Source organism: Actinoallomurus iriomotensis, from assembly GCF_030269445.1.
Classification (GTDB): Bacteria; Actinomycetota; Actinomycetes; order Streptosporangiales; family Streptosporangiaceae; genus Actinoallomurus; species Actinoallomurus iriomotensis.
This window is the reverse complement of sequence record NZ_BSTJ01000009.1, coordinates 504,213-559,934: the sequence shown is the minus strand read 5'-3', so window position 1 is coordinate 559,934 and position 55,722 is coordinate 504,213. Positions and strand designations below refer to the sequence as shown.

Here is a 55,722-nt window from a genome sequence, read left to right as displayed (position 1 = left end):
TCAGCCTGGCCGAGCTCGAGGCCATCGGCGCCGCCTGCATCAAGGAACACGGGGCCGAGTCCTCGTTTCTCGGCTACCGCCCCCAGTGGGCCGAACCCCCGTATCCGGCGACGCTCTGCCTGTCGGTCAACGACGTGATCGTGCACGGCATCCCCACCGGACGGCGGCTCAAGGACGGCGACATCCTGTCGATCGACTGCGGCGCGATCGTCGGCGGCTACCACGGCGACGCCGCGGTGACCGTGCCCGTCGGCGAGGTGGACGACGCCGCCGAACGCCTCATGAAGGTCACCCGCGAGGCCCTGACGGCGGCGATCGCGGCGGCCGTACCCGGCGGGCGGCTCGGCGACGTCTCGTACGCGGTGGAGAGCACCGCCCGGCCGTACGGGCTGCTCGAGGGCTGCGGCGGCCACGGCATCGGCACCGCCATGCACGAGGACCCGCACGTGGCCAACACCGGGCGGCCCGGGCGCGGCATGAAGCTCCGCGAGGGCCTGGTGATCGCGATCGAGCCGATGCTCATCGAGAGCGGCGGCGACGAGGGCCGTACGCTCGCCGACGGCTGGTCGGTGGCCACCGCCGACGGCAGCCGCGCCGCCCACTTCGAGCACACCGTCGCTATCACCGCGGACGGCCCGGAAATCCTCACCCGATAAGAAACCGCCCCGTACGAGACGGGGCGGTTCTCGGGTGGCGTGTCAGCAGGAGTGCGTCCAGGAGCACTCGAGGTTCTGCGCCGAGGAGCGCGCGGTGGACCGTACGGCGGAGGTCGCCGCGGACGGGCCGCCGGCGAGCCGGACGGCGATCCTGTCCTGGAGGTCGGTGGGAGCACCGCCCTTGTAGCCGTTGAAGACGATGGAGAAGATCAGCGGCCGGCCGTCCGGGTCCTTCACGTATCCCGACAGCGCGCTGACGCCGGTCAGCGTGCCGGTCTTGGCGTGTACGTCGCCGGCCGCCGGGGTGCCGGCCATCCGCGAGCGGAGCGTGCCGCCCACGAGTTCGTCGGGCTGTCCGGCGATCGGGAGCGCGTTGTAGAAGACCGGGAACCAGCTCTTGCGCTGCGCGGCTCGCAGCACGTTGCTGATCTGGGTGGCCGTCGTGTAGTTCGTGTGGCCGAGCCCCGAACCGTCGGTCTGCTTGACCTGCGAGGTGTCCACCCCGAGCGACTTGAGGTACTTGGCGACCACCGGCAGGCCCGCGGTCCAGCTCCCGTGCCCGGTGACCTTGTGGCCGATCTCCTTGACGAGGGTCTCGGCAATCATGTTGTTGCTCAGCTTCAGGTACGGGGTGGCGATCCGCGACAGCGGGATCGACCGCCGCGTCGTGACGACTCTGGCGCCCTTCGGCGTCGTGCCGTGCGTCGTGTCGCCCTCGACCGTCACGCCGTGGGCCTTCAGCGCCCGCCGGAACACGTCCGCGGCGTACAGCGCGGGGTCCGGCACGGTGGCCAGGTCGTCGAACGTGCCGTCCGCGGGGATGGAACCGCTGACCACGATCGTGTTGGTGCCGACCGTACGGTCCACCGAGACCGTCGAGGCCGAACCGGGCGCGCCCGTGGTCGCCTTGTCATCGATCGTGACGGCGCCCGTCTCGGGGCTGAGCGAGACCTTCGGCGGCCGGCCGGGCGTGGTCGGCGTGACGACGACGTCGACCGTGCCCACGTCGAAGACGTCGTCCGGGGCGACGGTCAGCGCGGAGATCTCGGCGGCGTAGTAGTAGGGGAAGTCGGTCGGGTCCCAGTCGGGTCCGAGCCGCGGGCCCTCGAACCAGCTGTCGTCGGCGACCAGGCCGCCCTTGACCGTCTTGATGCCCTTGGCCGCGACCTCCGCGGCGAGCCGGTCGTACGCGGCCGCGCCCAGCGTCGGGTCGCCGGTGCCCTTGAGGTAGAGCGTGCCGCCGCGCGTGGAGACGTCCGTACGGAACCGGTAGCCGGTGCCGAGGATCCCGAACGCCGCGGCGGACGTCTCGATCTTGTTGTTGGAGGCCGGGACGACGCGCGTGTCGGCGTCGTGGGAGTACAGGACCGCGCCGGTACGGGCGTCCCGCACGGTCACGCCGGCGGTCGCGCCGCTCAGGCGGCTGTCGGACAGGATCCGGTCGATGTCGGTCTTCAGATCGCCGGGGGCGGCCGCGCGCGTCGGGGCCGAGCCGACGGCGGCCTGAGCCGGAACGGCGACGCCGGAACCGGCGATCACCCCTCCTGCGAGCAACAGGGCCAATCCGGTTGATCGTCGCATGACGGACGATAGTAAAAGATCTTTACCGAACAGTGGCGGCGATGGCCGGAACCGGATGCGCGGAGAGGCCGGGCGGGGGCGACGCAGTGGACGCGGTACGGCGATCGGGTGACCTGGATGACGGGCGGGAGGGTGCGGCGGCGACGGTCGTGTTCGGGTGCGCCGGATGCGGTGCCGCGCTGACCGCGCCGGTGTCGCGGGTCGCGCTTCCCGTCAACGCGCACCACACGTACGGCCATCAGTTCCTGCCTCCGCTCATGGAGCCCGGAACGTTCGCGGTGGATCCGGAGCCCTTCGGGCCGCCGTGGCGGCCGTGGGACGAGGTGGGCGCCGACGAGGCGGGGGCCCGCGGCGTGTACGCGCCGGTGTGCTCCCTGTCGTACGGGCCGCGGGGAGCCGTCGTGATCGCACCGGGTGACGTCCGCGGCACGGCCTTCGTCCCGGACCGCGGCGACGGCTGCCTGGGGCTGGACGGCCGGGACGGCCCGAACCTCGCGTGTGTGCGGTGCGGGCGGGCGGTGGCGACCCGCGTCGACGACTGTTCGTACTGGCAGGCGGTGTGGCTGGATCCACTGGCCGTGCGACGCCTCACCGGCGACGACCCTCCCCATCGGGCGGCCGACTGGCACGCCCTGCCGGAGGGCGTGCCGCCGCTCGAGTCGTCCGGGATGTGGAGCCCGCTGTGGGATGTGGCGGTCTCGGCGGCCCTGGCCCACCTGCTGGCGGTGTCGGCGGGCGTACGGGTGAACCTCCCGGACGGGCTGGTCGCCGAGACGTTCGGCCCGGCGCTCGACGCGCTGCTCCCGCCGGGGCCGCCGGCGAGGAACCTGGCTCTGGCCGGACCGGGCCGGTCCACCGACGCCGACATCGCGCTCGTCCCCCGGCATCCGCGGACCGGTGAGACATGGCCGTACGCGGGGGAGACAGTGCCGCTGGCCGCCGAGGTCTGGGCGTATCTCGCCCGCCACCACGACCGCAGACCTGTTCCCGGGGCGGGGCGGTGGCCCGATGACGCCTGGCGCGACGACCCGCCCCCGTTGCTGCCGTCCATGCGCTTCCGGCCCGACCGGAGAGTCTTCCTCCGCACGCTGGCGCGGCTGCCCGAGGTCCGCGCGCCGTGGCTGCGCGCGATCTACGACCGCGTGGGGAACCGCGCCCCCGCGCACCCGGACCCGTTCTGGTGACCTCCTCCCGGCTCGACCAGACCGGTGTTGGGCGTACCGTGAAACTCGCCCGCGCCAGGGCGCTTTCCCCCACTTCGAGGACCGCGCTTTGATCCTGTCCGAGACCGCCCCCTCGCCCGCGCGGGTGCGGGCCGCCACCCGTGCCACGTACGTCGCCTTCATCGGGACCGGTTTCGCGTTCGCCAGCTGGGCCGCGCGCATTCCCCAGGTCCGGGACCGGCTGCACCTGCAGCCCTCCGAGCTCGGGCTCGTGTTGCTCGCCATCGCGGCGGGTTCGGTGCTGGCCCTGCCGCTGTCCGGGCCGGTGCTCGCCCGGCTCGGGTCGCGCCGGATGGTCTCCGCGATGGCCCTGCTCCTCTCCGTCGGGCTGGTGATCGTCTCCCTCGGCTACCTCGCCGGCGTGCCGCCGGTCGTCGGCGGGCTGTTCCTGATCGGCCTGGGAAACGGCGCCTGGGACGTCGCCATGAACGTCCAGGCCGCCCGCGTCGAGCGCCTCCTCAACCGCTCGATCATGTCCCGGTTCCACGCCGGGTTCAGCCTGGGTACGGTCGCCGGGGCGGTCATCGGCGCCGGGATGGTCGCGCTGCGCGTCCCCGTCACCGCCCACCTGCTGGGAGTGGCGGTCGTCGTGGCGGCGGTGGTGCCGCTCGCGGTCCAGCGGTTCGTGCCCGACCAGGATGAGGACTCCGCGGAGGAGCGCGGCCGCTCCCGTGACGCCTGGACCGAGCCCCGTACGCTGCTGATCGGGCTGTTCGTCCTCGCGTTCGCCTTCGCCGAGGGCACCGGGAACGACTGGATCAGCGTGGCGCTCATCGACGGCCACCATTCGGACGCCACCCTGGGCACGCTGGGATTCGCGGTGTTCCTCGCCGCGATGACCGCCGGCCGGTGGGTCGGGCCCGGCCTGCTCGACCGGTACGGACGGGTCGTGGTGATCCGGGCGATCTCGCTGCTGGCCGTCGCCGGGCTCGTGCTCTTCGTGTTCGGTCCGTCCACGCCGGTCGCCTTCGCCGGGGCGGTCCTGTGGGGCGCGGGCACCTCGCTGGGGTTCCCGGTGGGGATGAGCGCCGGGGCCGACGATCCGGCCCGGGCGCCCGCGCGCGTCAGCGTGATCGCCTCGATCGGCTACTGCGCCTTTCTCGGCGGGCCACCGCTGATCGGGTTCCTCGGCCAGCGGTTCACCGTGCTGCGCGCCCTCACCGCGGTCGCCGTGCTCCTGGCGCTGGCCGCACTGATCACCGGGAACGTGCGGCCGCTGCCGGACGGCGAGGACTCCTGATCACAGCACTTCGGCGAAGAACCTGCCGATGTCGGCGGCCAGGTCGCCGGGGCGGTCCATGGCGATGAAGTGGTGCCCGGCGGGGTTGTCCTCCGGCCAGTGGACGATGGTGTTGCCGCGCTCGGCGAGCCGACGGATCCCGGGTGGTCCGCTGTACACCCCGGTGGGCACCTGCTTCTGGCCCTCGGGCCACGCGGAGGCGGCGCTGTCGTAGTAGGGCCACGCCGAGGTCCCGAACGTACCGGTGAGCCAGTAGACCGTCAGGTTGGTCAGGAACAGGTCGCGATCGATGGCCTCCTCCAGCGGCTTGCCGCCGGCGTTGAACTCGTGGAACTTCTGCAGCATCCACGCCAGGGCCGCGACCGGTGAGTCGTGCCAGCCGTACGCGAAGGTCTGCGGGGCGGCGCGGAGGAGTGCGTGGTGGTCGACGCCGCGGACCCAGTCCTGCTCCATCATCCGCGCGTACGCGGCGCGCTCGTCCTCGGTCATCTCGGGCAGGTCCGCCTCGGTCGGGATGCCGAGCCCGCTGATGACGTAGACGCCGGCCACGTGCTCCGGAGCGGCCCTGGCGACCTCCGGAGCGACGTACGCGCCGAGGTCACCGCCCTGGGCTCCGTACCGGTCGTAGCCGAGGCGGCGCATCAGCTCCACCCAGGTCCGCGCCACACGCGACGGACCCCAGCCGGTCTCGCGCGGCGGGGCGGAGAACCCGAATCCCGGCACCGAGGGCGCCACCACGTGGAACGCCCGGCCGGGGTCACGGCCGTGGGCGCGCGGGTCGGTGAGCGGGCCGATGAGCCGGCTGAACTCCACGACGGAGTTCGGCCAGCCGTGGGTGAGGATCAGCGGGAGGGCGTCCGGCTCCGGCGAGCGGACGTGGAGGAAGTGCACGTCCTGCCCGTCGATCTCGGTGGTGTACTGCGGGAATTCGTTCAGCTCGGCCTCGTGCCTCCGCCAGTCGTACCTGGTACGCCAGTGGTCGGCCCACTCGGCGACGACGTCGGCCGGGACGCCGCGGCTCCATCCGTCTCCGGGCGGCACCGGCCGAGGCAGACGGGTGCGCGCCAGCCGGTCGTTCAGGTCGTCCAGGTCGGCCTGGGGAATGTCGATGCGAAAGGGCGTGATGCTCATGGCGCACACGCTAGGAACCGATCAGGCCGGTTTCTGACCTGATGCCCTAGCCGTACTGACCGAGGACATTGGCCGAGAGCCGCGCCCTCGCGTTCGCGTGTGCGTTGCGACCAGAGCTCGCCGGCACGGTGCCGCGTTCGGGTCGATTGATCTCGGCCCACACCGCATCGAGGGACAGGCCAAGGACATCGGCGATCGCCGCGATGGTCGGGAAGGCAGGGGTGGCCACCCGACCAGACTCGATCTTCCGAAGAGTCTCCGGCGAGACGCCTGCGTCCAGCGCGGTGTCGAGCATCGAGCGGTCCCCCCTGGCGCGACGCAGCAGCGCACCGAGGCGCTGCCCGCGCTCGACCTCTGCGGGAGTGAGCGGCGACCTGACCATGACTCCAATTCTAATACCGGGATACTATGGCCGGGATAGTTATTGGTCGCGGGTGGAAGGCACCACATGATCGAAATCTTGAACCCCACCGATCTGTCACGAGCGCGGGACACCGGCGCGCTGGTCGCCGACATCCTGCAGACCCTGAAGAGCCGCAGCGCGGTCGGCACGAACCTTCTGGACATCGACCGGTGGGCCGGGGCCATGATCGCCGAAGCCGGAGCGTCGTCCTGCTACGTCGACTACGCGCCGTCCTTCGGACGCGGGCCGTTCGGTCACTACATCTGCACCTCCGTCAACGACGCGGTGCTGCATGGGCTGCCCTACGACTACACGCTCGCCGACGGCGATCTGGTGTCACTCGACCTCGCCGTCTCCAGAGGAGGGGTCGTCGCGGACTCCGCCATCAGCTTCATCGTGGGCGACTCAGCACCCCCCGAGAGCGTGAAGATGATCAGTGCGACCGAGCGCGCACTGCACGCGGGGATCGCCGCCGCCGGGCCGGGGGCTCGCATCGGTGACATCTCCCACGCCATCGGCTCGGTCCTGAGCGAAGCGGGGTACCCGATCAACACCGAGTTCGGCGGTCATGGCGTCGGCTCGACGATGCACCAGGACCCGCACGTTCCGAATGCCGGCCGGCCCGGTCGTGGCTATCGGCTGCGCCCTGGGCTGTTGCTGGCACTGGAGCTGTGGATCATGGCGGACACGGCCGAGTTCGTCACCGATGCCGATGGCTGGACCCTCCGAAGCGCGACAGGCTGCCGGACGGCACACAGCGAGCACACGATCGCCATCACCCGTGACGGAGCCGAGATTCTCACCTTGCCCGAGCAGGCGCACTCGTGAGGGCCGACACCTACCGGCGGTAGCCGGCCATCTGTTCCAGGCGGGCGATGCGCTCGGCCGTCGGCGGGTGGGTGGAGAACAGGCGGACGATGCCCTCGCCGCGGAACGGGTTGGCGATCATGAGGTGGCTGACCGAGGCCAGGCGGCCGTCTTCGGGCAGCGGGAGCTGGCGCGTGCCGTGCTCGATCTTGCGCAGGGCCGAGGCGAGGGCCAGTGGGTCGCCGCAGAGCTGGGCGCCGGAGGAGTCCGCCTGGAACTCGCGGGTGCGGCTGATGGCCAGCTGGACGATGGTCGCGGCGATCGGGCCGAGCAGCATCAGCAGCAGCGCGCCGAGGATGCCGCCCTCGTCGTCGTCGGAGTTGCCGAGTGGCAGGAACCAGGCGAGGTTGGCGATCCAGGTCACGACCGCGGCGAGCGCGCCGGCGACCGAGGAGATCAGGATGTCGCGGTTGTAGACGTGCGACAGCTCGTGGGCGAGCACGGCGCGCAGCTCGCGCTCGTCGAGGATCTGCAGGATGCCCAGGGTGCAGCAGACCGCCGCGTTGCGCGGGTTGCGGCCCGTGGCGAAGGCGTTGGGCGCGACGGTGGGTGAGACGTAGAGCCGCGGCATCGGAGCGCGGGCGGCCGTGGACAGCTCGCGCACGATGCGGTACATCGCGGGCTGTTCGACCTCGCTGACCTGCCGGGCGCGCATCGCCGACAGCGCGATGCGGTCGCTCGCGAAGTAGGCGACACCATTGGTGAGCAGGGCGATCACGATCGCGATGGTCAGACCGGTGCGTCCGCCGAGCGCGCCTCCGACGACCACGATCAGGGCCGACAGCGCGCCGAGCAGGACCGCCGTACGGACGCCGTTGAACCGCACCTTGAAGACCTCCCCGGACTCCCGTTAGTAAAACGGTCTGACCAGGAGGGATGTTCCCCCTTACGGAACGGCCAGCGCCGCCGCGTGGAGGACCAGCTCAGGAGCCGCCGACACGACCAGCGCCCCGGCCAGGGAGACCGCGATGGCGATGCCGCCCGTACGGCCGACGCGCACCGTCTCGGCCCGTTCGGCGGGAGTGAAGAGACGTGCCGCCCAGCCCAGGTAGTAGTAGAGGCCGAGCACGGTGTTCACCGCCATGATCACCGCGAGCCAGGTCGCGGCGCCGCCGACCGCCGCCTTGAAGACGACCACCTTGGCGAACAGGCCCATGACCCCCGGCGGGAGGCCGGCCAGGCAGACGAGGAAGAACGCCAGGGCGATCGCGATGCCCGGGTTGGCGCGGGCCAGGCCGCGGTAGTCGCCGAGGTCGCGGCGGCCACGCCGGGCGACGACGGTGACCACCGCGAAGGCGCCGATGTTCATGATCGCGTACATGGCGACGTACGCGGCCGTGGCCGTCATCCACTCGTGCGGCCGGACGCGGGTGCCGCCGGCCAGCGGCGCCAGCATGAACCCCGACTGGGCCACCGACGACCAGGCGAGCAGGCGCACCACGTCGCGCTGGCGCATCGCGAGCAGGTTGCCGAGCGTCATCGTGGCCGCCGCGAGCACGCCGAGCAGCGGTCCCCAGGTGCCGCCGAGCGGCCAGAACCCGGCCGTGAGGACCAGCGTCAGGCCGGCGAACCCGCCCGCCTTCGACACGACCGACAGGAACGCCGCGACCGGCAGCGGCGCGCCCTGGTAGACGTCCGGCGCCCAGAAGTGGAAGGGCACCGCCGCGACCTTGAAGCCGAACCCGGCGATCACCGCGACGACGCCGACCGCGGCGACCGGCTTGAGGTCCGCGGGCACGCGGGTCAGCCCGGCCGCGACCCGGTCGAGGTGCATCGCGCCGGTCACGCCGTACACCAGGCTGATGCCGAACAGCGTCACCGCCGACGACACGACCGACACGAGGAAGAGCTTGAGCGCCGCCTCGCTCGCCACCCCGTCGTAGCGGCGCAGGGCCACCAGCGCGAACACCGGCAGCGACAGCGTCTCCAGCGCGACGACGAGCGTGATCAGGTCCCGGCCCGAGGCCAGCAGCAGTGCACCGGTGACGGCGGCGAGCAGCAGGAAGTGGTACTCCCCGGCCGGGAGCGCCGAGCGGCCGATCTCTCCGTGCGACAGCAGCACGACCACGAGCGCCGTCAGCAGCACGATCGCCTGGAAGAGCGTGGCGAAGTCGTCGGCGACGTAGGAGCAGGACGACCCGGTGCAGAACGTCGTACGGCCGTGGCCGGGCACGAGCGCGACGGCCGCGGCGGCGAGGATGAGGACCGTCAGCAGGCCGGTGACGCGCCGGGGCGTGCCGAACGCGTCGGCCATGAGCACCACCACGGAGCCGACCGCGACGATCAGCGTCGGCAGTATCGCGAGGTAGTCGATCGTCTGGATCATCGTCAACGGCCCCCCAGGAGCACGCGTACGGCGCCGTCGGTGAGGTCGAGGAGCGTCTTGGGCCACAGGCCGATGAACAGCGTGGCCGTGATGAGCGGCGTCCAGGCGAGCAGCTCGTGCGCGCGGACGTCGGAGAACCTCGTGCGGACCCAGCGCTCGGCGACCGCGCCGTGGGTGACCCGCGAGAGCAGGCGCAGGAAGTACGCGGCGGTGAGGACCGCGCCGAGACCGCCCAGCGCCATGAACGTCACGTACGTCGCGCGCGGCAGCCCGGCGTGCGGCTGGTACGCGCCGAGCAGCGCGAGCATCTCGCCCCAGAACCCGGCCAGGCCCGGCAGTCCGAGGCTCGCCACCGCCGCGAACGTGAGGATCGAGGCGAGGTACGGCGCCTTGGCGAGCATGCCACCGCCGAGGGTGTCGAGGTCGCCGGTGCCGTACCGCTCCTTGATCGCGCCCGCGACGAAGAACAGCAGGCCGGTGATGAGCCCGTGCGCGATGTTGCCGAACAGCGCGGCGTTGACGCCGACCGGCGTGAGCGTCGCGATGCCGAGCAGCACGAAGCCCATGTGGCCGATCGAGGAGTAGGCGATCATGCGCTTGAGCTCGCGCTGGGCCAGGCAGGCGAGCGCTCCGTAGATGATCCCGACGACCGCGAGCAGGCCGAGCCACGGGGCCAGGACCCGCGCGCCCTCGGGGACGTCCGGCACCGCGATGCGGACGAACCCGTACGTGCCCATCTTCAGCAGGACGCCGGCGAGCAGGACCGAGCCGACGGTCGGCGCCTCGGTGTGCGCGTCCGGGAGCCAGGTGTGCAGCGGCCACATCGGCGTCTTGACCGCGAACCCGATGGCGACCAGGCCGAACGCGGCGAGCTGCACGTTGTGCGACAGACCCGCGCCGTGGCGGGCGGCGAGCGTCGTCATGTCGAGCGTGTGCGCGTTCACCGCGATCAGCAGGATGCCGACGAGCAGGAAGCCGGAGCCGAGCAGGGTGTAGAGGATGAACTTGTTCGCCGCCGCCCGCGCGCGTTCGCGCGCCCCGGGCGAGCCGCCCCAGTGCGCGATGACGAAGTACATCGGGACCAGGACGACCTCGAAGAAGACGAAGAACAGCACGAGATCGAGGGAGACGAACGTGCCCAGCATGCCGACCTCGAGCAGCAGGATCAGCCCGATCAGCGCGCGCGGCGAGCCGGCGCCCTCGTCGGCGGCGGGCAGCACCCGCGCGGTGTAGATCATGCACAGGAAGGTCAGCGCCGCGGTGAGCACGACGAGCGGGAGCGAGATGCCGTCGACGCCGAGGTGGAAGCGCAGGCCGATGGAGGCCGCCCACGTGTGGTCGAAGCCGAGCTGCGGGCCGCGCCGGCCGTAGTCGAAGGTCGCCGCCGCGACGACGGCGAGCACCAGCGTCACCGCCGAGAAGAACAGGCCGTGCAGCCGGGCCAGCCGGGTGAGCCGGGGCGGGCTCCCTCCGGGCGAGAACAGCGTGAGCACCGCGCCGACGAACGGCACGACCAGCATCGCCGTGAGGATCATGTGAGCACCACCACCGCGAGAACGATGAGCACCACGCCCGCCAGGACCCCGGAGATGTACGTCTGGGGGTTGCCGTTCTCGGTGCGGCGCAGCAGGCCGCCGAGGCGCCGCGTGCCACGGCCGGTGCCGACGACGGCGGCGTCCACCGCCCGCTCGTCGGTGTGCACGACCATCTCCGCGAGCGCCACGAGCGGCCGTACGACCAGGACGTCGTAGACGGCGTCGAGACGGAAGCCGTCGCGCAGGAACGGACGGGCCGGGCCCAGCAGGCGTACCGGGTCCAGCGCCGGGTCGCGGTTCCAGACCAGGAAGACCGCGCCGGCGCCCGCGACCACGAACAGCAGCGACACGAGCGTCATGCCGAGTTCGGGCCGCAGCTCGTCACTGCCGAGGCCGAGGAAGCCGATGACCAGCGCCGGAACGGCGAGCACCGCCACGGGCCAGCGCATCAGCCCGGTCGCCTCCCCCGCGCCCGTGGCGGACCGGCGTTCGCCGAAGAACGCGACGAGCCAGGTGCGGGTGGCGTACGCGGCGGTGACGGCGGCGGTGAGCAGCCCGGCGGCCAGGACCAGCCAGGCCGTCCACGTGGGCACGGACGGGACGCTCACGGTCAGGCGCTGGACGCCGGAGTTCAGCGGCGTGGAGGCGAACCAGGCCTGGGTGTGCTCCGGCCGGGTCGCGTGCCACGCCTGGGACAGGATGGTGTCCTTGCTGAAGAAGCCGCTGGCGGGCGGGACGCCGGCCAGGGCCGCGAAGCCGACCGTCATCGACCAGAACGTCACCGGCATGGTGTGCCGCAGGCCGCCCATCGCGCTCAGCATGTTCGAGCCGACCGCGACGATGACGCAGCCGGCGCCGAGGAACAGCAGCGCCTTGAACGCCCCGTGCGCGAGCAGGTGGAACAGCGCGCCGTCGCGGGTGCCGACGGCGAGGCCGCCGCCCATGTAGGCGAGCTGGCTGATCGTGGAGTAGGCGAGGACGCGTTTCAGGTCGTCCTGGGCGAGGGCGGCGAGCGCGGCGCCGAGCATCGAGATCGCGGCCATCACCCCGAGGACGGCCAGCGCGGCCGGGGCGAACAGGAACGCCGGGTAGAGGCGGGCGACGACGTAGACGCCGGCCGCGACCATCGTGGCGGCGTGGATCAGCGCGCTGACCGGAGTCGGGCCGGCCATGGCGTCCGGCAGCCAGGTGTGCAGCGGGAACTGGGCGCTCTTGCCCGCGAGGCCGCAGAGCAGCAGCAGCGTGCCGGCGACGAGCGTGGTGTGCGACATCGACGGCACGCGGCCCAGCACCGTGCCGATCTCGAACGAGTGCGCCGCCAGGCCGAGGACGAAGATGCCGAACAGGAAGCCGACGTCGCCGAGACGGGTCACCAGGAAGGCCTTGACCGCCGCCCTGGAGGTCGCCCGGTCGTGCCAGTAGTGGCCGATGAGGAAGTAGGAGCAGACGCCCATGACCTCCCAGCCGACGTACAGGGCCAGCAGGTCGCCCGACAGCACGACGAGGAGCATCGCGGCGGTGAACAGGCTGACGAACGCGGCGTAGGAGGAGTAGCGCGGGTCGTCGCGCATGTACGCGACCGAGTAGATCTGCACGGCGAGCGCGACGCAGCAGACCAGCAGGGCGACGACCGCCGCCGTGCCGTCGACCTCCAGAGAGAGGCCGAACGGGATCCCGCCGGTCCGTACGACGGTGAGCGTGCCCGTGCGGGGCCGCGGGTGCTGCCACTGGGCCACGGCGACCACCGCGGCCAGGACCGTGGAGGCCGCGACCGGCAGCACCGCGACCAGGGCGGGGCCGTTGGCGGGCAGCCGCCGGGCCAGGGTCCGCGCCCGTCCGTTCGCCGCGCCCGGCGGGACGCTCCGGCGCAGGCGGCGCGCGAGCGGGGTCAGCAGGTGCGAGATGGTCGGCCCGAAGATCATGCCGATGAACGCGGCGGCGAACGGCAGCAGAACCGCGACGGCCGCCAGGACGATCACTGGCGTGCTCCTTCTTCTCTGTCCTCGTGCAGCGTGCGCAGGCGGTCGACGTCGACCGTCTGACGGTTGCGGTAGATCAGCAGGACGAGCGCGAGCCCGAGCCCGACCTCCGCGGCGGCCAGCACGATGACGAACAGCGTGAGCACCTGCCCGCCGTGCAGCCGGTCGGCCCAGCGCATGTCGAACACGACGAGGTTGAGGTTGACCGCGTTGAGCATGAGCTCGACGGACATGAGCACGAGGATCGCGTTGCGGCGAGCCAGCACGCCGTACACGCCCACCGAGAACAGCACCGCCGCGATGACCACCGGATAGACGAGGTGCATCCTCAGGCCCCCTCGTCGATCCGGGAGATCACGATGGTGTCCTCGTCGTCGGCGCCGCGCGGCTTTCTCCGCGCGAGCGGGCCCGGAGGGCGGCTGCGGGGGCGCGCGGGCGGCGTGGGCTCCGGTTCGGCCTGCTCGGGCCCGATGTCGGAGCGGGAGAGCACGATCGCGCCGATGAGCGCGGCCAGCAGCAGCACCGACAGGGCCTCGAAGGGCAGCACCCAGGTGCGGAAGATGCCGGCGCCGATGACGCTGGAGCTGCCGTTGCCGACCCTGGCCTTCAGCGGGAAGTAGGCGTCACGGAAGCCCCGTACGAGGGTGGTGACGAGGACGACGGCGGTCGCGGCGGCGGTGATGATCGCGACGATGCGGTTGCCGGAGTCCAGGTCCTCCGAACGGCCGATCGGCGCCCGCGTCAGCATGATGCCGAACAGCAGCAGCACCACGACCGCGCCGACGTAGATCAGCACCTGCACCCAGGCGACGAACTCCGCGGCGAGGACGACGTACGAGGCGGCCAGCGCGCCGAACGAGACGACGAGCCAGAGCGCGGCGTGTACGAGCTGGCGGGTGCTCACGACCATGACGCCGGAGCCGATCGCGACCACGCCGAGCGCCAGGATGACGATGTCGGCGGTGCTCACCGGGCCTTGCCCCTGTCCGGCCCCGCACTCCCGGAGAGCCGGTCCTTCGGCAGCTCGCGGGGTGGTTCGGCGCCCTTGTCGTGGGCGGGCGGCGGAGGCACCGTCCACATCCATTCGCGCAGCCGGTCGCGTTCGTGGGTCAGCTCGGCGATGTCGTACTCGGCGTACTCGAACTCCGGCGACCAGAACAGCGCGTCGAAGGGACAGGCCTCGATGCAGATCCCGCAGTACATGCAGAGCGCGAAGTCGATGCCGAACCGGTCGAGGACGTTGCGCGTCCGCGGACGGCCGCCCTCGGGCGCGGGCAGCGTCTCCTTGTGGGAGTCGATGTAGATGCACCAGTCGGGGCACTCCCGGGCGCACAGCATGCAAACGGTGCAGTTCTCCTCAAGGAGGGCGATGACGCCGCGGCTGCGTGGCGGCAGGTCGGGTTGAACCTCGGGGTACTGCCGCGTGATGGAACGCCGGGTCATCGTACGCAGCGTGACCGCGAGGCCCTTTGCCAGACCGGATCCGGGAATGCGTGCCACGGGTCACCATGATTGCTTATCCCTGCCCGTTGGCAAACCGGAGCCCGTGCCTACGCCCCTCCGGCCCCACGGGGATACACGGGAATTCGGCGTCACGACGGATCACAGCGGCAGGGCGGAAACCTCCCGTCCGTCGAATCCGTCAGAATCAGTGTGAGTCACTTCCGGCCGGTGCCGCCGTACGATCGACGTATGGGCTGGCCTTCGCCGCAACCGCGGCCTCCGATGAGGCCGCCGGTGAGCGTTCCCCGGCCTCCGGCGCCGTCGTCGCAGGGGCTGGGATGGGCGGTGGTTCCGCTGCTCACCGGCGGTTTCGGCGCGCCCGCGTCCTTCCTCTACGCCGCCCTGCGCCGCAGGTCGCCCGCCCTGGGCGCCGCCGCGGCCGGGTACGGCGCCGGAGTGGTCGGCACGTGCCTCGGGCTCGGCTCCGGGAGCGCGGCGGGCGTCGCGCTCGGCCTGTTCCTGTTCATCCTCACCTGGACGGTCAGCACGGCCCACGCGCTGACCGCCCGTCCCCGGGTCTACCCGCGGCCCGACGTGCGCGGCCAGATGAACGAGCAGGTCGTCGCCATGGCGCGGCAACGGCGTTCGCTGCGGGAGGCCGCGCGGAAGATCGTGGCCGACGACCCCGTCCTCGCGCGTGAGCTGCGCGTCGGCCGGCCCGACCTGATGCCGCGGCAGTTCGACGACGGCGGCCTGATCGACGTGAACCACGTGCCGCCGGAGGTGCTGAGCCGGCTGCCCGGCCTGACCTACGAGATGGTCGACCGGATCATGCAGGCCCGCGGCCAGGGCGGCGGGTTCGTCTCCGCCGAGGAGGTCGCCGTACGGTGCGACCTGCCGCCGTCCATCGTGTCCGACATCGCCGAGTACTCCGTGTTCATCCGCTGACGCGGTGGGGCTACCCCCACCCTCGTTCGCCCGTACTGGCACGATCGACCTGGTGGGCGCCGGTCCGTGAGCATTGGGGGCATGAAGCCAGAGATGACCATGACCGGCCACGTCTCGCCGTGGCGCCTGCCGTTCACCGCCGAGCCCTGGCGCCGCACCGCCTACGTCCTGCTCGCCCCGTTCGCCGGGCTCGCCGCGGTCGCCGACGGCGGGCGGCTCCAGCGCCGGCTCGCCTCCGCCCTGCTCGGCCGGGACGTGCCGATGAGGCGGCTGCGCGGTCTGCTCGCCCTGCCGCTCGACCTGCCGACGTTGGTGATCACCGGGTACGCGTGGTCGATCGTGGCGCTCAACTTCGCCTATCCGGCCCGCTGGCTGATCGGCATGGGCGGCTCGTACCACGACGCGTGGGGCGGGCCGACGTTCGCGGGCGTCTGGGCGTTCCACGCGGTGTTCGGCGGACTGACCTTCCTGTACCTGACCCCCTGGATCCTGCGCGGCCTCAACCACGCGCGGATCCGCCTGCTCGGCCCATGACCCTCGGGACGGTCCTGCGGGCGCCGGTCAGCCGCCGGGCGTGGGCCGAGATCGCGTACGTGCTGGTCAACACGCCGCTGGCCGCTCTCGGTTTCGCGTACGTGGTGGCGACGCTGGTGCTGGGCGCCGGACTGGCCGTCAGCGCCGCCGGGTTCCCGCTGCTGGCGGCCGGGCTGGTGGGGGCGCGGCGGATCGGCGGCCTGCACCGGGGGCTGGCCGGGCGGTTCCTCGGCGAACGGATCGAGGCGCCCGCGCGGCCGGTGGCCGCGCGGGGACCGCTCGGCCGGATGCAGACACGGCTCAGCGACGCGGTCGGCTGGCGCACGATGGGCTACCTGCTGCTGAAGTTCCCCGTCGTCGCCCTCCAGGTGTACGTCCTCACGCTCACCTGGGTCTGGGGCGTGGTGCTGGTCACCCGTCCCCTGCAGAACGCGCTCGATCTCAACCAGGGTGCGCCTGGTTCCCACACTCTGTTCGACAACGGCGCGCTCATGTGCGTCGGCGGGGTGGCCCTGCTGTTCCTGGCCCCGTGGGCCATGCACGTGGCCACGATTCCCGACCGCCTGCTGGCGCGGTGGCTGCTGGGGCGGCGGGGGCTGCAGGAGCGCGTACGGGACCTGGAGGAGACGCGCGCCCACGCCGTCGACGACGCGGCGGCCACCCTGCGCCGGATCGAGCGTGACCTGCACGACGGCGCGCAGGTACGGCTGATCGCGCTGACCATGCAGCTCACGATGGTGCGCGACGTGGTCACCGACGAGGCCGCACGCGCCCTCGTCGACAACGCGCGGGCCACCGCCAAGGAGGCCGTCGTGGAGCTGCGCGAACTCGTGCGCGGCATCCACCCGCCCGCGCTCGACCACGGCCTGGACACCGCCCTCACCACTCTCGCCGCGCGTTCCGCGGTGCCGGTCGAGACGGAGATCGCCCTGGCCGCGCGGCCCACCGCCGCGATCGAGTCGATCGCCTACTTCTGCGCCGCCGAACTCCTCGCCAACGCCGCCAAGCACAGCGGCGCGAGCCGGATCCGGCTCTCCCTCACCCAGCAGGACGACCGGCTGTGCCTGCGCGTCCACGACGACGGCCGCGGCGGGGCCGCCCTGGGCGGCGGCTCGGGACTGTCCGGCCTGCTCGACCGGGTCCGTACGGTGGACGGGCGGATCGACGTCTCCAGCCCGCCCGGTGGCCCTACGGTGGTCACCGTCGAACTCCCCTCCCACGCCTGAAGGCCGCCATGCGCATTGTGATCGCCGACGACGCCGCCATCCTCCGGGACGGCCTGGCGCATCTGCTGGCCGCACGCGGCCACGAGGTCGTCGCGGGCGTCGGCGACGCGGACGCGCTGCGCGCGGCGGTCGCCGAGCACCGCCCGGACGCCGCGGTCATCGACATCCGCATGCCGCCCACGCACACCGACGAGGGCCTGCGCGCCGCGATCGAGCTGCGCCGCGACCACCCGGGGATGGGCCTCCTGCTGTTCTCGCAGTACATCGAGACGCGGTTCGCCACCGACCTGCTCGCCGGGTCACCGGCCGGGGTCGGCTACCTGCTGAAGGAGCGGGTCGGCGACATCGACGACTTCGTGGACGCCCTGCACCGCGTGGCCTCCGGCGGCACCGCCCTGGACCCGGAGGTGGTCGGACACCTGCTGAACGCCGGCCACGGCGGCGTGCGGTCCCTGACCCCACGCGAACGCGAGGTGCTGGGCCTGATGGCCGAAGGCCGCACCAACGCGGCGATCGCCAAGACACTGGTCGTCTCCGACCGCGCGGTGGAGAAGCACATCGCCAACATCTTCCTCAAGCTGGACCTGCCACCATCCGGCGACGACCACCGCCGGGTCCTCGCCGTCCTCCGCTACCTGGGGATCTAGGCGATCGCGAGCTTGATGACGCCGGTGAGGGCGAGCTGAACCAGGGCGAGCGGCACCAGGCCGGCCCAGGCGAGCTTCTGCAGCTGGTCCTCGCGCATGCGCGGGTAGCTGACGCGGATCCAGATGACGACGAACGCCAGGATCATCACCTTGATCAGGGTCCACAGCCAGCCGAGCTCGGTGTTCATCACCGGGCCCTTCCAGCCGCCGAGGAACAGCACGGCCGTCAGCGCCGACAGTACGACGATCCCGGCGTACTCGGCCAGCAGGAAGAACGCGAAGCGCAGGCCGGTGTACTCGGTGTACGGACCGAAGATGATCTCGCTGTCGGCCACGGGCATGTCGAACGGCGGGCGGCGCAGCTCGGCGAGGCCGGCGATGAAGAACACCACGCCGCCGATCGCCTGCCACGGCAGCCACCACCACTCCCAGTGGTCGACGATCCGCGAGAGGTTCAGCGTGCCCGCGGCCATCGCCACCGACGAGGCGGCCAGCACCATCGGCAGCTCGTACGACAGCAGCTGGGCGGCGACCCGCATGCCGCCGAGGAGGCTGTACTTGTTCGCGCTCGACCAGCCCGCCATCAGCGCGCCGAGGACCGCCACCCCGATCATGGCCAGGGCGAAGAACAGGCCCGGGTCGAGGGACACGCCCACCTGACCGTGCGGCCCGACCGGGATCACGACGAGCACGACCAGGTACGGGATGAGCGCCACGGCCGGGGCGAGGCTGAAGATCCGGCGGTCGGCGTCGGCCGGGACGACGTCCTCCTTCTGGGCGAACTTCACGCCGTCCGCGACGAGCTGGGCCCACCCGTGGAAACCCCCGGCGTACATCGGGCCGAGGCGGCCCTGCATGTGGGCCATCGCCTTGTGCTCGACCTGCCCGACGATCAGCGGCAGCACGAGGAACGCCACCACGACCAGCAGCAGCTTGATCGCGATGATCGCCAGGTCAGACATCGTCGCCGCCCTCGATGCCGCGTTCGCGCCGCCGGCGCTGCGGGCGCTCCTCGGCGGCGGGTTCCGTCGGTTCCGGTGCCGCGGTTTCGGGCTCCGCGGTTTCGGGTTCCGCGACCGCCCGTCTCGGGGCGGGGCGTTCTCTGGCGGGACGTTCCGGGGCGGCGTTCGGGCCCCAGTCGGCGGGGACGCCCGGCGGCATCATGCGGCGGCGGCTCGGCGCGCCGTGCCCGGACTCGCCCGGCTCCTTGGCGCCCGGCCACGGCTTGGCGACCCGGGCTGCCAGCACGAACTCCTTGCGCAGCGGATGACCCTCGAAGCCCTCGGGCAGCAGCAGCGGCGTCAGGCCCGGATGCCCGTCGAAGACCACGCCGAACATCTCGTGGGTCTCGCGCTCGTGCCAGTTCGCGCCGCGGTAGACGTCGATCGCGGTGGCCAGGCGCGGGTCCGCACGCGGCACGCGGGTCCGTACGAGCAGGTGGTGGCCCTCCTCCAGGGAGTACACGTGCGCCACGATCGCGAACCCGTCCTCCAGCTCGTCCACGGCGGTCAGCCAGTCGAAGTACGCGCAGCCCAGGTCGTCGCGGGCGAAGGTCAGCGACTCGGTCCACAGCGCCGGCGGCACGTCCACGGTGAGCAGGCCGAAGGTCTCCTCGCTGTGCACCTCGTCGCCGAACCGCCGCGACCACGCCACGGACAGCTCAATCGTCATCGCTCAGTCCCGGAATGATGTCGGGGTCGTCGACGGCGTCGACCGGCGGGGGTTCGGCGAACTTCCGCAGCCGGTCGCCCCGCCGTCGGGCGCGCTGTCTGATCTCGGCGGCCTTGCGCACCTCTTCGGCGGGCGGCAGGTCCCGGCGGGTCCGCTCGACCGGCGCCGGCCCGTCGTCGGGCTCCGCCACGGGCAGCGGGTCCTCACGCGTCGACTCCTGTCCGGGCCGGAACTCCTGGGTCTCCTCGAAGGCCGCCGCCTCGCGCCGTACCTCCTCGGCGGGCGGCAGCTGTTCCGTGCCCGCGGTCTCAGACGCGGGTTCCTCGACGGCCGGAAGCCGGTCGGTCGTCTCCGACGGAGCCTCCTCCACCGGGGGCAGCTGCTGGGTCTTCGCCGATGCGGGCTCCTCGACGGGGGACAGCCGCTGGGTCTCGGCGGACGCCGACTCGTCCGGAACCTCTTCGGCCGGGGGCTCCTTCTTCACCGGCGACTCCCCTTCGGACGACGTCAGGTCCACCGGCAGGTCGATGCTCAGGGTCGGCTCCTCGGCCGCCTCGATCTCCTCCGGCTCCGGCATCGGCGGCAGCACGAGCGGACGCCGCAGGACCGCGGGAGTGGGCGGCTTGCGCGTGACCTCCGGCGCCGGCGCGACGGGCTCGCCCGGCTGGGAGTACCGGCCGCCCAGCGACTCGCCGGCGATCTTCTCCTGGAGCCGGATGATGCCGTGCAGCAGCGCCTCGGGCCGCGGCGGGCAGCCCGGAACGTACACGTCGACCGGGATGATCTGGTCGACGCCCTTGGTCACGCAGTAGGAGTCCCAGTACGGGCCGCCGCAGTTGGAGCAGGCGCCGAACGAGATGACGTACTTCGGCTCGGGCATCTGCTCGTACAGGCGCTTGACGGCCGGCGCCATCTTGTCGCTCACCGTGCCGGAGACGACCATGAGGTCGGCCTGCCGCGGCCCCGGCGCGAACGGGATCACGCCGAGCCGGATGAAGTCGTGCCGCGACATCGAGGTGGCGATGAACTCGATCGCGCAACAGGCCAGGCCGAAGTTGAAGACCCACAGGGAGTACCGCCGCCCCCAGTTCAGCACGAACTTGATCGGCTTCGGAGCGAGCTTGCTGGCGGCCCCGATGCGGGGCTCCGGCAGATCGACGACACCCATATCGGTCATTCTTTCAGACCCAGCCGAGCACACCCTTCTTCCACGCGTACGCGAGTCCCGCCGCGATGAAGGCGAGGAAGACGAACATCTCCCCCAGGGTGACCGAACCGTAGCCCCGGGCGGAGAACACGGTCGCCCACGGGAACAGGAACACCGCGTCGACCGCGAAGATCACGTAGAGGTAGGCGAAGACGTAGTACCGGACGTAGGACTGCGCCCATCCCTCGCCGACCGGATCGACACCGCACTCGTAGGTCGTGAGCTTCTCCGGCGTCGGCCGGTGCGGGCGCAGCGACCGGTTGGCCAGCAGCCCGCCGCCGACGATCAGACCGCCGAGCAGGAACAACACGACGACGCTGAGGTACGTGCCGAAGTAGCCGTGCATGGGATCAGCGTAATGCGCTCGGCGCCTAGGATGTCCTCCTTTGCGGTGCCCCTTTGCGGGCGGTCTCCGCCAGGTAACAGAAACGGCGACATCACTTGTCGGACATAGCTGCAAACCGTAAGGTCACGGCGACGAGTGGCATTGATATAGGGGGAGCCATGAGCAACGGTCCAGAGGGCGGCCAGGGAGCACAGCCCGGGCAGCCGGACTCGTGGCCGCCGCCGGAGACTCAGGAGTGGCAGCCCGGCTCCTCGCCCGCGCCGCCCGCGCCGGGCTGGCCGTCGAGCGGACCCGGTGGTTCGGGCGGTCCTTCGGGCCCGGGCTATCCCGGCGGACCGCCGGCCGGACCGGGCGGTCCCGGCATGCCCGGCGGCTATCCCGGCGGCCCGACCGGCCCCGCGTACCCCGGCGGCCCGGGCGGACCCGGTCCTGGTGGACCCGGCGGCCCGCCTCCGTGGGGCGGCCCCGCTCAGCCGTACGGCTTCGGCCCGCCGCCCGCGCCGGCCAAGAAGGGCGGCGCCGGGGTGTTCCTGGCGATCGGCGCCGGTGTGCTGGCCCTCATCGTGATCGTGGTCGTCGTGGTCGCCGTCAGCAAGGGGTCCGGCGACGACCCGAAGAAGACCTCCGGCAAGGCGGCCGCGGAGGCCGGGCGGGCCCTCGGCTCGGCGGGTGGCGCGATCTACACCGGCACGTACGGCGGCAACCAGGCGACGTTCAAGGTGACCAAGGCCGGCAGCGCCCGGGGCACCTACAACAGCCACGGCTCGCCGGTCTCCCGCGTCGACGTCGGCGGCGCGACCTACATCAAGGCCGACTCCAGCTACTGGAGCGCCGAAGGTCAGTCCTCGACCGAGTCCGACAAGGCGGCCAACAAGTGGGCCAAGTCCCCGGACTCCGCGACCGACCTGAAGCTGGCCGACTTCTCGCCGGCCAAGCTGTCGCAGGTCCTCCAGCAGGCCGGCAACGACCCGCAGGCCGTCAACACCCCGGCCGGCAGCACCCCGGCGATCAAGATGACGGTCGGCGAGTCGACCTACTACATCTCCAAGAAGAGCCCGCACCGGCTGTTGCGCATCGAGGGCACCGCCGGCAGCGACTCCTACGCCCTGGACGTGCAGGCGCTGCAGGGTTCGGAGATGTCGACGGTCTTCTCCGAGCTCCGGGGCGACGTGCAGGACCTCAAGGACGTCTACGACCCCTCCATCACCACGCTGCCGATGGGCAAGATCCAGTTCGGCAGCTGCACCGAGTCGGGCTGCACCGTGCACGGCAGCGTGATGCCCTCCTCGACCGGCACCTCGACCGCCTCGGTGCACATCACGATGAACGCCAAGTTCTGGGGTGACGGACCGACCGTCTCGACGTGCAAGGGCACGGGCACGACCACGCCGAGCCATGAGACGACGATCACATGTCGCACCAGCGGCAGCGCCTGGACGTCGTGGTACCGGTCACACAACGGACGGTTCACCATCCACGCCAGCTCGACCTTCGACGCCACGGTGAACTCCAGCAGCGACGTGAATGAGCTGCTCACCAAGCTGCAGCAGGAACAGCAGGGCGGCTGAGCGGCGGCGGCCGGGCCCGCGCCCGGCCGCCGCCGGTCGATCGGCGCTCAAGCGCCGCGACCTATAGTTCCGCTCGTGACCCCTGATCTACGCCTTGGGACCCCGCGATCCGTCCCCGGCATGCTTGCGCCCCGCCGTGGCGGGGAACCGACTCGATGGGCACGGGGCGGGGTACCGGACTGCGCGATCCCTCCTGGCTCGCGCCTGGCAGCCCGCGCAGACGGGACCGACCATCGCACCCGGGACGTAGCATGAAGGTAAGCCTAAGTAGTGCTTCGGAAACGGACCCCTTCCACCGCAGAAGCGCTGCTCGTCGAGGAGGTCTTGCTCCGTGACCAAGCAGGTCCAACAACTCGATCGCGTCATCATCCGCTTCGCGGGTGACTCCGGCGACGGAATGCAACTCACCGGTGACCGGTTCACCCAGGAAACTGCTGCTTTCGGCAACGACCTGTCGACGCTCCCCAACTTCCCCGCCGAGATCCGCGCGCCGGCCGGCACGCTGCCGGGTGTGTCCAGCTTCCAGCTGCACTTCGCCGACCACGACATCGTCACCCCGGGCGATGCCCCGAACGTGCTCGTCGCGATGAACCCGGCCGCGCTGAAGGCCAACGTCGCCGACCTGCCGCGCGGGGCCGACCTCATCGTCAACACCGATGAGTTCACCAAGCGGGCGCTGACCAAGGTGGGGTACGCCGAGAACCCGCTCGAAGACGGATCGCTGGACGAATACCGCGTGCACTCGCTGCCGCTGACGTCGATGACGGTCAAGGCGCTCGAGGACTTCGACATCTCCAAGAAGGACGCCGAGCGGGCCAAGAACATGTTCGCCCTCGGGCTGCTGTCCTGGCTCTACCATCGGCCGACGGACGCGACCGTGCGCTTCCTGGAGCTGAAGTTCGCCAAGAAGCCCGAGATCATGAAGGCCAACATCGCGGCCTTCCAGGCGGGCTGGAGCTACGGCGAGACCACCGAGTCCTTCTCGGTGTCGTACGAGATCAAGCCGGCGACGCTGCCACCCGGGCTCTACCGCAACATCTCCGGCAACACGGCGCTGGCGTACGGCCTGGTCGCCGCCGGCAGCCGGTCGGGTCTGCCGGTGTTCCTCGGCTCGTACCCGATCACGCCGGCGTCCGACATCCTGCACGAGCTGTCCAAGCACAAGCGGTTCGGCGTCCGGACGTTCCAGGCCGAAGACGAGATCGCGGCCGTCGGCGCCGCGCTCGGCGCGTCGTTCGGCGGTGCGCTGGGCGTCACGACCACGTCCGGGCCCGGCATCTCGCTCAAGAGCGAGACGGTCGGCCTGGCGGTCGCCACCGAGCTGCCGCTGATCGTGATCGACGTGCAGCGGGCCGGCCCGTCCACCGGCATGCCGACCAAGACCGAGCAGGCCGACCTGCTCCAGGCGCTGCACGGCCGCAACGGCGAGGCGCCGGTGCCGGTCGTGGCGCCGTGCACGCCGTCGGACTGCTTCGCGATCGGGATCGAGGCCGCGCGCATCGCGGTGAAGTACCGCACGCCGGTCATCGTGCTGTCCGACGGTTACCTGGCGAACGGCTCCGAGCCGTGGCAGATCCCCGACGTCGATTCCCTGCCCGAGATCACGCCCGGCTTCGCCGAGGCCGTCGAGGGCGAGGACTTCCAGCCGTTCAAGCGCGACCCCGAGACGCTCGCGCGGCCGTGGGCGATCCCCGGCACCGCCGGCCTCGAACACCGCATCGGCGGCATCGAGAAGGCCGACGGCACCGGCAACATCTCCTACGACCCGGCCAACCACGACCTCATGGTCCGGCTGCGCCAGGCGAAGATCGACGGCATCGCGCGCGACATCCCGCCGCTGGCCGTCGACGACCCGTCGGGCGCCGCACGGGTGCTGGTGCTCGGCTGGGGCGGCACGTACGGCGCGATCACCGCGGCGGTACGCCGCGTCCGCGCCGCCGGCGGCCGGATCGCCCAGGCCCACCTGCGGCACCTCAACCCCTTCCCGGCCAACATCGAAGAAGTGCTCCGCTCCTACGACAAGGTCGTGGTCCCGGAGATCAACCTCGGCCAGCTGGCGCTGCTGCTGCGCGGCCGTTACCTCGTCGACGTGATCGGCTACAACCGCGTGCGCGGCCTGCCCTTCAAGGCCGAGGAGCTCCAGACCGTCCTGCAGGATGTGATCGACTCATGACTGATCCCCTCGCTCTCGTTCCGAAGGACCCGGAGCGGCAGACCGCCAAGGACTTCAAGACCGACCAGGAGGTCCGCTGGTGCCCGGGGTGCGGTGACTACGCGATCCTCGCCGCCGTGCAGGGCTTCCTGCCCGAGCTGGGGCTCCGCCGGGAGAACGTCGTCTTCGTCTCCGGCATCGGCTGCTCCTCACGGTTCCCGTACTACATGAACACCTACGGGTTCCACTCGATCCACGGCCGCGCTCCGGCGATCGCGACCGGGCTGGCCTCGTCGCGGCCCGACCTGTCGGTGTGGGTGGTGACCGGTGACGGCGACGCGCTGTCCATCGGCGGCAACCACCTGATCCACTCGCTGCGCCGCAACGTCAACCTCAAGATCCTCCTGTTCAACAACCGGATCTACGGGCTGACCAAGGGCCAGTACTCCCCGACCTCGGAGGTCGGCAAGATCACCAAGTCGACGCCGATGGGATCGCTGGACTCACCGTTCAACCCGATCTCGCTGGCGATCGGCGCCGAGGCCTCGTTCGTGGCCCGCACGATCGACTCCGACCGCAAGCACCTGCAGTCGGTGCTGCGCGCGGCGGCCCAGCACAACGGCACGGCACTGGTGGAGATCTACCAGAACTGCAACATCTTCAACGACGACGCGTTCCTGCCGCTGAAGGACCCGGCGCGGCGCGACGACGTGACGGTACGGCTGGAGCACGGCGAGCCGATCGTGTTCGGCGCCGACCGTGACAAGGCCCTGCGCCGCACGCCGTCGGGCGCGATCGAGGTCGTCTCCGCCGACGAGCCGGGCATCCTGGTGCACGACGCGAAGGCCGAGGACCCGTCGCTGGCGTTCTCGCTGTCCCGGCTCGACTCGCCGACGTTCGAGCACACCCCGATCGGCATCTTCCGCCAGGTCGAGCGGCCGACGTACGACCAGCTCATGCGCGAACAGCTCGACGAGGCGGTCGCCCAGCAGGGCCCCGGCGACCTCGCCGGTCTGCTCGCCAGCGGCGACACCTGGCGCATCGACTGACCGGCCGCGCCGGGCCCTCTCGCGGGCCCGGCGCCGCGGTGGCCGGTCAGGACGCCGTCTCGATCCGCACGTCGCCGAACATCACGTTCCGCGTCATCGGACGCTGCAGGAAGTCATGCGGGAAGCCGAGTTCGACCGCGCTCGCCGCGTCCAGCTCGGCCAGCGCGGCCTCGGGGAGCGTCAGGTCGAGCGCCCCGAGGTTGTCCTCCAGCTGGCCGAGCGTCCGCGCGCCGACGATCGGGGCGGTCACCCGCCGGTCCCGCAGGGTCCAGGCGAGAGCGACCTGTGAGGGCGTCACGCCGAGGTCGCCCGCGACCTTGGCGACGACGTCGGCGATGGCGAGCCCGCGTTCGGTCAGCGCGCCGTTGGCGGCGGCGACGTTCTTGCGGGTTCCCTCGGCCGAGGCCGAGCCGCCCCCGTGGTCCAGGTCGTCGCGGGTGTACTTGCCGGTCAGCACGCCGCTGCCCAGCGGCGACCAGGGGATGACGCCGAGCCCCATCTCGCCGGCCATCGGGATCAGGTCGCGTTCGACGGTCCGCTCGATCAGGCTGTACTCGATCTGCAGTGCGATCAGCGGCGACCAGCCGCGCAGGTCGGCGATGGCCTGCATGCGGGAGACCTGCCACGCCGGCGCGTCGGAGATGCCGACGTACAGGACCTTCCCGGCCCGTACGAGGTCGTCCATGGCCCGGAGGATCTCCTCCACCGGCGTCGTGAAGTCCCATGAGTGCAGGTAGAGCAGGTCGATGTAGCCGGTCCGCAGCCGGCGCAGGCTGTCCTCCACCGAGCGGACCATGCTCTTGCGGTGGTTGCCGCCGGAGTTGGGGTCGCCGGGCCGCGAGGTCAGGGTGTACTTGGTGGCGATCACCAGGCTGTCGCGGCGGTCTTCGGCGAACTCCCCGACCAGGCGCTCGGCGGTGCCGTTCGTGTACTGGTTGGCGGTGTCGATGAAGTTGCCGCCCCGGTCGACGTACGCGTCGAAGATGCGGCGTGACTCGTCCTTCGCGGCACCCCAGCCCCAGTCGGAGCCGAACGTCATCGTCCCCAGCGACAGCGGTGAGACCCGCAGGCCCGAACGGCCCAGCAACCGGTAGGTGTCCAACGATCCAGACACGGTGTGTCCCCTTCGTGCAGTCACTCGCCCGGCCGTCGGCCGGGCCATCGCGTACAGCCTGCGCCCGGCGCCCGAGGCGGCGTAAGGGAAGCTTCTTCATGGGATCGGCAGTCCCAGGTAGATTCGAGCTCATGGCAGACAGGGTCGACGTGGCGCACGAGCTGGCGGTCTTCCTGCGGACGCGGCGTGAGCGCCTGAGCCCCGAAGACGTCGGCCTGCCGCAGCGCCGGCGGAGCCGGCGCACACCCGGCCTGCGCCGGGAGGATGTCGCGGAGCTGGCCGCGGTGAGCGTCGACTACGTCATCCGGCTGGAGCAGGGCCGTGGACTGCGGCCCTCGCCGGACGTGCTCGACGCGCTCGCGGGCGCCCTGCGGCTGAGCGACGACGAGCGCGCCTACCTGTTCGACCTGACCCGGCACTGGTCGGCGGGCCGTAGGTCGTCCGGTGACGCCGGGGGATGGCTGTCCTCGCTGGTGTGCGCCCTGTCGCCGCTGCCGGCCATGGTGGTCGACCATCGCTTCGACATCGTCGCGTGGAACCCCGAGATGGCCTGGCTGATGCTCGGCTTCCCCGAGTTCCCGGAGGAGCAACGCAACACGATGTACCTCTGTGTGCTGCACCCGGCGTTCGCGGGTTTCTACCGCGACCGGGAGCGCATCATCCAGGAGGGCATCGCCGACCTGCGGGCGGCCTGGGCCGCGCACCCCGACGACACCGCGCTCGCGGACCTGATCGAGCGGCTCCGGTCCGAGAGCGAGGACTTCGCCCGGCTGTGGGAGCGCCGCGACGTCATGGTGAACGGGCACGGCACCAAGGCGCTGGTGCATCCGCGCGTCGGCTCATTCTCCATCGAGTACGACGTGCTGACCCCGCTGGGCGACGCGAGCCGGCGGCTGGTCGTCTACCGCGCCGCCGACCCGGTGTCGCAGGAGGCGCTGGACACCGTGGCCCGTGAGGCGCGCGCGGGGGCGCCCGCGCTCCGCGCGATCTGACCGGCCGCGGCTCAGGCGGACTGGGCGGCGCGGCCCTTCAGACGGTTGACGATGGTGTTCGCGTCGCTGCGGGTGAGGTTGCCGCTGATGAGGATGCGGCCCTTGGTGATCGGAGCGTCCACCCGCGGCGCGGCCACCACCTGGTCCCGTACGGTCAGCGCGAACGGGCGGCCCGTGTTACCGCGGGTCAGCCGGGTCAGGGCGCGACCGTCGGCCGGGATCAGGCTGAGCGACACGGCGTACCCACCGGTCTTCATCCGCTCCACGTGGATGTCGTTGACGCGCTTGATGGTGATGCCGACGGCGAGCTGGTAGCAGATCGCACCGGTGGGGCTCTGCCCGATCGCGCCCTGTACGCCCGGCGGGCACTGCGCGCCGGGGATCTGCTGGGTCACCGGATAGATCTTCAGTGGCGCCGAGAAGCGCACGGGGTGTTCCTGGGAGAAGGCGGCGATCAGCGTCCCGGTCAGGGCGATCGCCGCGATAACCACCCAGAGCGCGATCACTACCGCGATCAGTCCGGGCCGTGCGTGGGGGCGCCGCGCGGCTCGCATCCTGGCCTCCGTTCTGCCGTCCTCCAGAATGAGGACGATTGCGTCCGGGCCGTGGTTGTCCGCGCACCCCCGAAAGGCGCGGCGCACACGGTCGGAGCCGCCTACGTCGGGATCCTCATGGGGATCATCGCATCATTGGACGCCGTGTACGACAAAGGGCACACTCCGGGTCAACCGTGCGGACGAATATGGTCTTCGCATGAGACGGGGAAGGGCGGCGGCGATCGCCTGCGCGGCGGTCGTGCTCGCCGGGGCTCTCACCTGGGCGGCCGTCGATGACGAGCCACGAGTGAAGGCCACGGACCAGCGCATCACGGTCGTCGACGGGCCGAAGAACGACCAGCACGTCACTCTCGACACGACCTTCTTCCCGCCCGTACGCGGTGGGCGCGGCCCGGCGGTGCTCCTCGCGCACGGGTTCGGCGGGAGCAAGGACGACACCCGGTCCCAGGCCGAGGATCTCGCGCGGCACGGGTACGCCGTGCTCACCTGGTCCGCGCGCGGCTTCGGGCAGTCCGGCGGCCAGATCACGCTCGACTCGCCGGACTACGACGTGAAGGACGTCCGGCAGCTCGTCGACTGGCTGGCGCGCCGTCCCGAGGTGCGCCTCGACCGGCCCGGCGATCCGCGGGTCGGTGTCGCCGGGCAGTCCTATGGCGGCGCGATCTCGCTGCTGGCGGCCGCGTACGACGCGCGGATCGACGCGATCGCGCCGCAGATCACCTGGTACGACCTGGCCGACGCGCTGTTCCCCGACGCCACCGGCAAGGGGGCGGCGAACGGGGTGTTCAAGAAGGCCTGGGCCGGCATCTTCTTCACGAGCGGCGCGTCATCCACAGCCTGTGGACGATTCCTGCCGTCGCTCTGCTCGATGTACCAGAAGGTGGCCGAGACCGGGCGGCCGACGCCGGAGGCGATCGCGACGCTCCACCGCGACAGCCCCGCGTCCGTGGCCGGCCGCATCCACGCGCCGACCCTCCTCGTACAGGGCCAGACCGACTCGCTGTTCCCCCTCGACCAGTCCGACCGCAACGCGCGCGCCATCACCGGGGCGCCGGTGCGGACCGTCTGGTACCAGGGCGGGCACGACGGCGGCGACCCGGAGACGTCGCGGGTCGACGGCCTGGTCACGGGCTGGTTCGACCACTACCTTAAGGGCGGTCCGCCACCGGATGACGGCGGTTTCGTCGTCACCCGTACGGGCGGCATCGACTCCTCCACCCAGCGCGTGACGATCAGCGCGGCGTCCGCGCCCCGCTACCCCGGGCTGTCCGGCACGACGCGGCGGTCCGTGCCGCTGGGCGGCGAGCAGGTCACGGTCCAGAACCCGGCCGGCGGCTCGCCGTCCTCGATCTCCTCCATGCCCGGCCTCGGCCTGCTCGGCGCTCTCCCCAGCACACCGGCCACGGGCGGCGTCGGCGTCGACCTGCCCGGCCAGTCCGCGACGTTCGACTCCGAACCGCTCGACGCGCCCCTGCAGCTGACCGGCGCCGCCCAGGTGCGCCTGCGCGTCAAGGCGGTGAAACCCTCATCGGAGCCGCCCACGCTGTTCGCCAAGGTGTACGACGTCGGCCCCGACGGCCAGGCGTCACCGGCACGCCGCATCGCCGCGCCGCTGCGGCTCGACGGCACCGCGCAGGTGACGCTGCCGGCGATGGACTACCGGTTCGCGGCCGGCCACCGGATCCGGCTGGTGTTCAGCACCACCGACATGGGCTTCGCCTCCCCGGCCCGCCCGGCCGCCTACCAGGTGTCGGTCGAGTCGCCGCTGAGCGTGCCGGTCGACCCGGCGCTGCGCACGCCGCCTGCGCCGCTGCCGTGGTGGGTCTGGGGCTTCCCGGTCATCGCCGTGGCGGCCGGGGCCGTCATCGCGGCGACGTCGCGGCGCCGCCGGCGTCCGCGCGCGGAGGGCGAGGCGGACGCCTCGACGCCGCTGGAGATCCGCGGCCTGACCAAGCGTTACAAGAACGGCTATCTCGCCGTGGACGACCTGTCCTTCCGCGTCGAGCGCGGCCAGGTCTGCGGGCTGCTCGGCCCGAACGGCGCCGGCAAGACCACCACCCTGCGCATGCTCATGGGGCTGATCCACCCCGACGACGGCGAGATCCGCATCTTCGGCGAACCGGTACGGCCGGGCGCGCCCGTGTTGTCCCGGCTGGGGTCGTTCGTCGAGGGGCCCGGCTTCCTGCCGCACCTGTCCGGCCGCGACAACCTGGAGCTGTACTGGAAGGCGGCCGGGCGGGGCGAGTCGCACATGGAGCGCGCCCTGGAGATCGCCGGTCTGGGCGACGCCGTACGCCGTCCGGTGCGCACCTACTCGCAGGGCATGCGGCAGCGGCTGGCCATCGCGCAGGCGATGCTGGGCCTGCCGGACCTGCTCGTCCTCGACGAACCGACCAACGGCCTCGACCCGCCGCAGATCGCGGAGATGCGCGAGGTGCTGGTCCGGTACGCCGCCGAGGGCCGCACCGTCATCATCTCCAGTCACCTGCTGGCCGAGGTCGAGCAGACCTGCACCGACGTCGTCGTCATGCACAAGGGCCGGCTCGTCGCCGCCGGTCCGGTCGCCGAGATCGCCGGCCACGACGGCGCGGTCGTCATCGGCACGCCGGACGTGGACCGCGCGCTGAGCGTGCTGACCGCGCTGGAGGGCATCGAGCACGCCGAACCGTACGAACCGGGCGTCCTGGTACGGGTCAACGGCTCACCGCCCTCCGCCGTCGTCGCCGCCCTCGTCGGCGGTGGCGTCGCGGTCGAACGGGTCGCGCCGCACCGCCGTCTCGAGGACGCGTTCCTGGCCCTCATCGGGGAGGACTCATGACCGAGCGAAGCGAGGGAATCAAAAAGCACGCCCCAGTGGTCACGCCCTCCGACGAAGGAGGACTCATGACCGAGCGGAGCGAGGGAATCAAAAGACGCGCCCCTGTGGTCACACCCTCCGACGAAGGAGGACTCATGACCGACGTGGGGCGGCGGGGCGCCGATCCGAGCTACCGCCCGCGCCGTACGCTGCCGCTGCGGGTGGAGGCCGTACGGCAGTTGCGCCGGCGCCGTACGTGGATCGCGTTCGCGGTGCTGCTCCTGCTGCCGTGGGTGCTGGCCGCCGCGTTCAAGATCGGCGGCTCGCCGTCCGGCAACGACCCGAACACGCCCGGCCTCGTCACCGTCGCCACGACCGGCGCGCTGAACTTCACCGCGTTCACGCTGTTCGCGTCGGTGGGCTTCCTGCTCGTGGTCGCGGTGGCGCTGTTCTGCGGCGACACGGTGGCCAGCGAAGCGGGCTGGGCGTCCCTGCGGTACCTGCTCGCCGCGCCCGTGCCGCGCGTGCGCCTGCTGCGGCAGAAGCTCATCGTCGCCCTGTCCCTGTCGGCGCTCGCGGTGCTCAGCCTGCCGGTCATGGCCATGATCACCGGCATCTACGTCTTCGGCTGGGCGCGCCTGCGGCTGCCCGCGACCGACACGGCCCTGCCGAACGGCACCGCCCTCACCCGGCTGCTCATCATCGTCGGTTACACGCTCGTCTCCGAGCTGGTCGTGGCCGCGCTGGCGTTCCTGCTGTCGGTGACGACCGACTCACCGCTGGGGGCGGTCGGCGGCGCGGTCGGGCTGGTGATCGTGAGCAACATCATCGACGCGGTCACCGCGCTCGGGCACTGGCGGGAGTTCCTGCCGACGCACTGGCAGTTCGCCTGGACCGACGCGTTGCAGCCGGACCTCGTATGGACCGGCATGGTCAAGGGCATGGTGCTGTCGGCGTCGTACGCCGTGATATTTCTCGCGCTGGCCGTACGCCGGTTCCGCGACAAGGACGTTGTCAGCTGAGCACCGCAGGCGCGATGCTGGCAACGGGCCTCGCGCGTCGTACTCGGCTGGAGTGATCATGGAAGAGCTTCTGGTGTTCGGCGGATCGGGCAGTCGCCGTCTCACCTCGGCGATCTGCCGGCACCTGGAGGTCGAGCCCGGCGACGGTGAGGTCATCCGCTTCTCCGACGGCAACCTGTTCGTGAAGGCCAACCAGAACGTCCGCGGCCGGCACGTCTACGTCGTGCAGTCGACGGTGTTCCCGGCCAACGACAACTTCATGGAGCTGCTGTTCTGGATCGACGCGTTCAAGCGCGCGAGCGCCGCGTCGGTCACCGTGCTCATGCCCTACTTCAGCTACGGCAAGGCCGACAAGAAGGACGAGCCACGCGTCTCGATCCGCGCGCGGGTGTGCGCGGAGGCGATCGAGGCGGCCGGCGCGGCACGGGTGGTCACGATGGACCTGCACGCGCCGCAGATCCAGGGCTTCTTCACCCTGCCCGTCGACGACCTGTACGCCCTGCCCCTGCTGGCCGAGGCGATCGGCACGGGCGAGGACCTCGTCGTCGTCTCGCCGGACGTGGGCTTCGCCAAGCAGGCGCGCAAGTACGCCACGCGGCTCGGCGCACCGCTCGCCATCGCCGACAAAGAACGCGTCGACCACAGCGAGGCGGCGCGCGTCATCGACCTCATCGGCGACGTGGACGGCCGCGACGCGGTCATCGTGGACGACTTCACCATCACCGCCGGCACCCTCGCCGAGGTCGCCGAGGCGTTGATCGCCCGCGGCGCCCGCAGCGTACGCGCGGCGGTCACGCACGGGGTGTTCACCGGCAAGTCGATGGAACGGCTCGACGACAGCCCCATCTCGCGTCTCTACGTCACCGACACCGTGGAGAACCAGCCGGTGAGGCTGTCGGCCAAGGTGGAGACGGTGTCCGTCGCCCCCCTGTTCGCCGAGGCCATCGGCCGCATCCACCGCCGTGAGAGCATCAGCGTCCTGTTCCAGTGAACGCAGGGGCCGGGAGGGCGAGATGGGCATCTTCCGCCGGAAGAGTGACGGCGTGCCCGCCATCGCGTACGTGATCGCCGCCGACCGGCCCGTCCGGTACGGGGGAAAGGCTCCTCTGGAGCTGCGGCTCGCGGTCCAGGCTCCCGGCCGCGAACCGTTCCTCGCCGACCACCGGGAGGTGGTGGCCCGGGCCCGCTGGCCCTGGTCCGGCACCCTCCTGCCGGTACTCGTGGACGCGGACCGACCGGCGCTGGCGGGGATCCGTTGGCGCGAGGTGGCGGGCTTCGACCAGAGCGCGGTGCCGGAGTTCCAGGCGATGGCGGAGCGCTTGACCGGCGGTACGAACGTCCCGGGCGATGGCGGTCCACGGGATTCGGAGCCGGAGGACACGGTTCCCCCGGAGTACCGGCGGGAGTCGCGCGACACCGTGACGGAACTCGAACGCCTGGCGGCCCTGCACATGGTGGGCAGCCTGACCGACGCCGAGTTCGAGGCGGCGAAACGCCGGGTCCTCGACCTGGACTGACGTCGTCCGGCAAGACGCTCAGTAAGAGCTCCCGCGAGATGGCCCGGCCGGGAGTGGGCCCGGCCGGGCGTCGTCCGCTACTACGAGACGGGGCCGACGAGGCAGATGACCTTTCGGTCGCCCAGGGTCCACTGGGCCTTGGTCGGCGAGAAGTAGTACATGTCCAGCTGCTTCTTCGAGGTCGTGTGCTTCGCCTGGTACCGCTTGGTGCAGCCGCGTTCGGCGGCCGCGCCTGAGCTCGACTCACCGGGCCACGCGCCCTGCGGCAGGGAGAAGATCGAGAAGACCTTGTTGCTGCCCGGCGTGGTGCACGGCTGGGCCTGGACGGTCCTGACCTCGCCGGTCTGCGGTGCGACGCAGTCACCGACGCGCAGCGTGTCCGGGGCCGCCTTCTGCGTCGAGTTGATCTGACCGCTCGCATCGCGCTTGGGCTCGTGCCACTTGGACAGCGCGAACACGCCGACGCCGAGGCCCACGGCCCACAGCAGCGACAGGATGAGGCCGGTTACGGCCAGCCCGACGCCCTTGTCGCCCCGGCGGCGCGTGCGCACGAGTGCCGCGAGGCCGATGATCAGATTCAGCGGGATGGTGATCAGCAGGAAACCGAGGATCCCGAGGATGAGGGACGTGACGGCCAGGCCATTCGTGGAGCGACGGCGGTCCCGATCGGCCCCGCCGTCGGGGCCGGCGCCGTACCAACCCGGTTGGGTGGCGGGGGCTTGGAATGACATTGCTTGTTCCTTCCGGCGTGAGTGCGGGCGTTCTGCGGCCAGCTTTCGCCGTCGCCGTGCCGGATCGCTGTCGTTATGCTGTAGCGCACTGCGCTCTCACTGCCGCCCTTCGGGCGCTCTGACTGCCGCACGGTATCGGGCCAGCTCACGGGGGATGCCGGCCCGCGCGGAAAGGAAAACCGTGACCGAGCCGTCGCCGGCCGCACCGGTCCGTTTCGAGATCCTCGGCCCGCTGCGCGCCTGGCGCGCGGACACCGAACTGGACCTCGGACCGGGCAAACAGCGTGCCGTCCTCGCCGTGCTCCTGCTCAACGCGAACCGGCCCACGCCGACCGCGCGGATCGTCGACGCCGTCTGGGGGGACGAACCGCCCGAGAACGGTGTCAACGTCGTCCAGAAGTACATCGCGGGGCTGCGGCGGATCCTGGAGCCCGGCCGGTCGCCCCGCGCCCCCGGGCAGCTCCTGACGCTCACCGAGGCCGGGTACACACTCGTCGTGCCGCCGGGCCGTCTCGACGCCGAGGTGTTCACCGACCACGTCACGCGCGCCCGGACGGCGGGCCGCACCGCCGACGCCGCCGGGTACCTGCGGGGCGCGCTCGCGCTGTGGCGCGGCGAGCCGCTGGCCGGGCTGCGCGGCCCCTACTTCGACGCGGCGCGCGAACGCCTCGCCGAGGACCGCGCGGCGGCGGTCGAGGAACGCGCGCGGATCGAGCTGGACCTGGGCGAGCACGCGCGCCTGGTGCCGGAGCTGAGCCGCCTCGTCGCGGAGTTCCCCGTACGCGAGGAGCTCCGGTACCTGCTGATCCTCGCCCTGTACCGGTGCGGCCGGCAGGCGGAGGCGCTCGCGGCGTACCAGAGCGCGCGGGAGTTCCTCGCCGAGGAGTTCGGGGTCGAGCCGGGCGAGCGGCTACGGCAACTGCACCTGGCGATCCTGCGCTCCGACCGCACGCTCGCGCCGTACGCCGAGCCGCCCATGCCGGCACCCGCCCCGGTCGCGCCCACCCCACCGCCGCCGTTCATCCCCGCCGCTCCGGCCGCGATGGCCGTCGTGCCGCGTGTGTGGCGTCCGCCGCCGGCGCTCCGCGCGCTGGCGATCGCCGTGCCGCTGTTCAGCTTCGGCTTCCTGACCTGGGCGGCGCTGGCCTTCTTCGCGGCCCGGCGTCGCAGCCGGGCACTGGGGCTGGCCTCGGCCGGATACTTCCTGCTCGTGGCGGTGTTCGCCTTCACGATGGGCACCGGCAGCGAATCGGCCTGGGACAACGTCGGGATGCTGGCGCTGCTGCTCACGATGGTCGGCGGCACGGTGCACGTCGCCGTGCTGGTGCTCGGCACGTCCGCCCGGCGCGGGAACGCCCCGCCCGACCTGGACACGCTACGGTCGCTGGAGCTGCGGATCCGCCGCGAGCAGGCGCTCACGCTGCTCGACCACTACCCGCCGATAGCCCGCGAGCTGCGCATCGGGCGCCCGGACCTGTCGCGGGTGTTCAACGACGGCGGCCTCGTCGACATCAACGGCGTACCCGAACACGTGCTGGCCGCGCTGCCCGGCGTCACCGTGCCGCAGGCCCAGCAGATCGTGGCCCGCCGCCGCGTGACGGGCGGCTTCGCGTCCGTGGAGGACCTCATCACGTACGGGCTCCTGCCGGTACCGGTCGTCCGGGCCCTGTCGGACGTGCTGATCGCGGTCGCCGACGACACACCGGCCGCCGCTCCGGCCACGGAGCCGACGACGGATGGCCTGGCGCTGCCGCACTAGCAGATGCGTGGGGAGGCTCCCGTGATCAGTGATGAGGCACCGGCTGAGCAGGAACGTCGCATCGTTTCGGCGACCCGCACCGGGGCACTGGTCGATCTGTCCGTCGGCGACGCGGAACACGATGACCCTGCGAACGGCGCCCTATGGGATGGGACTCGAACCGTGCGCGCCGAGTTACTGATCGAGTTGCTCACCGCGGAAGGCACATCGGGAAGGCCACGGGCGATCAAGGTGCGAGGCGCCCGTATCGTCGGCCCACTCGATCTGGAAGCCTGCGAGCTCGCATGCCCGTTGCTGCTGCGCGACTGCTACATCGACGATCCCATCAACCTTGACGAAGCCACCGCGCCGGCGATCCGTCTGCCGGGCTGTCACCTTCAAGGCCTGTCCGCCAAGCGGGTACGCGTCCTCGGAAACCTGGAGTTCAACGACGGTTTCCTCGCCGGCGGCGAAGTCAGTTTGCTCAGCGCCCGCATCGGAGGTGCGCTCTGGTTGAGCGGGCTGCTGACCAATCCGGGCGGCGTGGCGTTGAGTGCCGGCGGGATCACTGTCGACCAGGACATGGTCTGCGTGCCGGGGTTCGCCGCCAAAGGAGAGGTCGACCTGTCCGGTGCTCGGATCGGAGGGCAGCTCGACCTCAGTGGGGCGCAGCTGATCAATCCCGATGGACGTGCGCTGCACGCCGACGGGCTCCGCGTTGAGCAAGGCATGTACTGCTCGGACGGGTTCACCGCACGCGGCGAAGTGAGCCTGCTCGGGGCTGACATCGGAGGGCCGCTCGTCCTCGCCGGGGCACGCCTGGCCAATCCCGGCAGACCCGCGCTGAACGCCGACCGGATCGGCGTCGGCCAGGGCATGTTCTGCTCGGACAGGTTCAGCGCGGAAGGTGAGATCAGCCTGATCGGCGCCCACATTGGCGGCGATCTCGTACTCAGCGGGGCGCGGCTGGCCAATCCCGGCGGACCCGCGCTGACCGCCGACCAGCTCACTGTCGATCACGGGATGGACTGCTCGGAATTCACCGCACGCGGTGAAGTGCGCCTGGTCGGTGCCCACATCGGAGAATTCGACCTCCACAACGCGGACCTGACCGAACCCGGCGAATACGCTCTGGCCGCCGACCAGATCAGCATCGCCCGGAACATGGACTGTTCGAAATTGTTCACCGCTGGCGGGGAAGTACGCCTGCGCGGCGCCAACGTCGGAGGACAACTCACCCTCTTCCGGGCAGCCTTGAACAACCGAAAGGGCAAGGCGCTGGACCTCAGGAGTGCGCGAGTCGCCGAGCTGGGACTTCGAGACGCCTCTTGTGAGGGGATCATCGACCTCACCAACGCTCGCGTCGGCGCCTTCGACGACGATCAGGCGAACTGGCCCCCGATCCTGCGGCTGCGCGGTTTCACCTACCAGACCCTGGAAAACGATCAAGTCAGCGTTCACGACCGCCTGCGCTGGCTCACCCGACACCCAGGCGGCTACACACCGCAGATCTACGACCAGCTCGCCGACGCGTACCGCCGCGCCGGAAACGCCGAGGCCGCCCGAAAGGTGGGCGTGGCCAAGCAGCGGCGACGCCGCAGTGCGCTCAACCCCCTCAACTGGCTGCTGTACGTCACCATCGGTTACGGCTATCGGACCTGGCTGGCCGCAGTCTGGCTGGCAGGACTCGCCGCGCTGGGTTGGTGGGTATTCGGCCGTGCCTACCCTCAGCACATGACCCGGGCGACGCCGAACGCGCCCGGCTTCCACGCGCTCGCCTACACCCTGGACGTGCTGTTGCCAATCGTCGATCTCGGCCAGGAGAAAGCCTGGACTCCGAACGGTTGGGCGGAGTACTGGACGTGGTCGCTGATCGCAGTGGGCTGGGTCCTGACGACCGCGGCGGTGGCCGGCCTGACCGGGATCTTCAAACGCGACTAGTCCGTTCGCGGGCCCAGAAGACCAGGCTCACGCTTCCTGGTGATCGGAATGTCGCGGGGACACTACGGTGCGGCGAATCAACGACTCAGGACACTAGGTGTGCCGTACGGGGACCGCTGGGTTCGTGGCGGCGGTCAGGGCGACGGACCTGGATCCGACCGCGATGACGCGCGCGTCAACGTCGGTGAAGCCGGCGGTCGTCGCGAGCGTGCGTGCGTCCTCCGCCGTGTGCGGCAGCGGTAGGTCGGCGGCGACGAGGTCGGCGAACACGTCGGAAGGACGGAACCCCGACGCCACCGGCAGGGTGAAGGCCACGCGTCCGCCGGGCCTGAGCGCACGTCGCCAGTCGGACAACGCCCGCGGGCCCAGGAAGTGGAGCGACGAGGCGCACACGATCAGGTCGAGGCCCGCGTCGGCCACGGGCAACGGCACCGCCGGCCCGACGCGCCAGTCGATCGCATGCTCAAGCCCGAGCCGTACGGCGCGGGCTCGGCCGGCCGCGATCATCCCGGCCGAGAGATCGACGGCCAGGATCGGCGTCGCCGCGGGCGCGCGTGTCCGGGCCATCGCCAGCGCCGCCGCGCCGCTCCCGCACGCGACATCGGCGATCCTGTCCTGCCCCGCCGACGTGGGCATCAGCGCGAGGAGGGCACGGGCGACGTCGTCGTGATGATCGTCGTCATAGTCTTCGGCCAGCTCGTCGAACGCCCGCGCCATCCAGGCCGGATCCGTCACGGGCACGGTCAGTCGCGGCGGCGCATCGGGTGGTCGTCGGGTATCTCGACGACGCAGATCCGTACGCCGTCGGGGTCGGCGATCCACATCTCGATCAGGCCCCAGGGCTCGCGCTCCGGCTCGCGCAGCACGCGTACGCCGTCCAACTCGCGCCGGGTCGCCGCGATGTCGCGGACCTGGAGCCAGAGCTGGAGACCTTCGGCGGGCGGCGTGTCGGCGTGCCCGGCGACCTCCAGGTAACCGCCGCCGATGAAGAAGACGGTACCCACGCCGTCCGGCGTCGCGAACTCGCGGAAGATCGGCAGTTTCAGTGTGTCGCGGTAGAAGGCACGGCTGCGGTCCAGGTCGGTCGGCCGCAGCAGCACCCGGCTGGCGAGAACCTCCATGCCGCCACCGTACGGCCCCCGCAGGTCAGGGCACCAGGCACAACTCGTTGAGCTTCGCTGCCATGCGGCCACCGTACGGCGGGCCTCCGGCGGTGGTTATCGCCGGTGCCGGGGAAGGAGTCCTCTACGGCCGGATCGACACCGCCCGGCCGCTCGGTCGAAGGGGGCAGTCATGCAGGACGAGCTGGCACAGTTGACGGGCTTCGTGTACGAGATCGGTCTGCTGAAGCGCTACAAGCGCACCGGCTGGCTCGTCGCGGGCGTCCGCGATCCGGAGAGCATCGCGGACCATTCGTTCCGCGCCGCGGCCCTCGCGTCGATCGTCGCCGTGCTGGAGGGGGCCAGTCCCGAGCGCGCCGCGCTGCTCAGCATCTTCCACGACAGCCAGGAGACCCGGCTGACCGACATCCCCTACCTCGCCAAGGCGTACGTCAAGCGCGCGCCGAACGAGCAGGTGACGGCCGAGCAGACGCGCGGCCTGCCGGCGGCGGTGGCCGACATGATCTGCGGCAGCGTCGCGGAGTACGAGGACAAGACGAGCCTGGAGGCGCGCTGCGCGCGGGACGCGGACAAGCTGGAGTGCCTGGTCCAGGCGATCGAGTACCGGGAGCAGGGCAACCAGAACATCCAGCTCTGGATCGACAGCTCGCTCGCGGCGCTCCAGACGGCGTCCGGCAAGAAGCTGGCCGACGAACTGCTGCGCACCCGCTCACTCGACTGGCTCGACCGCTTCTTCAACGGCGACGACACGGCCTCGCTCGGCGAGTAGGGGCTAGACCGTCCAGAGGCAGTACATGCGGTGCCCGGTCGCCACCGCGTGCCGGGCGACGGGCGCCAGGCCCCGTACGGCGGCCTCGGTGTGCCATCCGGGGTCCGAGGCCGACGCGGCGGCCAGGGCGCGGGTGAGCGTGTCGGTCACGGTCAGCACGCCGCACTCGGCGACGCCGGCGTCCTCGTCGACCAGTTCGGCGACGCCGGCGCCGTGCCGGGGGTCCGCGGTGATCTCCGCCTCGGTACGGCCGGTCAGGAGCGACTCGATGGCGGCGAGCGCGGCCGGGGGGATCCCCTCGTCGCGGAAGACGGGCCGCGGGCAGCCGGTGGTGAGGACCCCGGCCGCGGCCCGGTCGTCCTCGGCGACGAAGAACTCATACAGCAGAGACATGGGCACCCCGGTCAGGCGAGGGAGGCCGACAGCACGTCGGCGGGGCTGAGCAGGTCCGGCCGGCTGGACATGTGCTGGTCGGCGTCCTCGATCCGCCAGCGGGCGTCCAGGAGGAGCGGCAGGGCGGGATGCGGGCCGGGCAGGCAGAGGCGGACGCGTGCGGCGGTGAAGGTGGCGAGCGCGGCGCGGAGGGTGGCCGCCGGATCGGCGCCGTCGGCGGTGACCAGGTGGAAGAGGCGGTCCGGTCCGGCGATCCCGGCGGCGGCGACCGCGTCCCCGTCGCGGACGAGCAGCCCGGTGGCGCCCGGCGTCGCGGCCCAGAACGCGTAGTCGGCCGACCGGTCGCGCCCGTTCAGCTCCCGCTCGGCCGCGGCCGCCACGGCCGCCGGCACCCGCTCGACGGGAGTCCCGGCGAGCGGCGGCCCCTCCAGGTAGAGCAGTGGCCAGCGTGGCACCATGCCGTACCGGACATAGAGCGACATGGCCCGCGGGTCCCGCGAGGCGAAGGTCGACCGTTCCCCGCCGGCCTCGAACCCGGCGTCGAACGCGGCGTCCAGCAGGCGCCGCCCGGCGCCGCCGCCGTGCCGCGCCGGATCCACGAACAGGTCGCACAGCAGCGTGAGCCCATCGAGGCACCGGACCGCGCAGTACCCCGCCGCCGCCCCGTCCGCCGCCGCGACGAGGAACCGCCCGTGGGCGCGCAGGTGAGCGACGTAACGCGGATCCGCCCCGTCACCGTCGTCGTTGGCCAGCGCGATCCGCGCGATCGCCGGCAGATCGCCGTCCGCCGCGCCCCGTACGTCCATGGCGGCAGGCTAGCCGCGTCACTCGGTCGGCGCGTACGCGGCGGATCCGAACAGGACGCCCTCCACGTAGTCCTGGTCGTTCAGGGCCAGGGTGAACAGCCCCGTCACCTGGTCCCAGACGAGGCCGCCCTCGCGGAAGACGGCGAGCAGGTCTCCGTCCCGGGAGGTCCGCAGCCGGTGGGCCACCGCGCTGCGCTCGGGGTAGGTCGACAGCCAGGCCAGGAAGACCTCCCACTCACGTGGGCGGCGGCTGCCGGCGATGCGCTCGACGACCTCGTCGTCGGTCAGCACACGGCGCTCGCCGATCTTCTCCAGAAGCCGCCAGCGGTCGGGCCGCCGGGAGTTCTTGTCCCAGGCATGGCCGAAGGCGTACACGACCCGGTCCGCGGGCTGCCCGTTGGGCTTGGCCACGACGACGAAGAACGCCTCCCACGCGTCCGCCGGGCTCATCCGGCCGATGGTCCGGTGGATGGTCTCCAGGTCCTCCGCCGCGGTGACCGTGCCCCGGCCGAGGTCGCTCCGGAACGTGGTGAGGTTCGCGGTGACGTACGTCGGCGAGGTCGTGTAGACGGTGTTCGCCTGCCGGGCCACCTCGGGGGGCATGGACCGGGCCAGCGACCGCACATTGCGCCGCACCGCGGCCGAGGAGACCTCCGGCGCCGCGGCGACCTTCTCGGTCACCTCCTCCAGCCGGTCGAGGCCCGGGCTGCGTACGGCCGTGAGCGCGACGAGGTACTCGATGAAGGCCGGGTACCGGAAGCGCAGCGCGCCGGTGCCGTCGTGCCGCAGCAGCTGCTCGGCGATCAGGAGACCGAGCACCTCCCGCTCGTTCCCCCGCAGCCGGGGCGAGCGCTCGGCGATCAGACGCAGCGCCGTCTGCTCGGGGATCCGCGCCTCGGGAGTCCGCACCGCCGCGAGCGCCAGGTCGCCCGCCAGCTCCATGAACACCGTCGCGGTCAGTCCGGAGATCCCCTGGGCGGCGATGTTGGACCGGCGGCGTTCGAAGTATTGCTGGAGGACGTTCTCACCGAGCGCGTCCCCGAACCTGACCGGCCCCTGGAACTCGTACGCCTCCGAGAGCACCCGCAGGTTGAAGGGGACTGAGAGCGCCTCCGTGCCGTCCGGGGTACGCGAACCGACCAGGGAGTACTGGTATGCCTCGGAGTAGCGGGTGAGGGCCTGCCCGAGCTCCTCGTCCGAGAAACGGGCCAGGCGGTCCTTGAAACGCACGACCGACCGGCCTTCGAAGACCGAGATCCAGCGTTCCCAGGTGTCGTCGCGCGCGGTGAAGACCAGGAGTACCGGGAAGGCGAGCAGCCGTCGCCGGTCGGCGGCCGCGTTCAGCTTGCCGAGCGTCTTCAGCAGCTGGACGATCGCGCGCCGGCTCTCGGGGTTGTCGGCCTCGTCCAGGCCGTCGACGACGTACACCAGCGGCATGCCCGTCTCGACCAGCAGGTCGAGGGGGTCCTTGCCGCCGAGGTCCCGGAGGACCTCATTCAGCTCGTGCACGCCGGGGTCATCGGCCGTCCGCGCCACGCAGAAGAAGGCCTCGTCGGCGAGCGCGAGCTGGGTGGCGAGCATGGTCTTGCCCGATCCGGGAGGGTCGAGCACGAGCACGATCTGGGGAGGGACGTCGCGGTCGACCGCCTGCTCGCCACGGTGCCGGAAGGTGCGGCGTCTGGTGAGGCGTTCGAGGGCGCCCGGGGCGACGGCGCGTGTCACCGTCGCGAGGTCGCGGTCGAGGGCCCGGCGTACGTAGATGAGCTGATGGTTCGGCAGCTTGTTCCGGCGCAGGAACGCCGCGGACGCACGGCGGCCGACGGCACGGGCGTCGCGGATCGCCGCGACGCGATGCCGGGCCTCCGCGCGGGCCTCGGGTGCGTCCGGCTGGGTGACGGCCCGGTTGCGGACCAGGGTGAAGTCGCCGCCCTGGTCGCGATTCTGGCTGTGCGGCAGTGGCCGGGACCGGCTTTCCAGCATCTCTCGCAGGGTGCGGTAGATGGTGTCGAGGTCAAGGAGCTCCGGGCCGCCGGGCAGCCCCTTCCGCAGCAGGGACACGAGCTCGCCGGTGAAGGCCGTGTAGGTCTCGCCGGGCACCGCGAGCGCCCAGTCTTCCGCCGCGGTGAGCAGGTAGGTGCCGACGATGGTCGCCTTGCCGATGATGGGGTCGGAAGTCCCGGACATTCCCGCGAGGGCGCTGTAACAGCTGTCGAGGATCACTATTTTCCGGCGGGCGCCGCTTTCGTGAACGCGTTTACGTATGTGCTGGTACGGCACCGCCGTGTAGTCCACCGCCTCCGGCCGGGAATCGGTGAGCGCGAGATGTAACTCCAGCTTTTCGTCCAGAAGCCCGTGCCCCGCGTAGTAGACCAAGAGGGTGTCCTGTGCCTCCTGCGCGGCCTTCGCCACCGCCTCGACGACGTCGGGAACGTGGGCGGGATCGGCCACGACGCGGCAGTTGGCTTCGTGCACTCCCCAAAGATCCGGCTCACACAGCAGCTTTTTCAACGCCTCGAGATTGTTCGCGACGTTCGGCAGCTCGTCGAGCGCGGTGTACCGGGCCGTGCCGATCAGCACGACACGCGACGTCCTAGCGTCCGGCAGCGTCACCGTCGGAGCCTTCCAGCATGTGGGTGATCTGCGCCGGATCGGTGACCTCGCCGCCGATGCGCACCGTGCGGCCCGAGACCTGGATGACGAGCGGCGGGGTGGAGGTGCGGGTGCGGCGCCAGCTCGCGATGGCGAGAGCGAGGTTACCGAGCGAGAAGCCGCTTTCCAGGGCGAGCTTGACGACCTCGAAGGCGGTGCCCATCTGGCCGGACCCCGGCCGAGCGTGCTCGAGTGTGACCCGGGCGCTCTGGACGATCGTGGGCCTGCCCTTGAGCCAGGCGCCGAGGGACGTGATCTCCCGCTCCGGATCTTTACCTTCGAAGCCGATACGAATCTCCATCGAGACCCCCTCCGTCGCCCCTACCACGGTACTGAGACGCGAGGAGAATGGCGTGAAGTTCCAGCCGGTCAGCCCCTAATTGTGCGGAAAACGAGCGCGGTCCGCGACAATGCCGAATTCGGCGCGGCCATTCCTCATGCGATGGCCGTCCGTATCGCGGCGAGGTAGCCCGCCAGCAGAGCGTCGGCGGTGCGGCCGACCATGTGGTCGCCCGGCAGGAAGCGCTCGGTGTGCAGGCCGGGGGCGTCGGTGGCGTCCGGGGGTGCCGTGCCGATGAACATCATCAGGCCCCGCGTCACGTCGCAGTAGTGGGAGAAGTCGTCCGCGCCGTACGAGCGGAAGCCCGCGTCGACGGTCACGCCGTCGTCGGTGAGGCGGCCGGCCGCGTCGGCGGCCAGGGCCGGGTCGTTGACCAGCACCGGCTCTCCGGGCGAGAAGTGCGCGTGGCCCTCGCAGCCGTGCGCGGCGGCCGTGTGGGTGACGATCTCGGTGATCAGCGACGCCGCGACGGCGCGGTCGGAGTCGCGCATCACGCGTACGGTGCCGCGCGCCGACGCGGTCTCGGGCACCACGTTGGCGGCCGTGCCGCCGCCGATCTGGCCGACCGAGCAGACCGCGCCGAGCACCGGGTCGAACCGCCGGCTGGCCAGGTGCTGGAGGCTGACGACGATCTGGCACAGGGCGAGCACCGGGTCACGTGCGACGTGCGGGTACCCGGCGTGGCCGCCGAGTCCGGTGACCGTCACCTCGAACTCGTCGGTGGCGGCGTTGACCGGCCCCGGAGTGACCGCCACGACTCCGTCGGCCAGGCGCGGCTGCACGTGGGCCGCCACCATCGCGCGTACGTCGTGGTCGGTCAGGATTCCGGAGCCGACGATGTCCTCGGCGCCCGAGGGCGAGGTCTCCTCGCGCGGTTGCAGAACGGCGAGGATCGGCACGTCCACGCCGATGCGCTCGGCGGCGCGGCAGACCGCGACCAGCGCGGCGAGGTGGACGTCGTGGCCGCAGGCGTGCATGGCGTTGTTCGCCGACGCCCAGGGGACCCCGCTGCGTTCGATGACCGGCAGGGCGTCCAGCTCCGCCCGCAGGGCGACCGCCGGACCCCGGTCGCCGATCCGTACGACCCGTCCGGTGTCGGCGGCGCGCTGTCCGGGTCCGGCGCCGAGCGCGCGTACGACCTCGGCCGCGGTGTCGGCCTCGTCGCCCGACAGCCGCGGGTCGGCGTGCAGCCGGTGCCGCAGCGCGACCGCGGCCGGCAGCTCGTCCGCGATGGCCGCGCGCAGCTTGAGATGCAGTTCGTTCAGCTCGTCCATCAGTGCCGCTCCTCCAGCCCGTACACGCGGCGGGCGTTCTCGCCGCCGGCCAGCCGCGCGATCCGCTCCGCGTCCTTCTCCGTCCAGACCCCCTCGTCCAGCCCGGACCGCAGTAAGTCCGACAGTCCTCGGCGGAACAGCAGGGAGCCGAGGTGGAACAGCTCGGGCAGGCCGTAGGCGTCGGAGGAGAACAGGAACTTGCCGAACGGGGCGAGTTCGAGCAGCTCGGCGATCAGCGCCGGCGCCCGGTGCCCGACGCCGTGCGTGGCGAGCCCGACGTCGACGAAGACGTTCGGGAACACCTGCGCGAGGTACCCGGCGTGCCGGTGGAACGGGTAGTTGTGCAAGAGCATGATCGGTGTGCCGGTGGGTTCGATCGCGCGCAGCAGCCCGGTGAGCAGCAGCGGGTCGCAGCGGTGCAGGTCGAGGTCCGCGTCGCCGTGCCCGACGTGGAACTGGATCGGCAGCCGCAGGTCGACGCCGCACCAGACCAGGAACGCCTGGAGGGTCGGGTCGGCGAGCCGCACCGGGGCGCCGGCCTCGATCGCGGCGAGCCAGCGCCCGGCCGCCGCCGTGACCTCGGCGTCTCCGGGGCGGTCGGCGGGCAGGTCGAGGCCGACCCGGTACGCCGCGACGGACTTCAACCCGGCCGCCGAGGCGGCGCGCACGGCCAGCCGCTCACGGAACGCGCCGGCGAACCCCTCCGCGCCCGCACCGGCCTCCGCGACCTCCTCGGCCACCTGTTCCAGCCGGACGATCTCGTGCGCCGTCGCTCCCGCGAGAGCGCCGAGCTCGCCGGGCGTGAGAAGCGTGTCCATCGGGTAGCCGGTGTCGACGCAGAGCGCGGCCAGCCCCGCCTCGCGTAGGAAGCGCCGGTTCACCTCGGCGAATCCCAGGTCGGCGCGGCGCGCGAGGTAGTCGTCGGCGGGCGCGTGCGGAGGCAGGTCCAGCACCGGCGCGCACCAGCGGCGTACGGCGAACCCGAGCTGGGAGTCGAAGAGCGTGCCGCCGAGCGGGCCGGGGCCCTCCGCCTCGGTGAGCAGGGACTCGAACGCGCTCCGGTCGAGGTCGCGGCCTGCCACGCCGTGACAGTGATGGTCGACGAGACGGAGGTTCGCCACGAAGGGCAGCGGCGAGGGCACTCGGTCATTCCTCCTCTCTCGGACTGATCACTGACCCACTGTTACCCGCCTTTCGCCCGTATACGGCGTGCTCTCGCTCACGCTCCTTGCCGAGACGGTCGCGACGCCGTACAAGGTGTACGTGGCGGACGAGAGAGCGAGCGTCATGGACCAGCAGGAGCGGGCGCGGCGGGCGGCGGCCGCACGGCAGGTGGCCGGTGACCTCGCCGCGAGGGACATCACCGGCATCGCGGTCACGTGGGTGGACACCTCCGGCGTCACGCGGGTCAAGGCGGTGCCGCTCTCGCGCCTGGAGCACGCGGCGGCCTGGGGCATCGGCATGTCCCCCGTGTTCGACGCGTTCCTGGTCGACGACTCGATCACGAGCGGTCGCTTCGCGGGCGGCCCCGTCGGCGACCTGCGGCTGCACCCCGACCTGGACCGGCTCACCGTGATGGCCGCCATGCCCGGCTGGGCGTGGGCGCCCGCGGACCGCTACGACCAGGAGGGGCGGCGGCATCCGCTCGACGCGCGCTTCCTGGCCCGGCGCGAGGTCGAGCGGCTGGCCGCCGAGGGCCTGGCGGTCAAGGCCGCGTTCGAGGTCGAGTGGGCCGTCTCGCTCGGCGACGGCGACGAGTTCACCCCCGCCTGCTCCGGTCCCGCGTACGGCATGACGCGGCTGGCCGAACGGTCGGACTACCTGCGCGACGTGGTGGAGGCGCTGTCGGCGGCGGGGGTCGCGGTGGAGCAGATCCACCCCGAGTACGCCGCGGGACAGTACGAGGTGTCGGTCGCGCCCGCCGGCCCGGTCGCCGCGGCCGACACGTTCGTCCTGGTCCGCGAGACGATCCGCGCGGTCAGCCTGGCCCACGACCTGCGCGCGACGTTCGCCCCCAAGGTGGTCGCCGACGGCGTCGGCAACGGCGCGCACGTCCATCTGAGCCTGTGGCGCCAGGGCGAGAACCTGATGTCCGGCGGCGCGGGCCGGTTCGGCCTGACGGCGGACGCCGACGGTTTCGCCGCGGGAATCCTGTCGCGGCTTCCGGCGCTCCTGGCGATCGGCGCGCCGTCCGTCGCCAGCTACCTGCGGCTCGTGCCCTTCCACTGGGCCGGGGCGTACGCGTGCTGGGGGCTGGAGAACCGGGAGGCGGCGCTGCGGTTCGTCACCGGCGCGGTCGGCGACCGGGACCAGGCGGCCAACCTGGAGGTCAAGTGCTTCGACGGGGCCGCCAACCCCTACCTCGTCATGGCGGCGCTCCTGGCCGCGGGCCGCGCGGGCCGGAACGGGGACGAGGCGCTCCCCGAGCCGATCGACGTCGACCCGGCGTCGCTCGACGACGTCCCCCCGTTGCCGCCGTCGCTGGACGAGGTGGTCGAGGCGTTCGAGGCCGACGACGTGCTGAGAGAGGCGCTGGGCGAGGAGCTGATCGACACCGTCGCGGTCGTCCGGCGGAGCGAGATCGCGCTGTTCGACGGCCTGCCGCCCGAAGAGATCGCCGCGCGCACGCGGTGGAGGTACTAGACCGGCGAAAACAGCATGGCATGATGACGCGCGTGTCCGATCCGGCGGGAGTGGTCCTCCGTAGGTACGCCCAGTTCGCGCTCGACCGGCTGGTCACGACGGTGCCGGCGGCCGTCGTGCTGGTGCTCGGCCTGCGCTGGACGCTGCACCTGCCCCGGAACGAGGGCCGGATGACGCCCGCGTACCTCGCGATGGCCGGCTTCCTGCTCGTCGTCCTGGTCGGCAACTGGTTCGTCGAGGTGTGGGTGCCGCACCGCTGGCTCGGCGGCACCCCGGGCATGCGCTGCCTCGGGCTGCGGGTGGTGACCGAGCGCGGCGAGACGCCCGGCCTGCGCGCGTACCTGATCCGCTGGGCCATGATGATCGTGGACGGCTACTTCTTCGGCCTGGTGGGGGCGCTCTCCATCGCGCTCAGCCCGCGTCACCAGCGGTTCGGTGACATGGTGGCGCGCACTCTCGTCGTACGCCGCGCCTGAGCCGGGTTCACTCGACCAGGCGGCTCTCCCAGGCCCAGATGGCGACCTCGGTACGGTTGCGGACCCCGAGCTTGCGCTGGACGCCGTTCAGGTGCGTCTTGACCGTGGACAGTGAGATGACGAGCGCGTCACCGATCTCGGCGTTGGTCATGCCGCGGGCCACGGCCCGTACGACCTCCAGCTCGCGCGTGGTCAGGGGCTCGGCCGGCCGGGCCGCGCCGGAGGCCGGGCGGGCGAACCGCGCCAGCAGGCGCGTCGTGATCGACGGCGAGACCATCGACTCGCCCTCGGAGGCGGCGCGCACGGCCTCGACGAGGAGCCGCGGCCCGGCGTCCTTGAGCAGGAAGCCGCACGCGCCCGCACGCAGCGCCGAGTAGACGTTCTCGTCCTCGTCGTAGGTGGTGACGACCACGACGCGCATCGGCTGGGGCACGTCCGGGCCGGCCAGCAGGCGCGTGGCCTGGATGCCGTCGATGCGCGGCATGCGGATGTCCATGAGCGTCACGTCGGGCCGCAGTTCGCGGGCCAGGCTCACCGCCGCCTCGCCGTCGGGCGCCTCGCCGACCACGTCGATGTCGGGTTCGGCGTCGAGGATCAGCCGGAACCCGGTGCGCACCATCGCCTGGTCGTCGGCGACGAGGACGCGGATGCTCATGAGTCCTCGTTCCTCGGAGGAGAGACCATGGGCGCCGCGTCGCCTGTTCGCTCACTGCGTTCGCTCATGGGGCTCCTGGCGGTCGAGGGGGAGGCGTACCGTGATCCGCCATCGTCGTCCGGACTCCGCACCGGCGCGGAGTGTACCGCCGAGCGCGCTGACGCGTTCGCCCATGCCGACCAGCCCGTACCCGGATCCCCCGCCGGACGGTTCGCGGGCGCCGTCGTTGAGGACCTCCAGGTGGAGCACGTCGGCGGCCGGGTCGTGCTGCACCCGCGCGGAAACGCGTACGTCCGTCGCGTCCGGCGCGTGCCGGCGGACGTTGGTCAGCGCCTCGAGGACCACCCGGTGGACCGTCGTGATCAGCGCGGGCGCGGGATCGAGCCGGTCCAGGTCACCGGGCAGGTCCGTGACGACCCCGTCGTGGCCGGCGGCGGCGTCGAGCACGGCCGCGCGGATGCCGGAGGCGGGCGGCGCGGGCTCCTGGCCGGTGTCCTCACGGAGCATGCCGACGAGCCGCCGCATCGCCGTCAGGGCGTTCGATCCGGCCTCCTCGATCTCGCGGAAGACGTCGTCGTCCGGCTCGGCCGACCGGCCGGCGAGCACCCGCGCGGCCTGGGCCCGTACGACGATGCCGGTGACGTGGTGCGCGACGAAGTCGTGCAGCTCGCGGGCCATGCGCAGCCGTTCGGCCGTACGGGCCTCGGCGAGGGCGGCCCGGCGGCGGGTGTCGGCGTCGCGCAGGATCAGGCCGACGGCCAGTGAGCCGCCCCACAGCAGTGCGGCGGGTACCGCGATCAGCGCGGTGGGCGATCCGACGCCGTACCGCAGCACCGGGGCGGCGGTCATCGCGACGCCGCCGCAGACGGCGAGGCCCACGGCTGCCGTACGGCCGGTCCGCCGGCATCCGGCGCCGACGAGCAGGGCGAGCGCGAGCGTCTCGGTGACGCCCGGAGCCGTGGCGGACGGGTGTGCCAGGGCGGCGATCGCGGTGTCCAGCAGGCTGATCGCGACGACACCGCCGCCGAGCGGCCCGATCCAGTCGGTGAAGCGGCGGCGCAGCACGGCCAGTACGGCCGCCACCGGCCCGAACGCGGTCGCCGTCGCGGTGGCCAGCCCCGCCGCGAGGCCGCCCGTACCGGAGGAACCGGCGACCGCCACACTGTCGGCCACCAGGCACAGCGCCAGGGCGGCGATCTCGGCGACGATCGGGCCACGGCGGACGACGGTTCCTGCTGGGCCGTCCTCAGATCGCGCACCGGTCATGCCATCGAGGATGCCGTCTTCTTCCGGTACCCGGATCGGCCGAAAGTTCGAGAGAACGGCGCCAGGACCGAACCCGCGACCGAGGCGGACCGGGGCGACCGCTCGGCAGGATGCGAAGCGACCGGAAACGCCGACAGAGAAGGTGGTTCGATGATGTCCGAGGAGAGGGAGCCCTGGCCCGCCGACGACCCGTGGTACCGGTTCACGCCGAGGAACCTCGCCGTCGGTTACCTGAGCCTGTTCGCCGCGCTGATCTGCCTGGGCTGGAGCGTCATGAGCCTGCTCGACGACGACACCGGCGTCCGGCAGACGATCTTCTTCGCGATATTCGGAGCGGTCGCGGTGTTCTGGCTGGTCCGCACCACGAACGGCCTCAGGGTGCTCCTGCGCCGCCGTTCCGGCCGGTAGTCACGTCGAGGTCTTCGAGCGGGCCACCTGGTGGAGGGCGTCGAGGCCGGGCGCCTCCCGCTCGGTCGCGTCGGCCGCGATCCGGCCGGCGCGCGGATGCTCGGGTGCGCCGATCCAGTGGTGCAGGGCCGCCAATGCGGTCAGCCCCTCCTCCTTCGCCCGTTCGAGCCGGAGGAACCACGGATACTCGGCGAGGTTCCCTTCGGCACCCGCGTCGACGCGTGCGACGAAGTGGGCGGCGTCCCCGCTGACCGACGCCCACAGATAACCGATGACCTTCTCGTCCTTGGTGACCGGAAGATAGCGGACCGGTGATTCGGTCCGGAACCCGTATCCCCGCCGCCGCAGGGTGAACGGCGACAGCTCGGCGTCCGGCGCGGTCTCGTCCGGGAAGTCACTCACGACATCGGCCTCCGTGAGTCAGTGTGGGAGCACGACGCCGTAAAGGTCCGTCGTACCGTCGGGATTCACCGTCACGCGCGTGATCCGGTAGGGCGTTCCGGGCGCGAGAGTGATCTCGTACATGTCATTGAACGCCGAGCACAGTCCACGCGTTCCCGCAGGCAGGTCGAGGTGGAGGGTGTAGGGGTACCGCCCGGCGGCATCGGTATGGGCCCAGTATCCGGTGTCGCCCAGCGAGACCGACATGAAGCCGGGCTCCACCTGCACCGTGTTCTCCAGCGCCTTCAGGTTGTCGGGGTTCTGCCGGTCGAAGCCCTCCATGAAGTAGACGCTCCGCAGGCTACGGCTGGTGGCCACCCCTTCCGGCAGCTGCTTGTCCGTCAGCTGCTGCAACTGCGCGATCGTCCCGCCGAGCTCATCGACGGTCGGAAAGTGGCCGTAGTTCACATACAGCTCACGCACGTAATGCATGTTGCTGTGGAGGTAGCTCTGCCAGTACTGCAGGCGTTCCCCCATCGACTCACTGGCCAGAAGATCCCTGCGGAGGGGGGCGAGCTCAGGCGAATCACTGAAGATGATCGAGTGATAATTCACCCTCATGGGATCGTCGAAGAGGGCGAGGGGCGCCCCGGGCGTGATCCCGTCCCACCACTCGCCCAGCTCGGCAGGAGTCCGCCCGTTGCTCCTCATCCTCAGGATCGTGTTGTACGGCCAGGGGGTCCGCTGATAGTTGGTGACCACGCCGAGGTCGTCGAAGGCGACATCGCTGAAGTGCACGGTCCCGAGGTATGCGTTGCCGTAGCGCGCCACGTCATCGGCGGAGGCGAAGCGACGGATTCCGTCGTCCCCGAGCCGGCCCGGCATCGAGGGAACGTGTTCCGCGTCGGGAACGGCGATGCGCCACGCGGAGTCCGGCATGTGGAGGTGTACGTCGCCGTTCGGGCCGATCCGGGTCTCGCCCGTCGGATAGATGATCGGCGTGAGGGTCTCGTTGGCGATCGCTCGGGCGACACCGTCGTCGAGCGGCGTGACCGAGCGGAAGACATGGCCCGCGGCCCTGTAGTTGCCGATCAGCCTGCCCAGGGCCTGCGGCTCCAGACCATGGGCGCGGAGGAACTCGTCGACGCTCCCGCCGGAGACACCGAAGTCGTGCACGCCCTGAAGAGGGCGGATGGAGGGCGCCGCGGACGCGTCCGCCGCGTTCACCTTGTACAGCTCACCCGACTCGAGCCTGAGCGCGATCTTGTCCCGGAACTCCCAGTAATCCTTGGGCAGTCCGTAGGACGGCTTGGGAGACGGTGGGATGGACAGATCCGTCGCGAGGGACTTGAGGTGCCGGATCGCGCGGGGTGGAGCATCGGCGGCCGGCGGGTCGGCGAGGAAGAGCCGGCGGGCGGGCTCCTGCGTGCCGATCCGCTCCTCGGGCGGGAGTCGCTGTTCGGCCAGCACGTGTGCGGGCGTGTCGGACCACGTGATGACCTGACGGTGTCCGACCAGGTCCGACACGTCGACCGCGGTGCCGGTGCGGAACACCACCTCGGTCGAGCCCAGGTGACCCGCACCCTCGGTCAGCACGCTCCCCACGGTGACGTCCTCACCGGCCGCGAGTGCCGTGAGGTGGTCGTCCGCCGGGCGGGCGTACACGGTGGTGTCGCCCTCGACCTGGAACGGGCCCAGTGCCTCTTTCGCCGCCTGTTCCCTCCCGGCCGCCTCGGCGCGGACCTGGGGATCGTCGCTGTGCAGCCCGTCGTTCAGCCGCTTGATCCCGTCGGGCGCCAGCACGTCCTCGACCGCCGCGCGCTGCTCCGCGGGCAGGTCGCGGGCCCATGCCTCCGTCGTACCGCCGAGGGCGCGGCTGCGGTGCGTCAACCAGTCCGGTGTTCCCGGCCGGCCGGTGGGACCGTTCTTGGCGAAGGCGCCGATGCCGGCCATCGCCAGGCCGGCCTCGACGGCCTGCACCGGATCGACGTGGCCGTGGTCGAACGCCAACTGGGTGGCCATCGTCGCGGCGGTGCCCGTGCCGGCGGTGACCCCGAACCGAGCGGCGACACCGGTGAGGCCGGGCGCGTTCATCGCGTCGGCGACCGCGGTGACGGGGCCGTACCGGCCGGCGAGACGGGTGATCCCCGCTTCGATGCCACCGGCGACCACGCCCATCGTCACGCCTTCGCCCGCGGACAGGAGCGTTTCTCCGACGTTCCAGCCGTGCTGCAGATGCTCCTGTCGCCATGCCTCCTGGTGCGCGGCGTCCAGCGCGACGAACACCAGCACCGCCTTGCTGCAGGAGAGAAGGAAGAGGTACAGCTTCCGGCCCTGGAAGGCGATCTGGATCCGGGCGAGCAGCGCACCGCCGGGTCCGAAGCTGGTGAGCAGCGTGAGGCCGACGATGAAGACGGCCGAGTAGACGAACTGAAGCTGGGCGGCCGCGATCGTGTTGGCGACCGTCCGGCAGTTGTCGCCGAGGCCCTTGGCGTCCGCGCTCAGCCGCGACAGCACGCCGTCGTGGCCGGCCAGGGAGTTCACGGCCCGGGTGTAGGCGTCGGTGGCCTCGCCGCCGTTGGCGGCGACCACCGTGTTCGTGTGGCGGGCCAACGCGGCGCCCGCCTGGTTCAGGGCGGCCGAGACGTCGTGCAACGCTTCGTGGATCCGGGCGACCTTGTCGGAGTGCCCGTCGGCCCACTCGCACTGAAGCCCGAGCATCTCCAGCAGTCCCAGCGCCGTCCTCACCGCACCGGGCGCCGGAATGGGGTGGATGATGCTGTCCGGCAGTGCTTCGAGCTGGTAAACGTCGTCCTGGGCCACCTTGGCCAGCGTGCTCTGCGCACGCTGTATGTCCTCTGCGACGACCGCGGCCGAGGCGTTCTCCGCATCCTGGTAGTTCACCCCGGTGACGATCTGCCCGTGCCCGGCCACCCGCACGAGGTTCACGACGAGCACCAGGCGAGCCAGCAGGTCGTCCCGGGCCACCCGGAACCCCACCGACCCGCCCGAGCCGTTGAAGGCCGGGCGCCCGACGAAACCGTCGCTGCCGAAACACTGTCCGACCTCGACCAACGTGTCATGGAGGCGGTCCACCGCGTCGGCGAGCGTGTCACCGGCACCCAGGTACGCCCGGCCCGAACGTGCCCAGGAGGCGGGCGCCGCCTCGTAACCGCTCATGCGCCGGCCGCCCGGAACGGCGACAACGACAATCCGCACGTACGGCGACATTCGGCCATGATCGCCCAACCTAACCCCATAACGTCCGGCGCCGGTAGCCGATCGCGGAAGCGGTGAACCGGAGTTCAGGCGACCTTCGGAACGCGGTCCAGCTCGACGCCGAACAACGATCGGTAGGCGGCGAGCACCTCATCGTCGCCGGTGAGCTCCCGCTCGTCGCGCTCGGCGCCGGTCGTACGGATGAGGGTGCGTCCGCTCAGGGTCACGCGGCCCGACTCGGTGAGCATCGAGCAGACGACCGAGCGGGTGAAGTGCGACTTCGGTGAGGTGCGGTGCCACCAGCAGCCGGCCTCGAAGTCGCCCAGCGCGCGGGGCCGGGTCTCCAGGCGGTACGCCGGCCGGCCGTCCTTGCTGACGTCGAGGTCGCCCTCGGGCGTCTCGGCGATCCGGAAGACGCCGCCGGGATCCGGCTGGTCGCCCCGGACGTCCAGCCGCAGCGGGTGGTGCGCGTGGTCGCCGAAGCCGACGTCGGCGAGCCACGGTCCGACCCGCAGCGCCAGGTGGTCGTACGGCACGCCGAGCCGCTCACCGTCGAACACACGCGCCGCGAGGATCTCGACGTCGAAGCCGAGCGCGGCGAGCAGCGTCCCGAACGCCCCGCCCAACTCGTAGCAGAACCCGCCGCGCCTTCGGTCGACGACCTTGGCGACGAGCGCCTCGGGGTCCAGGACGATGTCCTCGCCGAGATGGATGCTCAGGTTCTCGAAGGGCACCGCGAGCAGGTGACGGAGATGCAGGTCGCGCAGCGCCTCGCCGTCGGGCCGCGCCGGGCGTGCGGCCCCGATCCGGGCGAGGTAGGCGTCCACCCAGGAGTCGTTCATGGCGCCATTCCCCCACACTGAGGGACGCGGACGCCATCGGCCGTGAGTCCTAGGCTCAGCCGCGGAACAACTCCGACCTCGGACCCATGATGATCCGGTCGCCGGGTACGAGAGTCCGCATGATGCCGCGCAGCCGGGCCTCGTCGATCGCGATGCAGCCCGCCGTCGGGGACGTGCCGCCGACGTGGAAGAAGATGGCCGAGCCGTGACCGGGCACCGGCTTGGGCCGGTTGTAGTCGATCACGGCCGCCTGCCGGTACGACCCGAGCTGCATGATGGTGGACAGGTCCTCATCCGTCTGACCACAGGTGCCCGAGTAGTAGTCGTTGTAGTGGCTCT

The 55,722-nt window shown here is 71.6% G+C and carries 53 protein-coding genes (2 of these 53 running past the window's edge); 22 read left to right on the top strand and 31 right to left on the bottom strand.

Annotation, left to right across the window (positions count from 1 at the left end; genetic code table 11):
• A protein-coding gene (gene map, locus QSK37_RS35105) for a type I methionyl aminopeptidase (RefSeq protein WP_285629620.1) crosses the window boundary here: on the top strand, positions 1–656 show its 3' portion. 103 nt of this gene lie to the left of the window's left edge; only the last 656 of its 759 coding nucleotides appear in the window; the start codon falls outside the window, past its left edge; it ends in the stop codon at positions 654–656.
• A 42-nt stretch (positions 657–698) separates the two neighbouring features.
• Here map (QSK37_RS35105) and dacB read toward each other — a convergent pair whose 3' ends face one another.
• Positions 699–2,237 carry a D-alanyl-D-alanine carboxypeptidase/D-alanyl-D-alanine endopeptidase gene (gene dacB, locus QSK37_RS35100; protein ID WP_285629619.1) on the bottom strand — a complete coding sequence of 513 codons (1,539 nt, stop codon included), beginning with the start codon at positions 2,235–2,237 and terminating at the stop codon, positions 699–701.
• A gap of 41 nt (positions 2,238–2,278) precedes the next feature.
• Between dacB and QSK37_RS35095 the strand changes: the two genes are divergently transcribed.
• Both QSK37_RS35095 and QSK37_RS35090 read left to right on the top strand, forming a co-directional pair.
• Complete coding sequence (locus QSK37_RS35095; RefSeq protein WP_285629618.1) at positions 2,279–3,421, top strand: hypothetical protein; 1,143 nt, start codon at positions 2,279–2,281, stop codon at positions 3,419–3,421.
• An 88-nt stretch (positions 3,422–3,509) separates the two neighbouring features.
• On the top strand, positions 3,510–4,700 hold the full coding sequence (locus tag QSK37_RS35090; RefSeq protein WP_285629617.1) for an MFS transporter: 1,191 nt from the start codon (positions 3,510–3,512) through the stop codon (positions 4,698–4,700).
• Here the strand turns inward: QSK37_RS35090 and QSK37_RS35085 are convergent, their stop codons facing one another.
• Together QSK37_RS35085 and QSK37_RS35080 are read right to left on the bottom strand one after the other, a co-directional pair.
• Positions 4,701–5,831 carry an epoxide hydrolase family protein gene (locus QSK37_RS35085; RefSeq protein ID WP_285629616.1) on the bottom strand — a complete coding sequence of 377 codons (1,131 nt, stop codon included), beginning with the start codon at positions 5,829–5,831 and terminating at the stop codon, positions 4,701–4,703.
• A 46-nt stretch (positions 5,832–5,877) separates the two neighbouring features.
• On the bottom strand, positions 5,878–6,213 hold the full coding sequence (locus QSK37_RS35080) for a helix-turn-helix domain-containing protein (RefSeq protein WP_285629615.1): 336 nt from the start codon (positions 6,211–6,213) through the stop codon (positions 5,878–5,880).
• Between the two features lie 66 nt (positions 6,214–6,279).
• Here QSK37_RS35080 and map (QSK37_RS35075) point away from each other — a divergent pair, with 66 nt between their 5' ends.
• Positions 6,280–7,062 carry a type I methionyl aminopeptidase gene (gene map, locus QSK37_RS35075; RefSeq protein ID WP_285629614.1) on the top strand — a complete coding sequence of 261 codons (783 nt, stop codon included), beginning with the start codon at positions 6,280–6,282 and terminating at the stop codon, positions 7,060–7,062.
• 10 nt (positions 7,063–7,072) lie between these two features.
• Here the strand turns inward: map (QSK37_RS35075) and htpX are convergent, their stop codons facing one another.
• The 7 genes from htpX to QSK37_RS35040 are packed head-to-tail and all read right to left on the bottom strand — an operon-like array spanning position 7,073 to position 14,384.
• A complete protein-coding gene (htpX, locus tag QSK37_RS35070; RefSeq protein WP_285629613.1) occupies positions 7,073–7,927 on the bottom strand; it encodes a zinc metalloprotease HtpX in 855 nt (284 codons plus the stop codon).
• A gap of 60 nt (positions 7,928–7,987) precedes the next feature.
• Positions 7,988–9,427 carry an NADH-quinone oxidoreductase subunit N gene (locus QSK37_RS35065; protein WP_285629612.1) on the bottom strand — a complete coding sequence of 480 codons (1,440 nt, stop codon included), beginning with the start codon at positions 9,425–9,427 and terminating at the stop codon, positions 7,988–7,990.
• Between the two features lie 2 nt (positions 9,428–9,429).
• Complete coding sequence (locus QSK37_RS35060) at positions 9,430–10,962, bottom strand: complex I subunit 4 family protein (protein WP_285629611.1); 1,533 nt, start codon at positions 10,960–10,962, stop codon at positions 9,430–9,432.
• On the bottom strand, positions 10,959–12,941 hold the full coding sequence (locus QSK37_RS35055) for an NADH-quinone oxidoreductase subunit 5 family protein (RefSeq protein WP_285629610.1): 1,983 nt from the start codon (positions 12,939–12,941) through the stop codon (positions 10,959–10,961). Before QSK37_RS35055 ends, QSK37_RS35060 begins: the two co-directional genes overlap by 4 nt.
• Entirely contained in the window at positions 12,938–13,267 is a 330-nt protein-coding gene (nuoK, locus tag QSK37_RS35050; protein ID WP_285582414.1) for an NADH-quinone oxidoreductase subunit NuoK, read from the bottom strand. The genes QSK37_RS35055 and nuoK overlap by 4 nt, the downstream gene beginning before the upstream one ends.
• Positions 13,268–13,269: 2 nt before the next feature.
• A complete protein-coding gene (locus QSK37_RS35045) occupies positions 13,270–13,911 on the bottom strand; it encodes an NADH-quinone oxidoreductase subunit J family protein (RefSeq protein WP_285629609.1) in 642 nt (213 codons plus the stop codon).
• Positions 13,908–14,384 (bottom strand): 4Fe-4S binding protein, encoded by a 477-nt coding sequence (locus QSK37_RS35040; RefSeq protein WP_285629608.1) that lies wholly within the window; start codon positions 14,382–14,384, stop codon positions 13,908–13,910. Before QSK37_RS35040 ends, QSK37_RS35045 begins: the two co-directional genes overlap by 4 nt.
• Before the next feature lie 294 nt (positions 14,385–14,678).
• On the opposite strand from QSK37_RS35040, the gene QSK37_RS35035 reads away from it, so the two are divergent.
• The 4 genes from QSK37_RS35035 to QSK37_RS35020 all read left to right on the top strand — a co-directional run bounded on the left by QSK37_RS35035 (position 14,679) and on the right by QSK37_RS35020 (position 17,739).
• Positions 14,679–15,332 carry a ComEA family DNA-binding protein gene (locus tag QSK37_RS35035; RefSeq protein ID WP_285582408.1) on the top strand — a complete coding sequence of 218 codons (654 nt, stop codon included), beginning with the start codon at positions 14,679–14,681 and terminating at the stop codon, positions 15,330–15,332.
• 81 nt (positions 15,333–15,413) lie between these two features.
• Positions 15,414–15,866, top strand: a complete 453-nt coding sequence (locus QSK37_RS35030; RefSeq protein ID WP_285629607.1) for a hypothetical protein — start codon at positions 15,414–15,416, stop codon at positions 15,864–15,866.
• Positions 15,863–17,092 (top strand): sensor histidine kinase, encoded by a 1,230-nt coding sequence (locus tag QSK37_RS35025; protein ID WP_285629606.1) that lies wholly within the window; start codon positions 15,863–15,865, stop codon positions 17,090–17,092. The genes QSK37_RS35030 and QSK37_RS35025 overlap by 4 nt, the downstream gene beginning before the upstream one ends.
• Positions 17,093–17,100: 8 nt before the next feature.
• Positions 17,101–17,739, top strand: a complete 639-nt coding sequence (locus QSK37_RS35020; protein WP_285582402.1) for a LuxR C-terminal-related transcriptional regulator — start codon at positions 17,101–17,103, stop codon at positions 17,737–17,739.
• Here QSK37_RS35020 and nuoH read toward each other — a convergent pair.
• The 4 genes from nuoH to QSK37_RS35000 are packed head-to-tail and all read right to left on the bottom strand — an operon-like array spanning position 17,736 to position 20,963.
• On the bottom strand, positions 17,736–18,701 hold the full coding sequence (gene nuoH / locus QSK37_RS35015; RefSeq protein WP_285582400.1) for an NADH-quinone oxidoreductase subunit NuoH: 966 nt from the start codon (positions 18,699–18,701) through the stop codon (positions 17,736–17,738). The genes QSK37_RS35020 and nuoH overlap by 4 nt on opposite strands.
• Positions 18,694–19,410, bottom strand: coding sequence for an NADH-quinone oxidoreductase subunit C (locus QSK37_RS35010; protein ID WP_285629605.1), 717 nt, complete (start codon positions 19,408–19,410; stop codon positions 18,694–18,696). The genes nuoH and QSK37_RS35010 overlap by 8 nt, the downstream gene beginning before the upstream one ends.
• Complete coding sequence (locus QSK37_RS35005; RefSeq protein ID WP_285629604.1) at positions 19,400–20,578, bottom strand: NADH-quinone oxidoreductase subunit B; 1,179 nt, start codon at positions 20,576–20,578, stop codon at positions 19,400–19,402. The genes QSK37_RS35010 and QSK37_RS35005 overlap by 11 nt, the downstream gene beginning before the upstream one ends.
• A 13-nt stretch (positions 20,579–20,591) precedes the next feature.
• A complete protein-coding gene (locus tag QSK37_RS35000) occupies positions 20,592–20,963 on the bottom strand; it encodes an NADH-quinone oxidoreductase subunit A (protein ID WP_285582395.1) in 372 nt (123 codons plus the stop codon).
• A gap of 158 nt (positions 20,964–21,121) precedes the next feature.
• Here QSK37_RS35000 and QSK37_RS34995 point away from each other — a divergent pair, with 158 nt between their 5' ends.
• The 3 genes from QSK37_RS34995 to QSK37_RS34985 all read left to right on the top strand — a co-directional run bounded on the left by QSK37_RS34995 (position 21,122) and on the right by QSK37_RS34985 (position 25,732).
• Positions 21,122–22,531, top strand: coding sequence for a hypothetical protein (locus QSK37_RS34995; RefSeq protein ID WP_285629603.1), 1,410 nt, complete (start codon positions 21,122–21,124; stop codon positions 22,529–22,531).
• Between the two features lie 331 nt (positions 22,532–22,862).
• Positions 22,863–24,704 carry a 2-oxoacid:acceptor oxidoreductase subunit alpha gene (locus QSK37_RS34990; protein ID WP_285629602.1) on the top strand — a complete coding sequence of 614 codons (1,842 nt, stop codon included), beginning with the start codon at positions 22,863–22,865 and terminating at the stop codon, positions 24,702–24,704.
• Complete coding sequence (locus QSK37_RS34985; protein WP_285629601.1) at positions 24,701–25,732, top strand: 2-oxoacid:ferredoxin oxidoreductase subunit beta; 1,032 nt, start codon at positions 24,701–24,703, stop codon at positions 25,730–25,732. Before QSK37_RS34990 ends, QSK37_RS34985 begins: the two co-directional genes overlap by 4 nt.
• 46 nt (positions 25,733–25,778) lie before the next feature.
• Here the strand turns inward: QSK37_RS34985 and QSK37_RS34980 are convergent, their stop codons facing one another.
• Positions 25,779–26,846, bottom strand: a complete 1,068-nt coding sequence (locus QSK37_RS34980) for an aldo/keto reductase (protein ID WP_285629600.1) — start codon at positions 26,844–26,846, stop codon at positions 25,779–25,781.
• A 131-nt stretch (positions 26,847–26,977) separates the two neighbouring features.
• Between QSK37_RS34980 and QSK37_RS34975 the strand changes: the two genes are divergently transcribed.
• Complete coding sequence (locus QSK37_RS34975) at positions 26,978–27,838, top strand: helix-turn-helix transcriptional regulator (RefSeq protein ID WP_285629599.1); 861 nt, start codon at positions 26,978–26,980, stop codon at positions 27,836–27,838.
• Between the two features lie 11 nt (positions 27,839–27,849).
• Here QSK37_RS34975 and QSK37_RS34970 read toward each other — a convergent pair whose 3' ends face one another.
• Positions 27,850–28,392 carry a SecDF P1 head subdomain-containing protein gene (locus QSK37_RS34970; protein WP_285629598.1) on the bottom strand — a complete coding sequence of 181 codons (543 nt, stop codon included), beginning with the start codon at positions 28,390–28,392 and terminating at the stop codon, positions 27,850–27,852.
• Positions 28,393–28,591: 199 nt separating this feature from the next.
• Here QSK37_RS34970 and QSK37_RS34965 point away from each other — a divergent pair, with 199 nt between their 5' ends.
• The 4 genes from QSK37_RS34965 (at position 28,592) to QSK37_RS34950 (ending at position 33,731) form a co-directional block, all read left to right on the top strand.
• A complete protein-coding gene (locus QSK37_RS34965) occupies positions 28,592–31,213 on the top strand; it encodes an alpha/beta fold hydrolase (RefSeq protein WP_285629597.1) in 2,622 nt (873 codons plus the stop codon).
• 134 nt (positions 31,214–31,347) lie between these two features.
• Positions 31,348–32,214 (top strand): ABC transporter permease, encoded by an 867-nt coding sequence (locus QSK37_RS34960; protein WP_285629596.1) that lies wholly within the window; start codon positions 31,348–31,350, stop codon positions 32,212–32,214.
• Between the two features lie 58 nt (positions 32,215–32,272).
• Positions 32,273–33,205 carry a ribose-phosphate diphosphokinase gene (locus QSK37_RS34955; protein WP_285629595.1) on the top strand — a complete coding sequence of 311 codons (933 nt, stop codon included), beginning with the start codon at positions 32,273–32,275 and terminating at the stop codon, positions 33,203–33,205.
• Between the two features lie 22 nt (positions 33,206–33,227).
• Positions 33,228–33,731 (top strand): hypothetical protein, encoded by a 504-nt coding sequence (locus QSK37_RS34950; protein WP_285629594.1) that lies wholly within the window; start codon positions 33,228–33,230, stop codon positions 33,729–33,731.
• 80 nt (positions 33,732–33,811) lie between these two features.
• Here the strand turns inward: QSK37_RS34950 and QSK37_RS34945 are convergent, their stop codons facing one another.
• Positions 33,812–34,462, bottom strand: coding sequence for a DUF4190 domain-containing protein (locus tag QSK37_RS34945; protein WP_285629593.1), 651 nt, complete (start codon positions 34,460–34,462; stop codon positions 33,812–33,814).
• Positions 34,463–34,643: 181 nt separating this feature from the next.
• On the opposite strand from QSK37_RS34945, the gene QSK37_RS34940 reads away from it, so the two are divergent.
• Positions 34,644–36,221, top strand: coding sequence for an AfsR/SARP family transcriptional regulator (locus QSK37_RS34940; protein ID WP_285629592.1), 1,578 nt, complete (start codon positions 34,644–34,646; stop codon positions 36,219–36,221).
• 21 nt (positions 36,222–36,242) lie between these two features.
• The gene (locus QSK37_RS34935; RefSeq protein ID WP_285629591.1) at positions 36,243–38,141 is read left to right on the top strand and encodes a hypothetical protein; all 1,899 of its coding nucleotides are present in this window, start codon (positions 36,243–36,245) and stop codon (positions 38,139–38,141) included.
• 93 nt (positions 38,142–38,234) lie between these two features.
• Here the strand turns inward: QSK37_RS34935 and QSK37_RS34930 are convergent, their stop codons facing one another.
• Entirely contained in the window at positions 38,235–38,876 is a 642-nt protein-coding gene (locus tag QSK37_RS34930) for a class I SAM-dependent methyltransferase (RefSeq protein ID WP_285629590.1), read from the bottom strand.
• Between the two features lie 8 nt (positions 38,877–38,884).
• Entirely contained in the window at positions 38,885–39,262 is a 378-nt protein-coding gene (locus QSK37_RS34925) for a VOC family protein (protein ID WP_285629589.1), read from the bottom strand.
• Between the two features lie 172 nt (positions 39,263–39,434).
• Between QSK37_RS34925 and QSK37_RS34920 the strand changes: the two genes are divergently transcribed.
• Entirely contained in the window at positions 39,435–40,031 is a 597-nt protein-coding gene (locus QSK37_RS34920; protein WP_285629588.1) for an HD domain-containing protein, read from the top strand.
• A gap of 3 nt (positions 40,032–40,034) precedes the next feature.
• Here QSK37_RS34920 and QSK37_RS34915 read toward each other — a convergent pair whose 3' ends face one another.
• From QSK37_RS34915 to QSK37_RS34890, 6 genes are all read right to left on the bottom strand, one after another.
• On the bottom strand, positions 40,035–40,424 hold the full coding sequence (locus QSK37_RS34915; RefSeq protein WP_285629587.1) for a hypothetical protein: 390 nt from the start codon (positions 40,422–40,424) through the stop codon (positions 40,035–40,037).
• Positions 40,425–40,435: 11 nt separating this feature from the next.
• Positions 40,436–41,230: a GNAT family N-acetyltransferase gene (locus tag QSK37_RS34910; protein WP_285629586.1), complete on the bottom strand. Its 795-nt coding sequence runs from the start codon at positions 41,228–41,230 to the stop codon at positions 40,436–40,438.
• An 18-nt stretch (positions 41,231–41,248) separates the two neighbouring features.
• Positions 41,249–43,807, bottom strand: coding sequence for a caspase, EACC1-associated type (locus tag QSK37_RS34905; RefSeq protein ID WP_285629585.1), 2,559 nt, complete (start codon positions 43,805–43,807; stop codon positions 41,249–41,251).
• 13 nt (positions 43,808–43,820) lie between these two features.
• The gene (locus QSK37_RS34900; RefSeq protein ID WP_285629584.1) at positions 43,821–44,180 is read right to left on the bottom strand and encodes an effector-associated constant component EACC1; all 360 of its coding nucleotides are present in this window, start codon (positions 44,178–44,180) and stop codon (positions 43,821–43,823) included.
• Between the two features lie 134 nt (positions 44,181–44,314).
• Positions 44,315–45,493 (bottom strand): M20 metallopeptidase family protein, encoded by a 1,179-nt coding sequence (locus QSK37_RS34895; RefSeq protein ID WP_285629583.1) that lies wholly within the window; start codon positions 45,491–45,493, stop codon positions 44,315–44,317.
• Positions 45,493–46,635: an amidohydrolase family protein gene (locus tag QSK37_RS34890; protein WP_285629582.1), complete on the bottom strand. Its 1,143-nt coding sequence runs from the start codon at positions 46,633–46,635 to the stop codon at positions 45,493–45,495. The genes QSK37_RS34895 and QSK37_RS34890 overlap by 1 nt, the downstream gene beginning before the upstream one ends.
• Before the next feature lie 67 nt (positions 46,636–46,702).
• On the opposite strand from QSK37_RS34890, the gene QSK37_RS34885 reads away from it, so the two are divergent.
• Both QSK37_RS34885 and QSK37_RS34880 read left to right on the top strand, forming a co-directional pair.
• Positions 46,703–48,136 (top strand): type I glutamate--ammonia ligase, encoded by a 1,434-nt coding sequence (locus QSK37_RS34885; RefSeq protein ID WP_285629581.1) that lies wholly within the window; start codon positions 46,703–46,705, stop codon positions 48,134–48,136.
• A gap of 32 nt (positions 48,137–48,168) precedes the next feature.
• Positions 48,169–48,612 (top strand): RDD family protein, encoded by a 444-nt coding sequence (locus QSK37_RS34880; protein ID WP_285629580.1) that lies wholly within the window; start codon positions 48,169–48,171, stop codon positions 48,610–48,612.
• Positions 48,613–48,619: 7 nt separating this feature from the next.
• On the opposite strand, the gene QSK37_RS34875 is transcribed toward QSK37_RS34880, so the two are convergent.
• Positions 48,620–49,267, bottom strand: a complete 648-nt coding sequence (locus QSK37_RS34875) for a response regulator (protein ID WP_285629579.1) — start codon at positions 49,265–49,267, stop codon at positions 48,620–48,622.
• 51 nt (positions 49,268–49,318) lie between these two features.
• Positions 49,319–50,533 (bottom strand): sensor histidine kinase, encoded by a 1,215-nt coding sequence (locus QSK37_RS34870; protein WP_285629578.1) that lies wholly within the window; start codon positions 50,531–50,533, stop codon positions 49,319–49,321.
• Positions 50,534–50,686: 153 nt separating this feature from the next.
• On the opposite strand from QSK37_RS34870, the gene QSK37_RS34865 reads away from it, so the two are divergent.
• Entirely contained in the window at positions 50,687–50,941 is a 255-nt protein-coding gene (locus QSK37_RS34865; RefSeq protein ID WP_285629577.1) for a hypothetical protein, read from the top strand.
• Here the strand turns inward: QSK37_RS34865 and QSK37_RS34860 are convergent, their stop codons facing one another.
• The 4 genes from QSK37_RS34860 to QSK37_RS34845 form a co-directional block, all read right to left on the bottom strand.
• Positions 50,942–51,343 carry a hypothetical protein gene (locus QSK37_RS34860; RefSeq protein ID WP_285629576.1) on the bottom strand — a complete coding sequence of 134 codons (402 nt, stop codon included), beginning with the start codon at positions 51,341–51,343 and terminating at the stop codon, positions 50,942–50,944.
• An 18-nt stretch (positions 51,344–51,361) separates the two neighbouring features.
• Positions 51,362–54,541: a WXG100-like domain-containing protein gene (locus tag QSK37_RS34855; RefSeq protein ID WP_285629575.1), complete on the bottom strand. Its 3,180-nt coding sequence runs from the start codon at positions 54,539–54,541 to the stop codon at positions 51,362–51,364.
• Between the two features lie 86 nt (positions 54,542–54,627).
• Positions 54,628–55,383, bottom strand: a complete 756-nt coding sequence (locus QSK37_RS34850; protein ID WP_285629574.1) for an arylamine N-acetyltransferase family protein — start codon at positions 55,381–55,383, stop codon at positions 54,628–54,630.
• Between the two features lie 55 nt (positions 55,384–55,438).
• Positions 55,439–55,722: the end of a L,D-transpeptidase family protein gene (locus QSK37_RS34845; RefSeq protein WP_285629573.1), read on the bottom strand. Its footprint extends 430 nt past the window's final position; only the last 284 of its 714 coding nucleotides appear in the window; its start codon lies off the right edge, out of view; the stop codon is at positions 55,439–55,441.

What these genes read in the sequence shown, in the direction of transcription:
- QSK37_RS35030 (WP_285629607.1), top strand. Translation starts at nt 15,414, where the DNA reads ATGAAGCCAGAGATGACCATGACCGGCCACGTCTCGCCGTGGCGCCTG.
- QSK37_RS34895 (WP_285629583.1), bottom strand. Translation starts at nt 45,493, where the DNA reads ATGGACGAGCTGAACGAACTGCATCTCAAGCTGCGCGCGGCCATCGCG.
- QSK37_RS34925 (WP_285629589.1), bottom strand. Translation starts at nt 39,262, where the DNA reads ATGGAGGTTCTCGCCAGCCGGGTGCTGCTGCGGCCGACCGACCTGGAC.
- nuoH (WP_285582400.1), bottom strand. Translation starts at nt 18,701, where the DNA reads ATGTCTGACCTGGCGATCATCGCGATCAAGCTGCTGCTGGTCGTGGTG.
- QSK37_RS34865 (WP_285629577.1), top strand. Translation starts at nt 50,687, where the DNA reads ATGTCCGAGGAGAGGGAGCCCTGGCCCGCCGACGACCCGTGGTACCGG.
- QSK37_RS34870 (WP_285629578.1), bottom strand. Translation starts at nt 50,533, where the DNA reads ATGACCGGTGCGCGATCTGAGGACGGCCCAGCAGGAACCGTCGTCCGC.
- QSK37_RS34955 (WP_285629595.1), top strand. Translation starts at nt 32,273, where the DNA reads ATGGAAGAGCTTCTGGTGTTCGGCGGATCGGGCAGTCGCCGTCTCACC.
- QSK37_RS35025 (WP_285629606.1), top strand. Translation starts at nt 15,863, where the DNA reads ATGACCCTCGGGACGGTCCTGCGGGCGCCGGTCAGCCGCCGGGCGTGG.
- QSK37_RS35060 (WP_285629611.1), bottom strand. Translation starts at nt 10,962, where the DNA reads ATGATCCTCACGGCGATGCTGGTCGTGCCGTTCGTCGGCGCGGTGCTC.
- QSK37_RS34985 (WP_285629601.1), top strand. Translation starts at nt 24,701, where the DNA reads ATGACTGATCCCCTCGCTCTCGTTCCGAAGGACCCGGAGCGGCAGACC.
- QSK37_RS35065 (WP_285629612.1), bottom strand. Translation starts at nt 9,427, where the DNA reads ATGATCCAGACGATCGACTACCTCGCGATACTGCCGACGCTGATCGTC.
- map (WP_285629614.1), top strand. Translation starts at nt 6,280, where the DNA reads ATGATCGAAATCTTGAACCCCACCGATCTGTCACGAGCGCGGGACACC.
- QSK37_RS34945 (WP_285629593.1), bottom strand. Translation starts at nt 34,462, where the DNA reads ATGTCATTCCAAGCCCCCGCCACCCAACCGGGTTGGTACGGCGCCGGC.
- nuoK (WP_285582414.1), bottom strand. Translation starts at nt 13,267, where the DNA reads ATGCACCTCGTCTATCCGGTGGTCATCGCGGCGGTGCTGTTCTCGGTG.
- QSK37_RS34910 (WP_285629586.1), bottom strand. Translation starts at nt 41,230, where the DNA reads ATGGACGTACGGGGCGCGGCGGACGGCGATCTGCCGGCGATCGCGCGG.
- QSK37_RS35040 (WP_285629608.1), bottom strand. Translation starts at nt 14,384, where the DNA reads ATGACCCGGCGTTCCATCACGCGGCAGTACCCCGAGGTTCAACCCGAC.
- QSK37_RS34875 (WP_285629579.1), bottom strand. Translation starts at nt 49,267, where the DNA reads ATGAGCATCCGCGTCCTCGTCGCCGACGACCAGGCGATGGTGCGCACC.
- QSK37_RS35020 (WP_285582402.1), top strand. Translation starts at nt 17,101, where the DNA reads ATGCGCATTGTGATCGCCGACGACGCCGCCATCCTCCGGGACGGCCTG.
- QSK37_RS34960 (WP_285629596.1), top strand. Translation starts at nt 31,348, where the DNA reads ATGACCGACGTGGGGCGGCGGGGCGCCGATCCGAGCTACCGCCCGCGC.
- QSK37_RS34900 (WP_285629584.1), bottom strand. Translation starts at nt 44,180, where the DNA reads ATGGAGATTCGTATCGGCTTCGAAGGTAAAGATCCGGAGCGGGAGATC.
- QSK37_RS35005 (WP_285629604.1), bottom strand. Translation starts at nt 20,578, where the DNA reads ATGGGTGTCGTCGATCTGCCGGAGCCCCGCATCGGGGCCGCCAGCAAG.
- QSK37_RS34915 (WP_285629587.1), bottom strand. Translation starts at nt 40,424, where the DNA reads ATGTCTCTGCTGTATGAGTTCTTCGTCGCCGAGGACGACCGGGCCGCG.
- QSK37_RS34950 (WP_285629594.1), top strand. Translation starts at nt 33,228, where the DNA reads ATGGGCATCTTCCGCCGGAAGAGTGACGGCGTGCCCGCCATCGCGTAC.
- QSK37_RS34850 (WP_285629574.1), bottom strand. Translation starts at nt 55,383, where the DNA reads ATGAACGACTCCTGGGTGGACGCCTACCTCGCCCGGATCGGGGCCGCA.
- QSK37_RS35095 (WP_285629618.1), top strand. Translation starts at nt 2,279, where the DNA reads ATGGCCGGAACCGGATGCGCGGAGAGGCCGGGCGGGGGCGACGCAGTG.
- QSK37_RS34995 (WP_285629603.1), top strand. Translation starts at nt 21,122, where the DNA reads ATGAGCAACGGTCCAGAGGGCGGCCAGGGAGCACAGCCCGGGCAGCCG.
- QSK37_RS34975 (WP_285629599.1), top strand. Translation starts at nt 26,978, where the DNA reads ATGGCAGACAGGGTCGACGTGGCGCACGAGCTGGCGGTCTTCCTGCGG.
- QSK37_RS35085 (WP_285629616.1), bottom strand. Translation starts at nt 5,831, where the DNA reads ATGAGCATCACGCCCTTTCGCATCGACATTCCCCAGGCCGACCTGGAC.
- QSK37_RS35080 (WP_285629615.1), bottom strand. Translation starts at nt 6,213, where the DNA reads ATGGTCAGGTCGCCGCTCACTCCCGCAGAGGTCGAGCGCGGGCAGCGC.
- QSK37_RS35010 (WP_285629605.1), bottom strand. Translation starts at nt 19,410, where the DNA reads ATGACGATTGAGCTGTCCGTGGCGTGGTCGCGGCGGTTCGGCGACGAG.
- QSK37_RS34920 (WP_285629588.1), top strand. Translation starts at nt 39,435, where the DNA reads ATGCAGGACGAGCTGGCACAGTTGACGGGCTTCGTGTACGAGATCGGT.
- dacB (WP_285629619.1), bottom strand. Translation starts at nt 2,237, where the DNA reads ATGCGACGATCAACCGGATTGGCCCTGTTGCTCGCAGGAGGGGTGATC.
- QSK37_RS34965 (WP_285629597.1), top strand. Translation starts at nt 28,592, where the DNA reads ATGAGACGGGGAAGGGCGGCGGCGATCGCCTGCGCGGCGGTCGTGCTC.
- QSK37_RS34970 (WP_285629598.1), bottom strand. Translation starts at nt 28,392, where the DNA reads ATGCGAGCCGCGCGGCGCCCCCACGCACGGCCCGGACTGATCGCGGTA.
- QSK37_RS35000 (WP_285582395.1), bottom strand. Translation starts at nt 20,963, where the DNA reads ATGCACGGCTACTTCGGCACGTACCTCAGCGTCGTCGTGTTGTTCCTG.